Raw genomic sequence first — 54,613 nt, 5'->3', positions numbered from 1 at the left:
CCGTCCCCGAGACCGCGGGCACCCTGCGGACCGAGAAGCCGCTGTTCACGGGCCTCCTGGTCGGCACGATCACGATCATCACCGGCCTCACCTACTTCCCGGCCCTCGCGCTGGGCCCGCTCGCCGAAGGGCTCGCGGCATGACCATCGACGTGAAGAAGAACGAGGACGCGATGTCCCTCACCGTCCCCCCGACGAAGGCACCGCACGAGGACCTGCCCGGCCCGCACCCGCCGGCCGGGCGGGTCGGCGGCGGCCTCTTCGCCCCCCGGCAGCTGCTCGCCTCCTTCCCGGCCGCGATCAAGAAGCTCGACCCGCGCGTGATGATCAAGTCGCCGGTCATGTTCGTGGTCCTCGTCGGATCGGTCGTCACCACCGCCCTCGCCGTGAGGAACCCGGGGGACTGGTTCGGCTGGGCGATCACCGCGTGGCTGTGGCTGACCACGGTCTTCGCCAACCTGGCGGAGGCCGTCGCCGAGGGCCGCGGCAAGGCGCAGGCCGACACCCTGCGCAAGGCGAGGACCGACACCGTCGCCCGCCGTCTGACGAAGACGGGGGAGGAGCGGGTGCCCGGCACCGAGCTGCGCGTCGGCGACCTGGTGGTCTGCGAGGCCGGCGACGTCATCCCCGGCGACGGCGACGTCGTCGAGGGCGTCGCGAGCGTCGACGAGTCCGCCATCACCGGCGAGTCCGCCCCCGTCATCCGCGAATCGGGCGGCGACCGCTGCGCGGTCACCGGCGGCACCAAGGTCCTCTCCGACCGCGTCGTCATCAAGATCACGACGAAGCCCGGCGAGACCTTCATCGACCGGATGATCAACCTGGTCGAGGGCGCGGCCCGGCAGAAGACGCCCAACGAGATCGCCCTCAACATCCTCCTCGCCTCGCTGACCATCGTCTTCCTGCTGGCCGTCGTCACCCTGAAGCCGTTCGCGATCTACGCGGGCGCCGACGAGCAGACCTCGATGATCGTCCTGACGGCGCTCCTCGTCTGCCTGATCCCGACCACCATCGGCGCGCTGCTCTCGGCGATCGGCATCGCCGGCATGGACCGGCTCGTGCAGCGCAACGTGCTCGCGATGTCGGGCCGGGCGGTCGAGGCCGCCGGCGACGTGAGCACCCTGCTCCTGGACAAGACGGGCACGATCACGCTGGGCAACCGCCGGGCCGCCGAGTTCGTGCCCGTACGCGGGACGACGGAGGCCGAGGTCGCCGACGCGGCCCAGCTCTCCTCGCTCGCCGACGAGACGCCCGAGGGCCGCTCCATCGTGGTCCTGGCCGAGGAGAGGTACGGGCTGCGCGGGCGCCACCAGGGCGAGTCGGCCCACGCCACCTGGATCGAGTTCACCGCGCAGACCCGCATGTCGGGCGTGGACGTGGACGGCAGGAAGATCCGCAAGGGGGCCACCGGTTCGGTCGTCGCGTGGGTGAAGGAGCGGGGCGGCACCGTCGCCGAGGACGCACAGGCACTCACGGACCGGATCTCCCAGGCCGGCGGCACGCCGCTCCTCGTGGCCGTGGACGATGACGAGGGCGCACGTGTCCTCGGGGTCGTCCACCTGAAGGACGTCGTCAAGGAGGGCATGCGGGAGCGGTTCGACGAACTGCGCCGCATGGGCATCCGCACCGTCATGATCACGGGTGACAACCCGCTGACCGCCAGGGCCATCGCCGACGAGGCGGGCGTGGACGACTTCCTCGCCGAAGCCACCCCCGAGGACAAGATGGCCCTCATCAAGCGGGAACAGGCCGGCGGCAAGCTCGTCGCGATGACCGGCGACGGCACCAACGACGCCCCCGCGCTCGCCCAGGCGGACGTCGGCGTGGCGATGAACACCGGCACGTCGGCCGCCAAGGAGGCCGGCAACATGGTCGACCTCGACTCCGACCCGACCAAGCTCATCGAGATCGTCGAGATCGGCAAGCAGCTCCTCATCACCCGGGGAGCGCTGACCACCTTCTCCCTCGCCAACGACGTCGCGAAGTACTTCGCGATCATCCCCGCGATGTTCGCCGTGGCGTACCCGTCGCTCGACAAGCTCAACATCATGGGCCTGGCCTCGCCCGAGTCCGCGATCCTGTCGGCCGTCATCTTCAACGCGCTGATCATCGTGGCCCTCGTCCCCCTGGCGTTGAAGGGCGTGCGCTACCGGCCCTCCAGCGCCGACTCGATGCTCCGCCGCAACCTCGCCGTCTACGGGCTCGGCGGCCTGGTCGCCCCGTTCCTCGGCATCAAGCTCATCGACATGCTCCTCACCCTCATCCCCGGAATCGGCTGACGCTCATGAACAACTCGGTAGGAAACACCGGCCGCGTCCTGTGGGCGGGACTCCGGGCCCTCCTCGTCCTCACCCTCGTCTGCGGCGTGCTCTACCCGCTCGCCGTCACCGGCGCCGCCCAACTCGCCTTCCCCGGCAGGGCGAACGGCTCCGAGATCGAGGACGCGAGCGGGAAGACCGTCGGCTCCGAGCTCATCGGCCAGCGCTACGACCTGCCCCTCGAGGACGGCGAGGAGACCCCGGCCCCGGACCTGCGCTGGTTCCAGCCGCGCCCGTCCAACGGCCTGGGCACCAACTCCGTCAACACCCAGTACTCGATCATCCTGTCCGGCGCCACCAACCGTTCCGGGGACAACGCCGAGCTGATCCGGTGGGTGAAGGACGCCAAGGCCGCCGTGGTCGAGGACAACTCCACCGCCGGCCACCGGGTGGAGCCCTCCGACGTCCCCGCCGACGCCGTCACCTCCTCCGGCTCGGGCTTGGACCCGCACATCTCCCCGGAGTACGCGAAGCTCCAGGTCCGCCGCGTCGCCGAGCGCAACAAGCTCGACGTGGCCGCCGTCGAGAAGCTGGTCGCCGACCACACCGACGGCCGTGTCCTCGGCTTCATCGGCGAACCCCGCGTCAACGTCCTCGAACTCAACATCGCCCTCAAGGCACTGGTGACCGAGGGCTGACGCCCTCCGGAACGTCCGCGCGACCACCGGCCCGCCGGTGGTCGCGCGGACGTCGGGGCCGGGCGGATGGGCGCGGGCGGGTGGGGTAGGCGCCGGGAGAACGGCCGGGTGGCCGTGGAGGAGGTGTGGTCATGGCGACCCCGAGCAACCCCGATCCCGATCCCCGCGGTGTCCCGGGCCCCGATCCGGGCGGAACACCCCCGGCCGAGTCGGGGACCAGTACCGGTACCGGGCCCTACCGGCGGCCGACCCGCGGCTGGGCGGCCGGACCCCTGCTCGCCCTGGGCGTCGTGGTGGTCCTGTGCGCCCTGTTCTTCGCCGTGTACGCGATCGTCCTCGCCGTCGACTGACGCCGCCGGCCGGCCGCCTCACCCGGTGGGGGTCGCCGTGACGCGGATGAAGCCTTCGGGGTAGGAGAGCGGGACGAGCCCCGCGTCCAGGAAGACGCTGGTGAGGGCGGTTTCGAGGGCGGTGCGGATGCCGGTGATCGAGGCGGCGGCGTGCACGTCGGGATCGGTGGCGTGGGCGGCGATGGTGGGCCTGATGAGCTGGTCGGGATGCCAGGCGACGATCACCGCCACGCCGTCGCTCTGGGCCGTCAGCCCACTGTCCGGGCCGAAACCCGCGTCGGCGAGGACGGCTTGTACCCGGCGAACGAGTTCGCGGCTCATGATGGCCTCCGGTCGTCGGACGACCTCTCACCCCGAGTGTCCACTGCGGGGGCATATGCGTCAATGTTTACCTGAAAGACGCTTCGCATGATCCTTCGGAACCGGGGCAAAAAATTCTTATGGGACTGAACGGAACCGGCCAGGTGGGCTGGACCTTCCTCACCAACCACGCCCGCGTCCTGCTCGTCATCGCCCGCGACCCCGAGGTGCGGCTCCGGGACGTGGCCGAGCGCTGCGGGATCACGGAGCGCACCGTCCAGGCGATCGTCACCGATCTGGAGAAGGCCGGATACCTCACCCGGGCCCGCGCCGTCGACGGCCGGCGCAACCGCTACCGGGTCAACGCCGACGCGCCCTTCCGGCACCCCGCCGAAGCCGGACACGAGATCGCCGGCCTCCTGGGGCTCCTTGCCCGTGAGACCGACGGCTCGACCGCCGTCGACGCCTAGACGCGCGGCCCGTCCACCGCCCGGTGCGCGGCGGTGCGGTACCGCCTGCCCGTGCGTCTGCCTGTCTGCCCGCCTGTGAGTCCGTCTGCCCGCCTGCCGTCCGCGCCCGCCCCCTGTCCGCCCGCGCGGTCCGGGTGATCTGTGCGTACGGCGGCCCGGGCTCCCCGCCCGCGACGGCCTGCGCGTCCCGCGTACGGGTGACCGGGTTCCGGGCCGGCGGAGGGTTTTCCACAGGTCGCGGCGGGCGCGCCGGCGGGGGCGTCCGGGCGGCTAGGCTTTCCGGGTGGCCCTCATCGACGCTTCTTCCGACGCCTCCTCCCCGAGCTCCGGGGGTTCCTCCGACGCCCTGGAGGTGCTCCACCGGGTCTTCGGCTACAGCTCCTTCCGGGGCGAGCAGCAGGAGATCATCGAGCACGTCGTGGGCGGCGGCGACGCCCTCGTCCTCATGCCGACCGGCGGCGGCAAGTCGCTCTGCTACCAGATCCCGGCGCTGGTGCGGCCCGGCACGGGCGTGGTGATCTCCCCGCTGATCGCCCTCATGCAGGACCAGGTGGACGCGCTCAACGCGCTCGGCGTCCGCGCGGGCTTCCTCAACTCGACCCAGGACCCCTACGAGCGGCAGACCGTCGAGCAGGCATTCCTCGCCGGCGAGCTGGACCTCCTCTATCTGGCCCCCGAGCGGCTGCGCACCGAGGGCGCCCAGCGGCTGCTCGACCGGGGCACGGTCTCGGTCTTCGCGATCGACGAGGCGCACTGCGTCTCCCAGTGGGGCCACGACTTCCGGCCCGACTACCTCGCCCTCTCGATGCTCCACGAGCGCTGGCCCGACGTGCCCCGGATCGCGCTGACCGCGACGGCCACCGAGGCCACCCACGGCGAGATCGCCACCCGCCTGGGCCTGGAGGGGGCCCGGCACTTCGTTGCCAGCTTCGACCGGCCCAACATCCAGTACCGGATCGTCGCGAAGAACAACCCCACCCGGCAGCTCCTCGACCTCATCCGCACCGAGCACGCCGGGGACGCCGGCGTCGTCTACTGCCTGTCGCGCTCCTCGGTGGAGAAGACCGCCGCCTTCCTCGCCGAGCACGGCATCGACGCCATCCCGTACCACGCGGGCATGGACGCGGCCACGCGCGCCGCCAACCAGGCGCGCTTCCTGCGCGAGGACGGCGTCGTGGTCGTCGCCACCATCGCCTTCGGCATGGGCATCGACAAGCCCGACGTGCGCTTCGTCGCCCACCTCGACCTGCCCAAGTCCGTCGAGGGCTACTACCAGGAGACCGGCCGCGCCGGCCGTGACGGCGAGCCGGCCACGGCCTGGCTCGCGTACGGCCTCCAGGACGTCGTCCAGCAGCGCAAGATGATCGACGGCTCCGAGGGCGACGAGAACCACCGGCGCGGCCTCGCCGCCCACCTCGACGCCATGCTCGCCCTCTGCGAGACCGTCGAGTGCCGGCGCGTCCGGCTGCTCGCCTACTTCGGCCAGAAGTCCGGTCCCTGCGGGAACTGTGACACCTGTCTGACCCCCGCCGAGTCCTGGGACGGCACGGTCGCCGCGCAGAAGCTGCTCTCCACCGTGTGGCGGCTGGCCCGCGAGCGGCGCCAGAAGTTCGGCGCCGGCCAGATCATCGACATCCTCCAGGGCAAGAAGACCGCCAAGGTCATCCAGTTCGACCACGACACCCTGTCGGTCTTCGGCATCGGCGCCGACCTCGGCACGGCCGAGTGGCGGGGCGTCATCCGCCAGCTCCTCGCCCTGGGGCTGCTCGCCGTGGAGGGCGACTACGGCACCCTCGTCCTCACCGAGGCCAGCGGCGACGTCCTCGGCGGCCGGCGCGAGGTGCCGATGCGCAAGGAGGTCGCCAAGGCCCCGGCGCCCCGCAAGGAGAGCGGCGGCCGCTCCGGCAAGGCCCGGGTCCCCGTCGACCTCCCCGCCGCCGCCGTGCCCGTCTTCGAGGCGCTGCGCGCCTGGCGGGCGGCGACCGCGCGCGAGCAGGGCGTGCCCGCGTACGTCGTCTTCCACGACGCGACCCTGCGGGAGATCGCGACCACGCTCCCCACGAGCGTGGCCGAGCTCGGCACGGTCGGCGGCGTCGGCGAGGCCAAGCTCGCGAAGTACGGGGAGGGCGTCCTGGAGGCCCTGGCCGGGTTCGCGGGCGCGGGCGGCGAGGACAGCGAGGCCCCCGCCCCCGCCGGGACCTCCGACGAGCCCCCGGCCCGCGCGGCGGCCGAGGCGGCGGACCAGCGGGCGGCCCGCTCGGTCGGCACCGCGTCGGCGCCGGCCCCGCGGAAGGCCGCCCCGGCGGCGTCCTCGGCCCCCGGTGACGAGCCGCTCTTCTTCGGCGAGGACGAGACCGAGCCCGCCTGGGACGACTGGGAGTGACACCCCTCCGGTCCCGGCCGGGCTCCGTCCCGGCCGGGACCGGACTCCGGCCGGAGACCGGGGCTCACCCCGCCGCCGGCTCCGCGGCGGCCGGCTCCTTGCCGGGCGCCGGAGGGGCGGCCGGCTCCGCCCGGTCCCGGCGCGTCAGGCCGCGGACGGCCGGGACGCAGAGCATCGCCGCGAGCAGGACGGACGAGACCGCCGCGGAGAAGAGCAGCACCCGGTCCGCGCCGAAGGAGTCCGCCGCCGGACCGGCCAGGGCGCGGCCCAGCGGGATCACCATGATCGAGCCGGCGATGTCGTACGCGGACACCCGGCTCAGCACGGCCAGCGGGATGTGGGACTGCACGCTGGTCGCCCACATCACGCCCCAGAAGGCGAAGCCGCAGCCGGCCACCACCCCCGTGACGGCCGTCAGGACGAAGTTCCAGCCCAGCGCCGGGGCCAGCGGGTTCAGGGCGAAGAAGAACATCGCGCACGCGCCCGCCACCAGGGGGCGGCGCGGCCGGACCCGCATCCCGAGCAGACCGCCGACGATGGTGCCCAGGCCGTCGGCCGAGGCGATCCAGCCGTAACCGGTGGCACCGTGCTGCTCGGTCAGCAGCGCCGCGCCCAGCGGCACGGACGGCCCGAAGACGAAGAGGCCGTACACCGCCCACAGGGAGATCACCCCCCACAGCCACGACCGGGACCGGAACTCGTGCCAGCCGGTGGCGAGCCGCCGCCACATCGGAGCGTCGCCCTCGTCGCCCCCGTCGTCCGCGCCCCGTCCGGGGGCGAGCCGGCGCAGCGGCAGCAGCCCGCCCGCGCTCACCCCGTAGGCCGCCGCGATCACCACGAACGACCCGGCGAGGTCCCCGTGGGCCACGAGGAGACCGGCGAGGCCGGGCCCGAGGAGGGCACTCATCGACTCGGAGACGCGCAGCAGCGCGTTGGCCCGCTGGATGTCCTCGGCGACCCGCGGCACGACGCTCGCGAGACCCGGCTGGAACAGGGCGGTCGCGGCGCCGCTCACCGCCATCAGGGCCATGATCTGCCAGAGCCGTACGTCCCCGGCGGCGAACAGGCCGGCCATGACCAGCATCGCCACCACCCGGACCGCGTCCGCGCCGACCATCACCAGCTGCGGGGTGAAGCGGTCGGCGAGCACGCCGCCGAAGAGGACCAGCAGCACGATCGGCGCCATCCAGGCGGCGAGCGCGTAGCCGACGCCGGTGGCGCCGAACCCGGCGCCGAGGACCGAGGTGGTCACGGAGACCATCAGCATGCCGTCGGCGAGCAGCGAGGCGCTGCGGGCGGTGAAGAACAGCCGGAAGCGACGCGACCGCCACGGGCTGGGCAGCGGCCCGGCCCCGGCCGCCGCGGCGGTGTCACTGGTGGTCATGGCGCATCTCCCGGCTCCGGCCGGTCCCTTCCCTGAGAATCCGCCGCGCCGCGGCGGACTGCCGTGGCGGGCCCTCGACGAACACGTACCGGTGCGGGGCCAGCACCCCGGGGCGCCCCGGCAGGAGCCGCATCAGCGCCGCGTGCGCCTGATCGGCCGTCACGTCCCCTTCCGCCCACGTCCTTTCGTCGGTCCCGATGTACGCGGTCAGCCGCCGGCCGTCCTCCGTGCCGTCGGCCCCCTCCTCGACCGCGACCTCGACCGGCCGCCCGTCCAGGGCCTCGCCCAGGGCGTCGGCGACGGCGGCGGGGGAGACCCAGCAGCCGTCCACCCGCGTCCACTCCGGGCCGCGCGCCACCGGCCGCACCCCCGTCACCTCGGTCAGCGTCCCGCCCGCGCCGAGCGGCATGTCCGCCCCGGCGACGGCCTCCAGGAGCCGCACCAGACCGGTGGCCAGCTCCTCGGCCGCCGCCCGGGAGAACAGCACGGGGTCGGCCCAGAAGGCGAGGCGGAGGACCGGATCCGTCTCGTACACGAAGGTGAGCAGCCGGGTCGGGAGCGACCGGCTGCCGCCCCAGGCGAGTTCGAGCTCCGGCGCGTTCCCGTCGGGGGCCGCGGCCCCGGCGAGGGTGCTGGGCAGGGCGCTGATGTCGTTGAAGACGGCGTCGCGCGCGAACCGGCTGCCCCGCTCGGTGGTGACGCGCCCGATCAGCTCCCACAGGTCGAGCGCGTCGAAGCGGCTGTGCCGGTACGCGTTCATCGCCGCGCCCCACGCCTTGGCGAGCAGCGCGTCGAACGACGGGGCGCGGACGTCGAGGCAGAGCAGGGCGTCCTGGGACAGGGGGGAGACCGAGCGGGCGAGCTTCGGCAGGAACCGGTTGGAGGTGGGCACGGCCGCGACGCAGACGGACTGGCCGGCCCGGTGGGCGGTGAGCATGCACCAGGCGGTGAGCAGCACCGTGCCGGGGAGGGCGCCGGTACGCCGCGCGGCGGCGGCCAGCGCCCGGGCGCCGCGCGCCGAGCGGAGGGTGAGGCCCGGGGTGTCGGCGTCGGTGCCGGCGGCGCCGTCCTCGGCGAACATCGCCTGCGGCCCGGTGCGCAGGACGCGCTCCCAATGGGCCAGGGAGGCGGCCGACTTGCGCCGCCCGGCCGGGCTGTTCTCCTCGGCGGCGAGGTCGAGCGGGGTGGGCGCGGTGACCGGCGGCAGCGTCTCGCCCGCGAGGAGGGCGAGCCATTCGTCGCGGAGGACGCCGAGGGCGCTGCCGTCGGTGACGGCGTGGCTGGCGGCGAGGGCGACGCGGACGGGCCGGCCGGCGCGGGCGAGGATCCGCAGCCGCAGCGGGAAGTCGAGGTCGAGCCGGAAGCGGATGTCGCGGGCCGCGCGGGCCACCGCCTCGGCGTAGGCGTCGGTGTCCTCGGGGAGCTCGTCGTGGTCGAGGACGGTGACGGTGAACGTGCCCTCGGCGGCGACGACCTGCTCCGCGGGGGCGCTGTCGCCGGTTCCGTACGGGAAGGTGGTGCGCAGGGCCTCGTGGCGGGCCGCGAGGGCCGCGAGGGCGTCGAGGACCCGGTCCGTCCCGGTGCCGTCGGGGACCGGCCACACGTCGTGGAGGTTGATGCTGTCGGGCTCGTCCCGCAGGATGCAGCGGATCATGTTCGCCTGGCCCATGGTGACGGGTCCCCGGCGCGAACCGCCGCCCGCGTAACGGACGGTGAGGGTGCGGGCGCCGGTGACGCCGTCCGGGGCGAGGGCGGCGGTCATCGCGTCACGGCCGGGGCGTGCGCGGTGGCGAGGTGCGGGAGGTGGTTCACGGCGGCGCCTTTCGCGTGCGCGGTCAGGGTGCCCCAGGCGTCGACGAGCAGGGCGAAGTCCGCCATGTCGGCGCGGGCCTCGGCGAGCAGCCGCTCCCGCCGCGCGGCGAACAGGTCGGCGGCGGTCGCGTACCGGCCCCCGAGGGAGCGGTAGCGGCGGTCCAGGACGGCGAGCCGGTCCTCGTTCCCGGTCGGCCCGGCCCCGGCGCTCGCGCGGAGCGGGGCGGCGACGGCGGCGGGCCGGATCAGCCCGTCCGGGCCGAGGAGCGCCTCGCCGGCCGCCGCGAGTTCCGCGTACACCGCGTCGAGGTGGGGGGTGGCGAGCAGGTACTTGGCGAAGCGGAGCTGGTAGGCGAGGAAGCCCTCGTCCGAACGGCGCTCGTCCGTGTGGTAGTTGACGATGTGCCGGTTGTGCAGGACGCCGGGCAGCCGGGCGTGCCGGACGAGGTGGAGGAGGAAGTAGTCGGTGCCGATGGTGTCGGTGGCCGGCGGCAGCGGGACCCGCCCGTACACCTCCCGGCCGAGCGCGATGTTGCACATGTCGACCCGGGCGGGGCTGACCAGGGTCAGGGTGGTCAGGTCGGTGGTGAACGGCGTGTCGCCGGCGCCCCGGAACGCCTCGTCGATCAGGTTCCGGCGCCAGATCTCCGGATGGCCGACGGGCACGGACAGGCCGACGACCTCGCGGTACGCCTCCGGGTCGAGGGCGCGGAGCTCGGCGAGGTCCACGGAGGGCTCGCCGATGAAGGACGCCCCGGCCACGGCGACGGTCCGGTCCGCGCAGCCGGGGTCGAGCCTGCTGCGGGTGACCGAGCCCGCCACGTCCGCCGCCCGCCTGCCGAGGACGGCGAGTTCGTGGTGGATCGGGAAGACCGGTTTCCCGCCGAGGAGTTGGTAGCGGCTGTCGGAGTCGCGGCGGTGCACCGAGGCGCAGCCCAGCGCCTCGGCCAGGAGGAAGGCGCGGTTGGTGCAGGCGCCGTACGACACCCCGGCCGGAAGCATCAGGTCGAGCAGCCGGTCCGCCCCGTCGAGTCCGGCCGCCGTCACGGTCCCGCGCAGGAAGGCGCGCTGGTCGTCCTCGTCGAGGTGGTGGACGACCACGCCGGGCGCGGGCGGCAGGGCGGCCACCGCGGCCCGGTGCGCGGCGCGTTCGGCGGGCGCGGCGGAGTCCAGGACCAGCAGGTGCACCTCGACGCCGAACTCCCGCGCCCCGTAGGCGGCTTCCCCGGCGACCGCCGTGATGGTCGCCGGACAGGAGCGGTGGGTGGGGAGGGTCAGGCAGACGCGGTGCACGCGGGCTCCCTGGGGTCCGGGGTGGGGTGCCAGGGGTCGAGTCCGAGCAGGCGGGCGCCGAGGGGGGTGAGTTCGGCGGTGGCGGGGATCGCTTCGCGGACGATGACGTAGCCGTAGGTCTGCCAGTGTGCGAAGTCCTCCTCGGACAGGACCCGCAGGGGGCGGGACTTCTTCAGCTCCCGCAGCGAGGTCCGGGCGAGGTAGGACTCCCCGTCCGCGCTGAAGTACGGCAGGTCGCAGGCGGCACGGTGCAGGTACGGCGCGCGCGGTCGGCGCGGGGCGCCGGGGGCGGACGGTGTCGTCAAGGGGGTCCCTCCAGGCGGGAGTCGGGCGGCGTGCGGGCACGGGGGTGCGGGGGCACGGCGGGACGGGGCGCGGACCTGGCGACGGTGGGGGCCGCGGGGGACGAGGGAAAGAATTGGTGTAGACCATGTCCAGTGTCAAGTGACCCGCCGGTATGCCCCGCGTGTCGGCCACCGGCCCGAAAAGGCGCCCCGTAAGGCCCAGTTGGGGAATGATCTTTGGTCTAGACAACCATCGGGCGCCTGCCCTACTGTCCCCACTGCGCAGAGCCGGAGCGGCCCGACCCGCCGGACCCGGCACGACCGCTGCGCCCCGGTCGACGGCGACCGCGCGCAGGGCCCTGCCCCGCCGCACCGCGGGCACGGGTACGGACGGGGGCGGCCCCGCCCGTACGGCCGCCGTCCTCGACCGACCGTCCACGCCGAGAGGGAACGGTTCCCATGAGCACACCCAGCGCCGCGCCCCCGCCCGTCGCCGGCCTCGAGGACCCGGGCCCCGTCGCGTCGGACCCGGTGCGCGCCGCCCCGCCGCGCGGCCCCGGCGCGCCGCTCGCCGGCCCCGTCCCCCGGCTCTTCGCCCCCGGGCGGGCCCCCGGCCACCTCCACGCGGTCGCCGCCGCGACCTGACGCCACCTCGGCGGACCGACCCCCGCCGCCCTTTCGAGGAGAGACGCACCATGGAACGTGTCACCGCCTGGCTCCAGGAGAAGAACCCCGGCCTCGACGGGCCGGTCGACGCCGACGAGGACCTCATCGAGGCCCGGCTCATCGACTCGATGGACTTCCTGGAGTTCGTCGACCTCCTGGAGGACATCTCCGGCACGTCGATCGACCTCCAGGAGGTCACCCTCGACGACTTCCGCACCCTCACCCGCGTCCGGGAACGCTTCTTCACCCCCGCCGGCTGACCCCCGGCGCCTTCGTGGCCGTGGCCGCCGCCCCGCCGGCCCTCCTCCCGTGGTACGGGATCCTCGGAGGGCGGCGGGGCGGCGGCGGGCGATCAGGCGCCCACGTACTGCGCCAGGTGCTCGCCCGTGAGGGTCGACCGCGCGGCGACGAGCTCGGCCGGAGTGCCCTCGAAGACGATCCGGCCGCCGTCGTGACCGGCGCCGGGGCCGAGGTCGACGATCCAGTCGGCGTGCGCCATGACGGCCTGGTGGTGCTCGACCACGATCACCGACTTGCCGGAGTCGACGAGCCGGTCGAGCAGCCCGAGCAGCTGCTCCACGTCGGCGAGGTGCAGACCCGTCGTCGGCTCGTCGAGGACGTACACGCCGCCCTTCTCGCCCATGTGCGTGGCCAGCTTCAGCCGCTGCCGCTCGCCGCCGGAGAGCGTGGTGAGCGGCTGACCCAGGGTGAGGTAGCCGAGGCCGACGTCCACGAGCCGCTCCAGGATCCGGTGGGCCGCCGGGGTGCGGGCCTCGCCCGCCCCGAAGTACGCCTCCGCCTCCGCGACCGACATCGCCAGGACCTCGCTGATGTCCCGCCCGCCGAGCTTGTACTCCAGGACCGAGGCCATGAACCGCCGGCCCTCGCACTCCTCGCAGGTGGTGGCCACGCCGGCCATCATCGCGAGGTCGGTGTACGTGACGCCCGCGCCGTTGCAGGTCGGGCAGGCGCCCTCCGAATTGGCGCTGAACAGCGCCGGCTTGACGCCGTTGGCCTTGGCGAACGCCTTGCGGATCGGGTCGAGGAGGCCCGTGTACGTCGCGGGGTTGCTGCGCCGCGAGCCGCGGATCGGGCTCTGGTCGACCGAGACCACCCCGGCGTCCGCCGGGATCGAACCGTGCACGAGCGAGCTCTTCCCGGAACCGGCCACGCCGGTGACCACGGCGAGGACGCCGAGCGGGAGGTCGACGTCCACCTTCCGCAGGTTGTTGGCGACCGCGCCGCGGATCGGCAGGACCCCGGTCGGCTTCCGCACCGTGTCCTTCACCGAGGCCCGGTCGTCCAGGTGGCGGCCGGTCACCGTGCCGCTGGCGCGCAGCCCCTCCAGGGACCCCTCGAAGCAGATCGTGCCGCCGCCGGTGCCGGCGCCGGGCCCGAGGTCGACCACGTGGTCGGCGATCGCGATGGTCTCCGGCTTGTGCTCCACGACCAGGACCGTGTTGCCCTTGTCCCGCAGCCGCAGCAGGAGTTCGTTCATCCGCTGGATGTCGTGCGGGTGCAGACCGGCCGTCGGCTCGTCGAAGACGTAGGTGACGTCGGTGAGCGAGGAGCCGAGGTGCCGGATCATCTTCACGCGCTGCGCCTCGCCGCCCGACAGGGTGCCCGCCGGCCGGTCGAGGGCCAGGTAGCCGAGGCCGATCTCCACGAAGGAGTCCAGCGTCTGGCGCAGGGACTCCAGCAGCGGCGCCACCGACGGGTCGTCCAGCTCGCGCACCCACGCGGCCAGGTCGCTGATCTGCATCGCGCAGGCGTCGGCGATGCTGATGCCCTTGATCTTCGAGGAGCGGGCGCCCTCGTTGAGCCGGGTGCCGTCGCACTCCGGGCAGACCAGGGTGGTCGTGGCCCGCTCCACGAAGGCGCGGATGTGCGGCTGGAGCGACTCGACGTCCTTGGCCAGGAAGGACTTCTGGAGCTTGGGGATCAGGCCCTCGTACGTGACGTTGACGCCCTCGACCTTGACCCGGGTCGGCTCCTTGTGCAGGAGGACGTCCAGCTCCTGGTCGCTGTAGTCGCGGATCGGCTTCGCCGGGTCGAGGAGGCCGCAGAGGCGGTACGTCCGCCCGTACCAACTGTCCGCCGTGTAGCCGGGGATGGTCAGCGCGCCCTCGTCGAGCGACTTGGTGTCGTCGTACAGCTGGGACAGGTCGATGTCGGAGACCCGGCCCCGGCCCTCGCAGCGGGGGCACATGCCGCCGGTGATGGTGAAGTCGGCCTTCTGCTCCACGCTCCGGCCGCCGCGCTCCACGGTGACGGAGCCCGAGCCGCTCACCGAGGGGATGTTGAAGGAGAAGGCCCGCGAGGAGCCGATGTGCGGCGTGCCGAGCCGGCTGAAGAGGATGCGCAGCATCGCGTTGGCGTCGGTGGCGGTGCCGACGGTGGAGCGCGGGTCGGCGCCCATTCGCTGCTGGTCGACGATGATCGCGGTGGTCAGCCCGTCGAGCACGTCGACGTCCGGCCGCGCGAGCGTCGGCATGAAGCCCTGGACGAAGGCGCTGTACGTCTCGTTGATCAGCCGCTGGGACTCGGCGGCGATCGTGTCGAAGACCAGCGAGCTCTTGCCGGAGCCGGAGACCCCGGTGAAGACGGTCAGCCGCCGCTTCGGGATCTCGACGCTGACGTCCTTGAGGTTGTTCTCGCGCGCGCCGAGCACACGGATCAGGTCGTGACTGTCGGCGATGTGCGGGGCGGACGGCGCCGCGCCGTTCCGCTTGGCCGTGCTCAAAGCTGTCTCCCTCGTCAGGGTCCGGACCGGTGTGCGTCCACCTTAGGCGGCGGGTCCGACAGCGGCAGGGCCTCGGGGAAACCCGGGCCCGCGCCGCCGGCCCGCCCCGCTTGATAGGCAAGCGGCCACTTGCCTATCGTGGTGGCATGGAGGAGGATCTGTTCAAGGCACTGGCCGACCCGACGCGTCGGCTGATCCTCGACGAGCTGACCGAACGCGACGGGCAGTCGCTCTTCGAGGTGTGCGCCCGCCTGGCGACCCGGCACGGCCTCACCGTCTCCCGGCAGGCGGTCAGCCAGCACCTCGCCGTGCTGGAGTCCGCCGGCCTGGTCACGGCCCGCCGCGAGGGCCGCTACAAGTTCCACGACCTCGACACCCGCCCCCTGGAGCACATCGTCACGCGATGGCTCACCCCCGCACCCCCGGAGGACACCCCATGAGGATCAACCTGGCCAGCGTCTTCGTCGACGACCAGGACAAGGCGCTCCGCTTCTACACCGACGTGCTCGGCTTCGTGCCCAAGCACGACGTGCCGCTCGGCGAGGACCGCTGGATCACCGTCGTCTCCCCGGAGGACCAGGACGGCACCGAACTGCTCCTGGAGCCCTCCGGCCACCCCGCCGTCCCCCCGTACAAGGCGGCCCTGGTCGCCGACGGCATCCCCGCGACCTCCTTCGCCGTCGACGACGTCCACGCCGAACACGCCCGCCTCACCGCCCTCGGCGTCCGCTTCACCCAGCCCCCCGTCGCGATGGGCCCCGTCACCACCGCCGTCCTCGACGACACCTGCGGCAACCTCATCCAGATCGCCCAGTACGCCTGACCCCCCGGCCCGCGCCGGCACGGAGGGAAAACCGGGCGCGGCCCGCACGCCCCACAGGGCAGGATGCCCCGGTGTCCTTCCTCCTGTACGGGCTCGCCGCCAATCCGTCCCTGCCGGCCGGACTCGTCGACCGGCTGGTCCTCCTCGCCGACGCCGACCTCGCGCCCTTCCTCGCCGGCCGCCCGGACCTCGGCCGCACCCAGGCGCTCGCCCTGGCCCGGCGCGTCGAGGAGGCCGCCGTGCCCCTCGCGTACGAAGGCCGGCTCGCCGCCGACGACGTCGACCCCGCCCGGTGGCCGGACGCCGCCCTCGCCCTGCTCGACCGGGGGGCCGGACCCGTCGCGTGGGCCCGCCGGTTCGCGACGGACCCGGACCGCGCGCGACGGGAGAAGCTGGCGGCCTGCCCCGGCCTCCCCGCCGACGTGATCGACCTCCTCGCGGCGGACCCCGACCCGGGCGTCGTCGCCGAACTCGCCTGGTTCGCCCCCGCGGAGACGGCCGCGAGGCTCGCGGCGCACCCGCACGCCTCCGTGCGCCACGCGGCGGCGCTCAACGAGGCGACCCCACCGGCCGTCCTCGCGGCGCTGCTGACGGGGGAGGGGCTGCCCCCGGCCCGCCACTGCCGGGTCTGCGAGCAGGAGGAGGTCCCGTTCGTCCACGACCCCGAGTGCCCGCGGCCGGACTGCGCCCTGCTGCCCGGCGACGCCTGCGACGGCACCCACGCCTCCGCCCTCCACCGCCTGCGCGAGACGGCGCTCGGCAACCCCGCCACCCCCGCCGAGGCCGCCGCCCGCTTCGCCGACGACCCCTCCCCGGCGCTGCGGTACGCGCTCGCCGCCCGCCCCGACCTGCCCGCCCGGGCCCGCGCCCGGCTCGCCGCGGATCCCGTCCCCGGCATCCGCGCCACCCTCGCCGGGAACCCCGCCCTCGACGAACCCCTGCTGCGGACCATGGCGGCCGACCCCGACCCCGCGGTGCGCCGCGCGCTCGCCCACCACCCCCGCGTCCCGCTGGACGTGCTCACCGCCCTGGTCCGCACCACGAAGCCGGGGAACGTCCTCCTGCCGCGGATCGCCGCCGCGTCGCCCGCCGAGACCGGGGCGCTGGCCGCGTCGCCGGACCCGGCCGTCCGGGCGCTCGTCGCCCACCGTCGCGACCTGCCGCGGGAGATGCGGGACCGGCTGGCCGCCGACCCCGACGCGAAGGTGGCGGCGGCCGTCGCCCCGCACCCGGGGCTCACCGAGGCGTGCCTGCGCGCCCTGGTCGCGCGGCACGGCGTCCGCGTCCTGGCCGGCGTCGCGGCCAACCCGGACGCGCCCCCGGCCCTCCTGGAGGACCTGGTCCGGCACGTGCCGACGGCGCGGAAGGCGGTCCGGGAGGTCGCCCGGCACCCCGCGGCGACACCGGAGGCGCTGCTCGCCTGCCTGGCGGACGACCGGGCGCGGCCCCTCGCCGCCCGCCACCCGGCCCTCCCGCCGTCGGTGGCCGCCTCCCTGCTCACCGACGCGGACGAGGAGGTACGGGAAGCGGCGGCGGCCAACCCGTCCCTCCCCGTGGCGGCGATGGCGGACCTCCTGCGCGAGGGGTGAACCGCCGGCCGGGCGCCGCCCCCGGCCGGGTCCCCGTCAGTCGCTGACCGCGAGGCGCACCGCGAACGCGCCGATCACCGTGCCCGTGACCCGGTCCAGGGCCCGCCGGGCCCGGGGGCCGCGCAGCCAGGCGCCGAGGGCGGTCGCGGAGGCGATCAGGACCGTCGACCAGATCAGGCCGAGGACCACGTGGACGGAGGTCAGCGCGAGGCCCGTCGCGAAGTGCGGGGCCTCGGCCGGGATGAACTGCGGCAGGACGGCGACGTAGAAGACGCCCACCTTGGGGTTGAGCAGATTGGTGAGGGCGCCCTGCCGCCAGCCGCCGGAGAGGGTGTCGACGCCGTCGACCTCCACCTCCGCGTCCGGGCCGGTCCCGTCGCGCCGGAAGGTCCCGGCGATCATGCGGACCGCCATCCAGAGCAGATAGGCGGCGCCCGCCCAGCGGAGGACCTCGTACGCGAGGTGCGAGGCGGTCAGGAGGGCCGTCACGCCGAGCGAGGTCAGCGCGCCCCAGATCAGGGTGCCGGTCTGGATGCCGAGGACGACGCCCCAGGCGCGGGTGCGGTGGCCGAGCGCGGCCGTGCGCAGGACGAGGGCCGTGTCGAGGCCCGGGGTGAGGGTGAGGAGTCCCACGACGAGAGCGAAGGACCAGAGTGCGGTGCTCGATGCCATGGACGGCCACCGTAGCGCAGCCCGCCCGCCGCCCGTCCGCCGGTGGGCGCACCTCCGCCGCCGGCCGTCGCCGTCTCCGTCTCCGTCGTCGTCCGTCGCCCGTCCGCCGGTATCGGCCGTTCCCCGCCCGCCGGGCGCCGCGCACCCCTCGGGCGTTCGTAGGGTGGTCATATGAGAGAACTGTTCCTGACGGAGCGACAGGCGTACCTGCGGTGGCTGGACCTGCCCGGTGACGGGCCCGTGCGCGTCTTCCTCCACGGGCTCGGGTGCACGGCGGCCTCCGACTTCGCGCACATCGCCGCCCACCCGGCGCTGGGCGGCGGCCGGGCGCTCCTGGTCGACCTGCTCGGGTACGGGCTGAGCGACCGGCCCGCCGACTTCGACTACCGGCCCGAGGGGCAGGCCGCGGCCGTGGCCGCGCTCCTCGACCACCTCGACCTCACCGGCGTCCACCTCGTCGGCCATTCCATGGGCGGCGCCGTCGCCGTCCACCTGGCGGCGGCCCGGCCCGACCGGATCGCCCGGCTGGTCGTCGCCGAGCCCAACCTGTACGCGGGCGGGGGCGCGTTCAGCAGGCCGGTGGCGCGCCAGACGGAGGAGGAGTTCGTCCGGAGCGGGTTCGCGAGGATGCTGGCCCTCGCCGACCGGGCCGACTACGCGGCGCGGCTGCGGCTCGCCGACCCGAGGGCCGTGCACCGCAGCGCGGTCGCGCTCGTCGAGGGCGGCGACCCCGAGGCCGGCGACGTGCTGGCCGCGCTCGCCCTGCCCCGGGCGTTCCTGGTGGGGGAGAAGAGCCTGCCGGACCGGGCGGCCGAACAGGCGGCGGCCATGGGCGTCCCCGTCCTGGAGGTGCCCGCCGCCGGCCACAACCTGATGCTCGACAACCCCGGCGGCTTCGCCGACGCCCTCGCCCGCGCCCTGGCGCTCCCTCGGTAGATCCTTTCCGGCCACCGGACCACGGGGCCCCGCGCAGAGGTCTTGTGCGGGGCCCCCGCCGCTCTCTACGCTCGGCGCGCCGATAGTTAGGAACGTTTCCTAACGAGAGATTGCCGTGAAGAGAAAGGGAGTTGTCATGCGTCGACGAACCGTCGCCCCGCGCAGCGCCGTCCCGCGAAGCGTCGTCCCGCTCGGACTCGCCGCTCTGCTGGCCCTGCCCCTCACCCTCCTGCCCGGGACCGAGGCCCGGGCCGCCGACGGCCTCGTCTCCGCGGGCAAGCCGGCGACGTCCTCGTCCGTGGAGGGCGCGGGCTTCGCCCCGGCCCTCGCCGTGGACGGCGACGCCTCCACCCGCTGGGCCAGCCTGGAAGGCGTCGACCCGCAGTGGATCCGGATCGACCTCGGGGCGAACCACAGCATCTCCCGGGTGAAGCTCGACTGGGAGGCCGCGTACGCGAAGACGTACCGCGTCCAGACCTCCACCGACGGCACCACCTGGACCGACGTCCACTCCACGACCGCCGGCGACGGCGCCGTCGACGACCTCGCCGTCTCCGGCAGCGGCCGGTACGTCCGCATGTACGGGACCGGCCGCGGCACCCCGTACGGCTACTCCCTCTACGAGTTCGAGGTCTACGGCTCCCCGAGCGGCGGCACGGGCGGCACCGGCCCCGCCGTGCCCTTCGGCAGCCACCTCAAGCCCTACGCCGCCGGCATGCTCAGGCCCACCGGCACCCAGGCGGCGCTCGACCAGAAGGTCGTCGACTACTACAACCGCTGGAAGTCGGCCTTCGTCCGGCAGAACTGCGGCAACGGCTGGTACCAGGTCATCTCGCCCGACGCCGACCACCCGTACGTCGCCGAGGCCCAGGGCTACGGCATGGTCGTCACCGCCACCATGGCGGGCGCCGACCCCGACGCCAGGAAGATCTTCGACGGCCTGGTCAAGTGGAAGCTCGACCACCCCTCCTCGATCAACCCCGACCTCCTCGCCGCCGAGCAGGACGTCAACTGCCGCAGCGTCAACGGCGGGGACGGCGCCACCGACGGCGACATGGACGTCGCCTACGGCCTGCTCCTCGCCGACAGGCAGTGGGGCAGCGGCGGCACGTACGACTACAAGGCGCTCGCCCTCAAGCACATCGCCGCCATCAAGAAGAGCGAGCTGAACCCCACCACCAAGCTCCTCAAGCTCGGCGACTGGACCGACTCCGGCGACCAGTACTACTGGATCTCCCGCACCTCGGACTGGATGGTCGACCACTTCCGGGCCTTCCGCTCGGCCACCGGCGACACCACCTGGGACGCGGTCCGCACCGCCCACCAGACGCAGATCGCCCACCTCCAGTCCACGTACGCCCCGGGCACCGGCCTGCTCCCCGACTTCGTCGTCGACACGAACACCGGCCCCAAGCCGGCCCCGGGCAAGGTCCTGGAGGACGTCAACGACGGCCAGTACTGGTGGAACGCCTGCCGCACCCCGTGGCGCATCGCCGACGACGCCGTGACCAGCGGCGACGCCAAGTCCCTCGCCGCCGCCCGCAAGCTCAACGGCTGGATCAAGGCCAAGACCGGCGGCGACCCGAACAAGATCGCCATCGGGTACAAGCTCAACGGCACCCAGATCTCCGCCGGCGGCGAGGCCGCCTTCTTCGCGCCCTTCGCCGTCGCCGCGATGACCGACTCCGGCAGCCAGGCCTGGCTCGACGCCCTCTGGAACAAGATGGTGGCCACCCCGATCGACACCGGCAGCTACTTCTCGGCGAGCATCCAGCTCCAGGTGATGATCACGGTCTCCGGCAACCACTGGGTCCCGTAAGGACGTTCAGCGGACCCCTTCGCCGGGGTCCCCTTCCCCGGGATCCCCGTCCCCGAAGTCCCCCTCCACCAGCCCCGCGCGGGGATCGGCCCGGACGGCCGCCTGCCAGGCGGTCGGTCCGCAGGCCTCCCCGTTCGGGGTGACCTTGCGCAGGGTCACCCGGGCGGAACGGTCATGGACGACCCGGCCGCCCGCGGCCGGGTCGGTGACCGTGAAGCGCACGCCCACCTCCCGCGGGCCGCTCTCCTCCGGAAGCGGCACGTCGAGGAAGGCGCGGGGGTCCGCCGCCGGCGGGGCCCCGCGCTCCCGGCACTCCCCGTCGGCGCAGAGCCGGTGGCGCGCGCCGGCGGGGAAGTCCGCCGGGCGCCAGAGCACCGTCACGCCGGATTCGGCACCGATGAGCGTGCAGTTCGGCCCCTGCGACATCTGGCACCCGGCCGTCAGGAGCGCGACGGCCGACGTCACCGCGACGGCCGCCGCCGTGCACCGGGAGCGGCCGGGACGGCCGGAGCGGCGGAGCGGAAGGGGCGCGTAGATCGGGGACACGGGACCTGACTACCGCCGGAACGCGCGGAGTTCAAGAGGACGGACGGAATCCGGGCGGTCGCGCACCGGCCGAGGGCGTGCGCGCGAACCGAGAGAGGTCACGCGGCCTCCGTTCGCCACGACTCCCGCCCATGATCACCCGATCGGGTGAGCGGACCGGGGGAGTGCCCCCGGTCATGACCCATGCTGGTCCGGCACGCGCCCCGAGCGGGGCGCCCCACCCCCTTCCTCCCAGGAGCCGGCCGGCATGACCTCCCGTACGAACCCGGGCGAACGCCCCGACGAACAGGCCCTGTTGGTGGTCGCCGGCCTCGCCGACCTGGTGGTGGACTCGATCGGAACCGCCGCCGGGTCGCTCCGCTCCCTGCTCGGCCGCTCCGACGCCGGGGACATCGCCCACGACGCCGCCGCCGACCTCCGCGCCCGCGGCAGGCTCGCCCTCGACCGGCTCGCCCACGACCAGAACGGCACCGGAGGGCTTCCGCACATGGAGGTCCTGGCCCGCGCGGCCGCCGCCCGCCGGGCCGTCCCCGTGACGGACCCCGATGCGTGACGCCTGGGCGCCGGAGGAGTTCAAGGCCCGGACCGACGCCGTCCTCGCCGGCTTCCTCGACGACGAGGCCGCGGAACTCCTCGCCGTCGACGAGGCCCTCGACCCGTTCGCCGAGGCCCTCCGGGCCACCGCCCGCCACGGCAAACGGCTCCGCGCCGCCTTCTGCTACTGGGGCTGGCGCGCCGCCGGGCAGCCCGACAGCGACGCCCTGATGCGGGCCGCCGCCGCGATGGAACTCGTCCACGCCGCCGCCGTCGTCCACGACGACCTCATCGACGACAGCCCTCTCCGGCACGGCCGCCCCACCGCCCACCACGCCTTCGCCGCCCTGCCGGAAACCGCCCCGCCACAGACCGCCCGGCCGCACACCACCCCGCCGAAAACCGCCCCGCCGCACACCACCCCGCCACAGACCACCCCGCCGAAAACCGCCCCGCCGCACACCGCCCCTCCGCACGCCGCCCGGCGGCCCCGGGCGGCGGCCCGCGCGCTCGCCCTGCTCCTCGGCGACCACCTGATGGCCCTCGCCGGCCGCCTCTACGCCGAGTCCGGCCTGCCCGCCGCGTACCTCTCCCGGGGCCGGCCCCTCTGGGCCGCGCTCGCCCGCGAACTGGTCGCCGGCGAAGCCCTGGAGATCCTGCACACCGGCGGCACCCCGGACACCGCCACCTCCCTCAAGGTGATCCGCTACAAGACCGCCAAGTACACCGTCGAACAGCCCCTCCTCCTCGGCGCCCTGCTCGCCGGGGCCCCCGCCGCCCTCCGCGAGGGACTGTCGCGCTACGGGCTGCCGCTCGGCGAGGCCTTCCAGCTCCGGGACGACCTGCTCGGCCTCTTCGGCGACCCGGCCCGCACCGGCAAGGCGCCCCTCGACGACCTCCGCACCGGCCGTCCCACCGTGCTGCTCGCCGAGACCTGGCGGGCCGCGGACCCCGGCCGGCGGGCCCTGCTGCGCCGCGCCCTCGCCGGGGACGGGCCGCCGGACGAGGAGGAGCTGCGGGAGGTCCGCGCCCTGATGACGGAGCTCGGCGCGCCCGACCGGGTCGAGCACATGATCACGGGCCGCGTCGAGGAGGCCGTCCGCGCCCTCGACCCCCTCGACCTGCCCGCCGCCGCCCACCGCACCCTCACGGACCTGGCCCACCGCGCGGCCGTCCGCCACCACTGACCCCGGGAGCGACCGCAGTGACCACCCCCCAGGCCACCCCCAGCACGGCCCCTCCGTACACCGAGGCGGACCTCGACGCCCTGCGCCACAGCGGCGACGAGCTCGCCGACGCGGTCGTCGCCACCCTCTTCGAACGCGGTGAGGTCGGCCTCTTCAACTCCCTCATGCGGTACGTCTCCGTCTCCGGGCAGGAACTCCCCGACGGCCTCCCCGACGTGGCCCGCGCGTACCTGGAGACGACCGCCGTCCCGCCCGCCTGGGTGGACTGGAACGAGATGGAGCGGGCCCGGCTCTTCTTCACCGACAACAACGTCCACATCAACACCGCCCTCTCCTTCGCCTCCATGCCCGCCTGTTACGTCGTCCCGCGCGTGGCCCGCCTGCTCTCCGCCACCCACGGACTGCACTACCCGAACAAGCGGATGGCGGAGACCGGCCAGTTCACCACCTACCTCATGCGGCCCGACGCCTTCGAGGCCGGCGGCCGGTTCGTCCCCGCCGCCCAGAAGGTCCGCCTCCTGCACGCCTCCATCCGCCACCACCTGACCCGGGAGGGCCGCTGGGACACCGCCGCCGACGGGGTGCCGATCTGTCAGGAGGACATGATCGGCGGGCAGATGTTCTTCTCGATGCTCGTCCTCGACAGCCTCCACCGGCTCGGCATCCACATGTCCACCGAGGGCGCCGAGGCCTACTTCTACGCCTGGCGGGTCGTCGGCGCGATCCTGGGCGTCGACCAGACCGCCGTCCCGAAGACCCTCGACGAGGCGCGCGCCTTCCTCGACCTGTACCTGCTGCGGCACATGGGCCCCTCGGAGGAGGGCGTCGTGCTCACCCGGCAGCTGATCGACCTGTACGAGGAGGTCGTCCCCGGCACCTTCTTCGACCCGGTCGTCTCCGCCCTGATCCGCCACCTCGTCGGCGACACCTGCGGGGACTGGCTCGGCGTGCCCCGCAGCCGCTGGGACACCGCGGTGAAGGCGGTGCCGGCGCTGCTCGGCGTCCTGGAGTCGGTGGAGGACGCCTCGCCGTTCGCCGCCTGGGCGCTCGACCGGCTCGGCCACCTCACCTCGGTCTTCGAACTGTCCGCGCTCACCCGGGGCCGCGTCATGCACTACGCCATCCCCGAGCACCTGAGGAAGGAGTACGGCGTCGGCACGGGCGTGACCCGCGACCGCCGCTGGACCCCGCCCCCGGCCACCGTCTGACGGGTGCCCGCCCCGGCCGCCGTACGGGCTCCCCGCGGGGGCTCTCCTCGCAGAGCGCGGCGTCCTGGACGAGAATGGAGTCACCCGGTGAAGGCGAGGCGCGCATGGACAGTGAGCGAGACGGGTTCGGGGAGGGTCCGCCGGCCGGCCGGTCCGACCGGTTCACGGTCGACGTGCGGGCCACCTGGGGCTCGGAGACCGTCGTGGTCGCCCCCTCGGGAGAGCTCGACCACGACACGGTCGAGCCGCTGCGCACCGCCCTGGAGAAGCACGAGGACGCGGCCCGGATCGTCGTCGACTGCGCCGGGCTCGACTTCTGCGACTCCACGGGGCTGAACCTGCTGCTCAGGGCCCGGGCCCGCGCGCTGGAGGCCGGCGCGACGCTGGATCTGGCCGGACTGCGGCCGCCGGTCGACCGCATGTTCGAGATCACCGGGGCCCGTCAGGTCTTCCGGGTGTACGCGGACGTGGCCGAAGCCCTCGCCGCCGACGGGACGGGCGGTGCCCGTCCCGAGGACCGGGCGTGACGGGCCCGCCGGCCGTGTGGGAGGGCGAGATGACCGAGGGCGACGGCACACCCGCGCAGACCCGCCGGCTCCTGCTGGGGGAGAGCGCGGGCGCGGTCTCCCGCTGCCGCGACTTCACCGCGCGGGCCCTCGCCGACTGGGGCTGGATCCCCCCGGAGAGCCCCCTCGCCCGCGAGCGCGTCGAGGACGTCCTGCTGCTGGTCTCCGAGGTGGTCACCAACGCCTGCCTGCACGGCGGGGGCCCGGAGGAGTTCGTGCTCCGGCACACCGGCGGACTGCTGCGGGTGGAGGTCGCCGACCGGAGCCCCGCGCACCCGCACCGGATGGCGCCGCGCCCGCCGTCGCTGCCCGGCGGTCACGGGCTGATGGTGCTCGACCGCCTGGCGAGCGACTGGGGCTCCGCGGACCGGGAACCCGGCGTCGAGGGCAAGGTGGTGTGGCTGGAGGTCAGCCGTCCGTCGCGTCCTCCGTGGCACCGTCGTCCAGCAGACCCGTCCTGAGCTCGCCGAGGATCCGGGCGAGCAGCCGGGAGACGTGCATCTGGGAGAGGCCCACGCGCCGGCCGATCTCGGCCTGGGTCAGCTCCTCGCCGAAGCGCAGCGAGAGGATCAGCCGGTCGCGCTCGTCGAGCTCGGCGAGCAGCGGCCCGAGCGAGTTCAGGTCGTCGATCAGCTCGTAGGCGGGCTCCTCGACGGCGGTGCGCCGGCCGGCCGTGCCCTGCGGGGCCCCGGTCTCGTCGTCGCCGACGGGGGAGTCGAGCGAGTGGGCGGCGTAGGCGTTGGCGGCGAGCTCCCCCTCGGCCACCGTCTCCTCGGCCAGGTGCAGCCGCTCGGCCAGCGCGGCGCGGCCGGGCCGGTGGCCGTCGCGCTGTTCCAGCGCGTCCGAGGCCTTGGCCAGCTCGATCCGCAGCTCCTGGAGGCGGCGGGGGACCCGGACGGCCCAGCCGGTGTCGCGGAAGAACCGCTTCATCTCGCCGACGATCGTCGGCAGCGCGAAGGCGGAGAACTCGACCCCGCGGCCCGGGTCGAACCGGTCGATCGACTTGATCAGGCCGATCGTCCCCACCTGCACGATGTCCTCCATCGGCTCGGCGCGGCCGCGGAAGCGCCGGGCGGCGAACTTCACCAGGCTCAGGTTCAGCTCCACCAGGGTGTTCCGTACGTAGGAGTGCTCCGGAGTGCCCTCGTCGAGCTCGTGGAGCCGGCGGAAGAGCGAGACGGAGAGGATCCGGGCGTCGTCCGTGGAGGCGCGGAGGGGGTCCTCCGGCGCGGGCAGGTCCCCGAGGGCCCGCCGCCGGAGCGTCTCGGACGGGAGCGGGTCCCGGCGGCCGGGGCTGCGCGCCGAGGGGGTGCGGGGGGCTCGGCTGATGGTCATGGGAATTCCTTCGACGGTTCCGGGGGGCCGGGACCGCCCCCCTCCGGGAGGGGCGGGCGCCGCGGTTTGTCGATCGGTGTCCACAGGAGAAGGATTCCCTTCAGGGATGTTTTGACCCATTTGGGGAGTTTTATCTCTTTCCATTCGGGTCAGGCGCGGGGCATGGCGGTAGACGAACGGAAGCGGGTGGCGAACTCCCGGCGGTACGTGCTCGGCGGGGGCCCGGGCACGGCCGGCCGGCTCCGTGACCTCTCCTCACAGGCCGTGGCGGACTGGTACGGACCCCTCACCCCGGCCGCCCGCAGGGCCGCCGACGACCTGGCGCTCCTCGTCACCGAACTCGTCGCCCACGCGGTGCGGCACGGGGGGACCCCGTACGAGCTCCGCCTCGACCGCTCCGTGGACGGCGTGTGGCTCCAGGTGTCCGACACCGGCGCGGCGCCTCCCCGCCCGGAGGAGCCGCCCGGACCGGACCCCTCCTGGCACAGCCTCCGACTGGTCCAGCGGCTCGCGGCGGTCTGGGGCTGGGTGCCGCGGGACGGCGGCAGGACCCTGTGGTGCGAGGTCCGCTTTCCACCGGCCGACGGTGACGGCCCGCCGTCTGAAGGGGCCGCGGACGGGTAGCCGCCCGGAGTGACGACCCCGCCGCCCGGCGGGGGATCCGGACCGGAGGAGGTGCCCGCCATGGACGAGGCCCGGCTCTCCGCGTACGAGCGACGCGTCCTGGCCGAGATCGAGGAGGAGCTGAGCGCCGACGACGGTCTCGCCCGGCGCATGACCGGGCACCAGCCCTCGCGCCGCCTGCCCCGGCCGCGGATCACGGCCGGCGGCGGCCTGGGCGCCGCGCTGCTCGGGGCGACGACGCTCGCCCTGCTCGTGCTCGCGGCGGCGACCTCGGCCCCCGGCCTGATCTGGGGCTTCGCCGCCGCCTGGGTGCTGACCCTGGTCCTGCTGCTGCGCCTGGTGGTCCGCTGGACCCGGCGGCGCATGGCCGGCGGACAGCCCGACGACCGACCCGACCGGTCCGACCGACCCGACCGGTCCGACCGACCCGACCGGTCCGATTGACCCGACCGACCCGACCGACCCGACAGGAACGACCGAGAGAGGAGCCCGCGATGCCCCGCGGATCGAACGCCAAGCGCGAGCGGCAGTACGAGCACATCAAGGAGAGCGCCCTGGACCGCGGCGAGAGCGAGCGGCGCGCCGAGGAGATCGCCGCCCGCACCGTCAACAAGGAACGGGCCCGCTCGGGCGAGTCGAAGACGGCGAGCAAGAGCTCGACGCAGGACATGTCCTCCTCGCGGCGCGGCGGGAAGCGCTCGCACAGCGGCTCCGAGGGCCCCACCTACGACCAGCTGTACGAGGAGGCCAAGCGCCGCGACCTGCACGGCAGGTCCCAGATGAACAAGGCCGAACTGAAGCGGAAGCTCGGCCACTGATCCCCACCGCCCCCCGGAACCGCCGAGGACCCGGCGGCCCCGCGTCAGCGCCCCGGACCGCCGTGCTCCGCCCCCGGCCGGGCCCCGACCACGCCCCGGACGACCCCGAGGCCGACCAGGTCCTCCGGGCGCAGCCGGAGCCGGTCGGCCAGGGCGTCCGCCTCCTCCGGGGGACGCTTCAGGATGGCGGCGGCGAGTTCGGGGGCGATCACGGAGAAGTACGCGTCCGGAGTGGCCCAGGTGTTGCCGGGAGCGGCGAGGGCGAGCGCCCCGCCCGAGCCGCCCTCGCCGACGAGCAGCGCGGTGACCGGGACGCGGGCCTCGGCGACGGCGCCGAAGAGCTCCGCGATGGCCGGCCCCGCGCCGGCCCGCTCCGCCTCCGCGTCGTTGGCGGCGCCCGGGGTGTCGATCAGCGTCAGCACCGGGATCCCGAGCCGGCCGGCCAGCCGCACCAGCCGGGCGGCGGTGCGGAAACCGGCCGGACGGGTGGCGGTCCCGCACTGGGCCGCGTACGCGGCCGTACGCCCGTCCGGCAGCCGGCCGAAGCCGCAGCGGATCCCCGGATCGGTGCCGCCCGCGCGGTCGCCGGACAGCTCCGCCCGCTCGGTGAACACGGAGGCGAGGTAGCGGTCGGCCCGGGGGCGCTCCGGCCGGCGGGCCCGGGCCACGGCCTCGCGCCCGCTCGCCGACGGCTCCGTGGAGCCGAGCGCGTACGGCGGCGGGACCGGCCCCTCGGCGGGGCGGGTGAGCAGGGACAGCCAGCGCCCCAGCGCCGTCCGCAGCTCCCCGGCCGGGACGACGGCGTCCACGTGCCCGTGGGCGAACTGCGCCTCGGCGGTGTACGCGGCCGGGTCGGCGTCCGCCGGCCGCACCCGGGAGCCCGCGAAGCCGACCTGGGCGCCCGGCAGCGCGAGGACCACGTCGGAGCCGGCCCCCAGGGTGGCCCAGCCGCCGCCGGTCGTCGGATCGCGCAGGACGGCGAGCTGCGCCAGGCCGGCCGCCCGGGTGCGCGCCGCCTCCCCGGCCAGCCGCTGGAGCTGGACCAGCGCCCGCATCCCCTCCTGCATCCGGCTGCCGCCGGTCGCCAGGAGGACGGTCACCGGCAGCCGGTGCGCCCGGGCGTGGGCGTGCGCGGCGGCGACCCGGTCGCCGGTGCCCTCGCCGATGGAGCCGCCGAGGAAGCCGAACGCGAAGGAGACCAGGACCGTCCGCGTCCCGCCGACCGTGCCGGTGCCGCAGACCACGGACTCGGACGCGCCGGAGCGGGCGGCCGCCGCCTCCCGGGCCGCGCCGTACCCGGGCCACCCGAGCGGTCCGTCGCCCCCGGACGGGCCCTCGGGGCGGGGGAGTTCGGTGAAGTCGTCGGTCACGAGGGCCAGTGCCTCGCGCGCGTCCGCGGGTGCTGTCATCGGGGCCTCCCGGCCGTCGCCCGGCGGGCCGCGGGAAGGGTCCGGAGCCCGTCCCGTCACCGTACCGCCGAGTAGGACACGGTTCCGCCGCCCCGGCCCGGGTGCGGCGGAGATCACTCCGGGCCGGCCGGCCCGGCGGGCCGCCACGCGAGCGCGAGCGCGCCGCCCACGAGCCCGAGCGTCATGCCGACGAGGAACCCGCCGAGGTCGCAGGCCACCCAGGACCCGAGCGAGGCGAGGACGCCGACGGCCGCGCACCCGCGCCGCAGCCGCGGACGGAGCACGATCAGCGCCCCGCACAGGCACATCAGGAGCGGCAGCGCGTACCGGACGCCGGCCCCCTCCCGCAGAGCACGGCCGGACCGGCCCGCTGCACCAGCAGGATCTCCGCACCGCCCAGCGCGAGGGCGAGCCCGGCGCCGAACGGCCGCCGGCGCCACCGGACCCGCCGCGGATGCCGGCGGGCGGGGGCCGTGCGCGGGTCGGACCGGGCCATGCGGTGCTCCTGACGCGGGGCGGAGCGGTACGGGACGGGGAACCGCCCGGACCGTACGGCCACCGCCGCCAGAGGTCAACGCTCGTGCGCCACCGGCCTCACGCCATGATCCCGCTCCCGTGCGGCGCGTACAGGTCCAGCAGCCGCACCCGGGTCACCTGGAGCCGGTGTGCCAGGATCGACCCCACCCAGAAGAACACCGCCGACCCGAACTCCACGTCCGTGTGGCACATCGACCGCACCGCCGTCGCGTCGAACTCGTACGCCCGGACGGGGGTCATCGCCTCCGCCCCCGACTGGCACAGGTACGGCGGGAACAGCCAGGAGAGACCGACCAGTTCGCCGTGGCGGAGGGTCTCGATCACCGGCGACCCCCGCCCCGGCACCCGGGCGTCCAGGTTCACCGCGCCCGTCTTCACGATCCAGAACCGCTCCGCGTGCTGCTGCTCCTCGAAGAGCCGGTCACCGGAGTCGAAGTACACGTCCTCGGCGAAGGCCATCAGCCGCTCGCGGTGCTCCGCCGGCAGCGCACTGACCTTGGGTGCGGCACTCCTCATGACGGGCCTCCTCGTCGCACGTACGGCTCCGTTCCCAGTGTCCACCGGTCCCGGCCGGACCGCAGGCGGCGGGCGGGCGGAATCACCCCGCCGGCCCCGGCGTGCGGCCGGGCGGCGCAGGGCGGAGCATGAGACCGAGGAGGGAACGGCGGAAGGGGGAGTGAGCCAGGAGGGTGACATGCCCGTCCCGGAAGGGTCCGTCCCGGACGACGGCGACGCGCTCGTCGTCCTGCGCGGGGTCGACAAGCACTTCGGGTCCCTCCACGTCCTCCGGGCCATCGACCTCACGGTCCACCGGGGCGAGGTCGTCGTCGTGATCGGACCCTCCGGCTCCGGCAAGTCCACCCTCTGCCGGGCCGTCAACCGGCTGGAGACCATCGACAGCGGCGAGATCCGCGTCGACGGCAGGCCGCTGCCCGCCGAGGGCAGGGAACTCGCCCGGCTCCGCGCCGACGTCGGCATGGTCTTCCAGTCCTTCAACCTCTTCGCCCACAAGACCGTCCTGGACAACGTCACCCTGGGACAGATCAAGGTCCGCAAGAAGGACCGCCGGAGCGCCGAGGAACGGGCCCGCGCCCTCCTCGGCCGGGTCGGCGTCGCCGCCCAGGCCGACAAGTACCCCGCCCAGCTCTCCGGCGGCCAGCAGCAGCGCGTCGCCATCGCCCGCGCCCTCGCCATGGACCCGAAGGTGATGCTCTTCGACGAACCGACCTCCGCCCTCGACCCCGAGATGATCAACGAGGTCCTGGAGGTCATGCGGCAGCTCGCCGAGGACGGCATGACCATGGTCGTCGTCACCCACGAGATGGGCTTCGCCCGCTCCGCCGCCCACCGCGTCGTCTTCATGGCCGACGGCCGGATCGTCGAGGACGCCACGCCGGAGGAGTTCTTCGGCAACCCGCGCAGCGCCCGCGCCCGCGACTTCCTCTCCAAGATCCTCCACCACTGAGCCCCACGGGGTGATCACCATGAACCCGCTCAGGACCACCCGGACGCTCCTCGCCTCCGCGACGGCCGTCGTCCTCGCCCTCGGCTCCGCCTCGCTCGCCCACGGCGCGGTGCCCGCCGACCACTCCGACGAGGACAGGATCACCATCGGCATCAAGTTCGACCAGCCCGGCATCGGCCTCAAGACCCCTGACGGCACCTACACCGGCTTCGACGTCGACGTCGCCACCTACGTCGCGAAGCAGCTCGGCCACGACCCCGACGAGATCGTGTGGAAGGAGGCCAAGAGCGCCGACCGCGAGACCATGCTCCAGCGCGGCGACGTCGACTTCATCGCGGCCTCGTACTCCATCAACGACGAACGGGCCCAGAAGGTCGACTTCGCCGGCCCCTACCTCCTCGCCCACCAGGACGTGCTGATCCGTGCCGACGACGACTCCATCAAGAAGCCCGCCGACCTCAACGACAAGCGGCTCTGCTCCGTCACCGGCTCCACCTCCGCGCAGAACGTCAAGGAGGAGATCGCCCCCGACGCCCAGCTCCAGGAGTACGGCGGCTACTCCGAGTGCCTGACCGGCCTGGAGAACGGCGTCATCGACGCCCTCACCACCGACGACTCGATCCTCGCCGGATACGCGGCCCAGGAGCAGTTCAAGGGCAAGTTCAAGCTCGGCGGCTTCGAACTGAGCAACGAGAACTACGGCATCGGCGTCCAGAAGGGCAGCGACCTCAAGGACAAGATCAACAAGGCCCTGGAGAAGATGGTCGACGACGGCTCCTGGGACGCCGCCGTGAAGAAGAACTTCGGCCCGGCGAACTACCAGAACGAACCGGCCCCGAAGATCGGCACGGTCGTCGAGTGAGCCGGCCGCCGTGTTCGACTTCCTCGAGGGCTACGACCTCCTGGGCGCCTTCTGGGTGACCGTCCAGCTCACCTTCTGGTCCGCCCTCGGCTCCCTGGTGTGGGGGACGCTGCTCGCCGCCATGCGCGTCGGCCCCGTCCCCCTCATGCGGGGCTTCGGCACCGCCTACGTCACCGTCGTCCGCAACATCCCCCTCACCGTCATCATCGTCTTCACCTCCCTCGGCCTCTTCCAGACCCTCGGGATCAGCCTCGGCGCCGACCGCTTCACCACCATCAACTTCCGGCTCGCCGTCCTCGGCCTCACCGCCTACACCAGCGCCTTCGTCTGCGAGGCGCTGCGCTCCGGCATCAACACCGTCCCCCTCGGCCAGGTCGAGGCCGCCCGCGCCATCGGCCTCAGCTTCCCCCAGGTCCTGAGGATCATCGTGCTCCCGCAGGCCTTCCGCTCCGTCGTCGGCCCGCTCACCAACGTCCTCATCGCCCTCACCAAGAACACCACCGTCGCCGCCGCCATCGGCGTCGCCGAAGCCGCCCTGCTCATGCGGGAGATGATCGAGAACGAGGCCCAGCTCATCCTCGTCTCCGCCGTCTTCGCCTTCGGCTTCATCTGCCTCACCCTGCCCACCGGCCTCCTCCTCGGCCGGCTCGCCAGGAAAGTCGCGGTCAAACGGTGAAGCGCCGCACCCCGAAGCGCCCGACGGCGCGGACCGCCACCGGGGACCGCCCCGCCACCGTCCTCTACGACGTCCCCGGCCCCCGCGCCCGCCGCCGCAACCTGCTGTGGACCCTGCTCTTCCTCGCCGCCCTCGCCGCCGTCGTCTGGTGGGTGATCGACGGCCTCGCCGCCAAGAACCAGCTGGAGGCGGCCAAATGGGAACCCTTCCTCACCGACGGCCGGATCTGGGAGACGTACCTGCTGCCCGCCCTGCGGAACACCGTCGTCGCCGCCGGCCTCGCCATGGTCCTCGCCCTGCCGCTCGGCGCCCTCCTCGGCATCGCCCGCCTCTCCGACCACCGCGCCGTCCGCGCCGCCGCCGGCACCGTCGTCGAGTTCTTCCGCGCGATCCCCGTCCTCATCCTCATGCTCTTCGCCAACGCCGCCTACGCCGAGTTCACCGACATCAGCCCCGAGACCCGCCCCCTGTACGCGGTCGTCACCGGCCTCGTCCTCTACAACGCCTCCGTCCTCGCCGAGGTCGTCCGCGCCGGCATCCTCGCCCTCCCGGCGGGCCAGACCGACGCCGCCAAGGCCATCGGCATGCGCAAGGGCCAGACCATGGCGTACGTCCTCCTCCCGCAGTCCGTCACCGCCATGCTCCCCGCCCTCGTCAGCCAGCTCGTCGTCATCGTCAAGGACACCGCGCTCGGCGGCGCCATGCTCGGCTTCGCCGAACTCCTCGCCTCCGTCCGCCCCATGAGCGCCAACTACGGCGCCAACACCATCGCCTGCTTCACCGTCGTCGCCGTCCTCTTCGTCCTCCTCAACGCCGCCCTCACCACCTTCGCCTCCCGGCTGGAACGCCGGCTGCGCCGCGGCAAGCGCTCCACCGGCGCCGTCGTCGGCGCCGAGGCCGTCGAGGAACTCGCCACACCGGGCGAACCCCCGAAACCCTGAGCATCACGACACCGTGACCGCGCCGCGACCCGGACGTGCGAGGCTGACCGGGACGGCACCGGGGAGAGGCGGGACGATGGCGCACGGCGGGGGCAGGGCGGTACGGGCACGCGGCGCCGCGGCGCTCGCCGCGGTGATCGCCCTGACGGCGACCGGCTGCTCGCCGGAGCTGCGCCCGCTCGTCGCGGTGTACGTCGACGAACACGGCACCCCGCGGGCCCTGCTGCGCTCCTGCGAGGACGACGGCACCATCCGGGGCCCCTTCCTCGACGTGCGCCCCGACCCGCCGGCCACCGCCACGGAGCCGGACGCCGCCTCCACCGCCCCGGAGGATCCGGAGCCCCCGGCCGGCTGGTGGGCCGAGGGCGACCGCGCGGCCGAGGACATCCCGCTCTTCTCCCCGCCCGCCCACTGGGACGTCGAGACCCGCGGCCCCCAGACCCTCCGGCCCGGCGTCACCTACGAACTGTCGCTCGGCGACCCCGGCGAGTACTACGCCTACGCCGGCGAGGTCTCCTTCACCGCCGCCGACCTCGCCGCCCTCCCTCCCGGCCGGGTCCTCGCCCTCGACGGCGAGACCACCCGGGACGCCTTCGAGGAGCGCGCCCGCGACAGCTGCTGACCCGCGCCCGCCCCCACGCCGGCACCCTCGTCCGAAACCATGACGAAGCGGCTCGGCGGGAGCTTTCGGCCCGGACCTGAGGGACACTGCTGCCGTGCGTGGACATCTACCGGACGAGAACCCGGGTTTCACAGGCCGCCGCACGGAACTGAAGCGCGTCACCGCCGCGCTGGCGGAGCACCGCCTCGTCACCGTGACCGGCGTCGGCGGCGTCGGCAAGACCCGGCTCGCGCTGCGCGCCGCCCACCGCGTCCGCCGGCGCCACCCCGACGGCGCCTGGTGGGCCGACCTCGGACAGCTCGACGGCGAACGGCTCCTCACCGCCCTCGTCGCCGACTCCGTCGACCTCACCGACCACACCCCCGGCACCGACACCGGCGCCCTGCGCCGCCGCCTCGCCGGCACCCGCCTCCTCCTCGTCCTCGACTGCTGCGACCACCTCGCCGACGCCTGCGGCCGGCTCGTCGCCGAACTCCTCGACGCCGCGCCCGGCCTCACCGTCCTCGCCACTTCCCGCCGCCCCCTCGGCGTCCCCGGCGAACACACCGTCCTCCTCGACCCCCTCCCGCCCACCGGCCCCGACGCCCTCGCCCTCCTGCGCACCGCCACCGGCGAGGACCTCCCCGCCGGACCCGCCGGCGAGATCTGCGTCCGCCTCGAAGGCATACCCCTCGCCCTGGAGCTCGCCGCCGCCCAGATCCGGCTCCAGGGCACCGAAGCCGTCCGCGACCAGCTCGGCAGCCGCCTCACCGCACCCCCCGACGCCCGCTTCGACCTCCTCGCCCACCCCGAACGCGTCTGGCCCGCCCGCCACCAGACCCTGCGCGCCGCCATCGGCTGGAGCCACGAACTCGCCGACCCCCTCGAACGGCTCCTCTGGGCCCGCCTCTCCGTCTTCCGCGGCCCCTTCGACCTCGCCGGCGCCACCGCCGTCTGCGCCGGCGGCCCCCTCACCCCCGCCACCCTGCCCGCCGCCCTCGACGGCCTCGTCCGCGCCTCCGTCGTCCGCCCCGCCGACCCCGCCGGCCGCCACCGCCTCCTCGACACCATCCGCGAGTACGGCGCCGGCTGGCTGGACCGGCTCGGCGAGACCGGCACCGTCGCCGACCGCCACGCCGCCCACTTCCGCGCCCTCGCCGCCCACGGCGACACCGCCTGGCACGGCACCCCCCAGCTCCACTGGCACCACGCCGTCGACACCCACCACACCGACCTGCGCACCGCCCTCGACCACCTCCTGCGCACCGACCCCGACGCCGCCCTCGACCTCGTCGGCTCCGTCGCCTTCGCCTGGTCCTGCCGCGGCCGCCTCCGCGAGGCCCGCGCCGGCCTCGAACAGGCCCTCCTGCTCAGCGAGGCCCGCGGCCGCGTCCGCGCCCGCGCCCTGTGGGCCCTCGGCGTCACCCTCGTCCTCCAGGGCGACCTCGGCCCCGCCCAGGACGTCAGCGAACGCTGCGCCCGCGAGGCCCGCCACGCCGAACACCCGCCGGACCGGCCCCCGACGGCCCCGGAGCCGTACCGCCCCGGCGCCCTCACCCTCGACGCCGCCGCCCTCGCCGGCCTCCTCGCCCTCTCCACCGGCCGCCCCCACGCCGCCCTCGTCGTCGTCGGCCACGTCCTCGCCTCCGCCCGCGGCGGCCCCACCGACTCCGCCGCCGCCCTCCGCTGCCACCTCGTCCGCGTCTTCGCCCTCACCGGTCTCGGCCGGCTCGCCGAGGCCCGCGCCGACGCCCACGCCCTGCGCACCCGGTGCGACGCCCTCGACGAGCACTGGACCCGCACCGCCCTGGAGTACCAGCTCGCCCTCACCGGCCTCCTGGAGGGCGACCCGGCCGCCGCCGCCGGCCACGCCCGCGCCATGCTCGCCGGTACCCGCGCCCTCGGCGCCGGCCTCGGCGTCGCCCTCGGCCTCGACGTCCTCGCCACCGCGCTCGCCGCCGCCGGCGACGGCGAGCGCGCCGCCGACGTCTCCGGCACCGGCGAGGCGTACTGGCGGGCCACCGGCCAGCCCCGCCGCGGCCTCCCCGGCCTGCGCGCCCTCCACGCCCACCACACCGCGAGCGTCCGCGCCGCCCTCGGCGAACCCGCCTACGAGGAGATCTTCCTCCGCGCCCTCACCGACCTCCCCCAGGCCGGCCTCGACCGCGCCCTCGGCACCGGCTGACGGCCGCCGGGCGGACCCCCGCCGCCCGGCGCACCATGGGGACATGGACCGATCGCCGGGCGACCTGGCCGCCCTCAGCACACCGGCGCGGGTCGCGGAACCGGACGAGGGCCTCACCCCGCAGGAACTCGCCCTCGCCACCCGCAACCACGGACTCCCGCTGGAAGCCCTGCGCCACGACGTCACCCCGCCCGGCCTCCACTACCTCCTGATCCACTACGACATCCCCGACACCGACCCCGACGACTGGCGGCTCACCGTCGGCGGCCGCGTGCTCCGCCCCCTCGACCTGGACCTCGACGCCCTCCGCGACCGGCCCGCCGTCACCCGCCGGGTCACCCTGGAGTGCGCCGGCAACGGCCGCGCCCGGCTCAGCCCCCGCCCCGTCAGCCAGCCCTGGCTCGTCGAGGCCGTCTCCACCGCCGAGTGGACCGGCGTCCCGCTCGCCGCCCTCCTCGCCGAGGCCGGCGTCGCCGAGGACGCCGTCGAAGCGGTCTTCACCGGCGCCGACCACGGCGTCGAACGCGGCGTCGAACAGGACTACCGCCGCTCCCTCCCGCTCGCCACCGCCGCCGACCCCGCCCGGGACGTCCTCGTCGCCCACACCATGAACGGCGCCCCCCTGCCGCCCCAGCACGGCAGCCCGCTCCGGCTCGTCGTCCCCGGCTGGTACGGCATGGCCCACGTGAAGTGGCTCCGCGAGATCACCCTCACCGCCACCCCCTTCACCGGCTTCCAGCAGACCGCCGCCTACCGCCTCCGCCAGGAGCCCGGCGAGCCGGGGGAGCCCGTCACCCTCATCGAGCCCCGCGCCCTCATGGCCCCGCCCGGCTTCCCCGACTTCATGTCCCGGGCCCGCGTCGTCCGCCCCGGCCCCGTCCCCCTCACCGGCCGCGCCTGGTCGGGCCACGGCCCCGTCGTCCGCGTCGAGGTCAGCGAGGACGGCGGCGCCGCCTGGACCGACGCCGAGGTCGTCCCCGACCCCGCCCACCCCTGGGCCTGGGCCGCCTGGCGCGCCATCTGGACCGCCACCCCCGGCCTGCGCCACCTCACCGTCCGCGCCACCGACGCCACCGGCCGCGTCCAGCCCCTCACCGCGCCCTGGAACCGCGGCGGCTTCGCCAACAACCTCGTCCAGCGGGTCGAGGTCCTGTGCGCCCCGGAGCCGGAGCGACCGCCGCCGCCCCCCACCCCGTAGAGTCGGACACGTCGCCCGTACCCGTCCCCACGAGGAGATTTCCGTGACCGACCCGGCGCCCACCGCCCGCCAGCAGCAGATCGCCCGGGAGCTCCAGGTCTCCGAGACCTTCGACCCGGCCGCCGAGATCGAGCGCCGGGTGGCCTTCCTCACCGAGCGCCTCACCACCACCGGACTGCGCTCCCTCGTCCTCGGCATCAGCGGCGGCGTCGACTCCACCACCGCCGGCCGCCTCTGCCAGCTCGCCGTCGAGCGCGCCCGCGCCGCCGGCCACGAGGCGACCTTCTACGCCATGCGCCTGCCGTACGGCGTCCAGGCCGACGAGCGGGACGCGCAGACCGCCCTCGACTTCATCCGCGCCGACCAGGTCCTCACCGTCGACGTCAAGGCGGCCAGCGACGCCGCCCTCGACGCCGCCCTGGCCGCCGGGGTCGCCTTCCGCGACGCCCACCACCAGGACTTCGTGCACGGCAACATCAAGGCCCGCCAGCGCATGATCGCCCAGTACGCGGTCGCCGGCGCCCACGACGGCCTGGTCGTCGGCACCGACCACGCCGCCGAGGCCGTCTCCGGCTTCTTCACCAAGTTCGGCGACGGCGCCGCCGACCTCGTCCCGCTCACCGGCCTCACCAAGCGCCGCGTCCGCGCCGTCGCCGCCGCGCTCGGCGCCCCCGACTCCCTGGTCTGGAAGGTCCCGACCGCCGACCTGGAGACCCTCGACCCGGGCAAGCCCGACGAGGACGCGCTCGGCGTCACCTACGACGACATCGACGACTTCCTGGAGGGCAAGCCGGTCGGCGAGTCCGCCTACGCCTCGATCGTCCGCCGCTACGACCTCACCGAGCACAAGCGGCAGCTGCCGGTCGCGCCCTGAGCCCGGCCGCCCGGGCGCCCCGCCCCGGACGGGCGGATCCTGGAAGGGGAGCCCCGCCCGGGGCCCCGGAAGGGAGCACGCCATGTTCGGCGAGACGACGGCGTACAGCAGCTTCTCGGTCGACGACCTGGACGCCGCCCGGCACTTCTACGGCGACACGCTCGGCCTGACCGTGGAGGACAGCGGGACCGGGGACATGCGGATGCTGTTCCTGACCCTGCCGGGCGGGGCCCGGGTCTTCGTCTACCCCAAGGAGGACCACGCCCCCGCCTCCTTCACGATCCTCAACTTCGAGGTCGACGACATCGACCGGGCCGTCGACGACCTGGTGGGGCGCGGCGCGACCTTCGAGCGCTACCCCGGCTTCGAGGCCGACGAGAAGGGCGTCGTACGGCCCGGCGAGGGCGAGGGCGGCCCGAAGGGCATCGCCTGGTTCACCGACCCCGCCGGCAACGTCATCGCGGTGATGCAGAGCTGACGGGGGCGCGCGGGCGGGCCGGGGAGACGGCCGGCGGCCGACTGTGATCCACTGTGCGGACGGGGGAGCACGGAGCAGGACCAGCAGCAGGAGCACCGTTGACCACCTACCGCCAGCCCGGCGTCGTCGTCACCGACCACCACTTCCCCGTCCCCCTCGACCACGCCCGCCCCGACGGCGAGATGATCGAGGTGTACGGCCGCGAGATCGTCGCGGCCGGAACGAGCGACGCCGAGCGCGAGCGGCGCCCCTGGCTGCTCTACCTGGAGGGCGGCCCCGGCTTCGGCGCCCGCCGCTTCATCGGCCGGCAGGCCTGGATCGACCGGGCCGTCCGCGAGTTCCGGGTCCTCCTGCTCGACCAGCGCGGCACCGGCCGCTCCACCCCCGCCAACCGCCAGACCCTCCCGCTGCGCGGCGACGCCGCCGCCCAGGCCGACTACCTCGCGCGCTTCCGCGCCGACTCCATCGTCGGGGACTGCGAACTGATCCGCCGCCGGCTCACCGGCGGCGCCCCCTGGACCGTCCTCGGCCAGAGCTTCGGCGGCTTCTGCGCCGTCCACTACCTCTCCACCGCCCCCGAGGGCCTGGAGCGGGTCCTGATCACCGGCGGCCTGCCGTCCCTCGACGCCACCGCCGACGAGGTCTACGCCGCCGCCTACCCCCGGATCCGGCGCAAGAACGAGGCCCACTTCGCCCGCTACCCGCGCGACGCCGAACGCGTCCGCGCGATCGCCGCCCACCTCCTGGAGCACGAGGTCGTCCTCCCCGGCGGCGGGCTCCTCACCGCGGAGGCCTTCCAGTCCCTCGGCATCCTCCTCGGCTCCGGAGACGGCACCCACCAGCTCCACCACCTCCTGGAGGGCGCCTTCGTGCCCACCCCCGCCGGGCCCGCCCTCGCCGACGCCTTCCTGGAGCAGGTCCAGGGCCACCTCTCGTACGCGGGCCACCCGCTCTACGCCGTCCTCCACGAGGCCATCTACGCCCAGGGCCAGGGCCCCACCGACTGGGCCGCCGAACGGGTCCGCGCGGACTTCCCCGAGTTCGACGCCGCCGGCGCCCTCGCCTCCGGCGCGCCCGTCCTGCTCACCGGCGAGACCGTCCACCCCTGGCACTTCACCACCGACCCCGCCCTCCGCCCGCTGCGCGAGACCGCCGAACTCCTCGCCCGGCGCGACGACTGGACCCCGCTGTACGACCCCGAGCGCCTCGCCGCCAACCGGGTGCCGGTGGCCGCCGCCGTCTACCACGACGACATGTACGTCGACACCGCCCACTCGCTGGAGACCGCCGCCGCGATCCGCGGCCTGCGGACCTGGGTCACCGACGAGTTCGAGCACGACGGCGTCCGCGCCGGCGGCCCCCGCGTCCTCGACCGGCTCCTCGCCCTCTCCCGCGACGAACTCTGACGCGGCGAACTCTGACGCGGCGAACCCCGACGCGGAGCCGTACGGGACGGGTCCGGGCCCGGCGGTACGCGGCGGGGCCCGGCGCGCGAAAGTCCAAGCGCCGGGCCCCGATCGCCCATGGCCCGCCCCCGCGGCGGGCCGCTACAACTCGGCCCATGAGCGCACACGTCACCGCCGAGATCGCCGGACAGCCCGACTGCTGGCGCCGCGCCGCCGCCCTCGCCGGGCCGCTCGCCGACCGGCTGCCCGGACCCGGCGAACGGATCGCCGTCGTCGGCTGCGGCACCTCGTACCTGATCGCCCGCGCCTACGCGGCCCTGCGGGAATCGCTCGGCGCGGGCGAGACCGACGCCTTCCCCGCCTCCGAGCGGACCCCGCTCGGCCGGGGCTACGACCGGATCGTCGCCCTCACCCGCTCCGGCACGACCACCGAGGTCGCCGACCTGCTGGCGGGCGCGGCCGGCCGGATCCCCACGCTCGTCCTCACCGGCGTCCCGGACAGCCCCGCCGGCCGGCTCGCCGACCACGTCGTGGACCTCTCCTTCGCCGACGAACGCTCCGTCGTCCAGACCCGGTTCGCCACCACCACCCTCCAACTCCTGCGCGCCGGGCTCGGCGTGGACCTCGCCCCCTCCGTCGCCGACGCCGAACTCGCCCTGTACGAGCCCCTCCCGCCGGCCTGGGAGCGGCGCTCCCAGTTCACCTTCCTCGGCACCGGCTGGACCGTCGGGATCGCCGACGAGGCGGCCCTCAAACTCCGCGAAGTGGCCCGCGTCTGGACGGAGTCGTACGCCGCGATGGAGTACCGGCACGGGCCGATCAGCGTCAGCGACCGCACCAGCCTCGTCTGGTGCGTCGGCCCCGTCCCGGCCGGGCTGCGCGAGGAAGTCGAGTCCACCGGCGCCCTGTTCACCGCGGACGCCGTCGACCCGGTCGCCGCCCTGGTCCGCGCCCAGCGGCTCGCCGTCGCCCTCGCCGCCCGGCGCGGCCTCAACCCCGACCGGCCGCGCCACATCTCACGCTCCGTCATCCTCAGCGGAGCGTTCCGCCCGCCCGGCGCCGACGCGGCCCGTATCCTGCGGGCATGATCGACACCGAAGCCACCGACCTGCCGGAGCTGCCCGGCGACTGGCAGCGCGCCCTCGCCGTCGTCGCCCACCCCGACGACCTGGAGTACGGCTGCGCGGCCGCCGTCGCGAGCTGGACCGACGCCGGCAAGGAGGTCGTCTACCTGCTGGTCACCCGGGGCGAGGCCGGGATCGACACGCTCGCCCCCGACGTCTGCGCCCCGCTGCGCGAGCGCGAGCAGCGGGCGAGCGCCGCCGCCGTCGGCGTCGGCACCGTCGAGTTCCTCGACCACCGCGACGGCGTCGTCGAGTACGGCACCGCGCTGCGCCGCGACATCGCGGCCGCGATCCGCCGCCACCGCCCCGACCTCGTCATCACCCTCAACCACCGCGACACCTGGGGCGACGGACCGGGCGCGCCCCGGAACACCCCCGACCACGTGGCGGTCGGCCGCGCCACCCTCGACGCGGCGGCGGACGCGGGCAACCGCTGGATCTTCCCCGAGCTCGGCGAGGCCGGCCTGGAGCCCTGGGACGGCGTCCGCCGGGTCGCCGTCGCCGCCTCCGCCACCCCGACCCACGCCGTCGACGCAGGCCCCGGCCTGGAGCGCGCGATCGAGTCCCTCCTCTGCCACCGCGCCTACATCGAGGCCCTGACGGACCAGGACCCGGAGGAGTACGTCCGCGAGTTCGTCACCGCCACCACGAGCCGCGCCGCCGCCCGCTTCGGCGGCCGCCCGGCGGTGACCTTCGAGGTCTTCCCCCGCTGAAACCGGCTGACGGACGGGCCCCGTCAGCCCATCGGCGCCGGCTTCAGGACGGCGAACTCGGCGCCGAAGGGGTCGGCGAACCAGGCGAGGCGGCCGACGTCCGGGATGTCCGCGGGCGGGAGCAGGACCCCGCCGCCCGAGGCGGTCACCGCGTCCGCCGTCGCGTCGGCGTCCGCCACCTCGAAGTAGGGGACCCAGCGGGGCCGCTCCCCGGAGTCCTGGAGTTCGGCGGCGCCGCCGAAGGAGGCGTCCTCCTGGTCGCCCTCGGCGGTGGAGATCACCCGGTACGTCATGCCGGGCGCCGCCATCTCCGCCCACCGCCACTCGAAGAGCGAGTCGTAGAAGGCGAGCGCGGCCTCCGGGTCGGGCGTGTGGAGCTCCACCCAGACGAGGGCGTTCCGCGAGGAGGTGCGGTCCAGGCCCTTCACCGACCCCGGCTGCCAGACGGCGAACTCGGCCCCGGCCGGGTCGGTGAGGGCGGCCATCCGTCCCGCGTCCATCACGTCCATGGCCCGGACCCGGACCCGGCCGCCCTCGGCGGCCGTGACCATCTGGGCCGTGTCCGCGTCCGAGGTCCGGAAGTACACCGTCCAGGCGCTCCTCGCGCCCTCCTCGGTGAGCGGGCCGAGCGCGGCGACGGTCGCGCCGTCCTGCTGGAAGAAGCCGTACCCGTCGGCCTCCGGCCCCGCCGGGCGGTGCTCCCAGCCGAACACGGCGGCGTAGAAGTCCGCGGCGGCGGCGGTGTCCGGGCTGCCGAGGTCGATCCAGCAGGGGGAGCCCTGGGTGTACTGGGTGCCGAGCATGGGGCGGTGCCGTCCTTCCGTCGTCCTGCGTCCGGGCCTGATTCCGGCCACCATGGCCGATCCTCGGGCCTGCGTCCGGGCGCCGCGACCGCTGCCGGGCCGGTTCATCCGACCGGCGGACCCGTCAGCCGGCGAGGCCGGCCGCCTTCGCCGCCAGGTCGTCCGCCAGCAGCTCGGCGTTGATCGCCACGCCGGCCCGGTAGCCCAGGGCGGCCGCGTTGACGACCTGCTCGGCCGGACCGGTCACGTTCCCCGCCGCCCAGACGCCCGGCACGCTCGTCCGCCCGGTCTCGTCCACCTTCACGAAGGAGCCGAACGGGGTCTCGTACGGCTCCGCGCCGAGCCGCCGCAGCACCCCGTCGCGGGGGAGGAGCCGCGTCCCCGCCGCGAAGAGCACCTCGCAGCCGACGGTCCGGCCGTCGGCGAGCCGCACCCCGGTCAGCCGGTCGTCCTCGACGGCGACCCCCTCGACGGAGCCCTCCACGGTCCGCACGCCCGCCGCGGCGAGCAGCCGCGCGTCCTGCCCGCCGAGCTCCGCGCCGTTCAGGAAGAGGGTCACGTCGGAGGACCACTGCGAGACCGTCAGCGCCTGGTGCGCGGGCATCGCCGGGTGCGCGAGGACCCCGAAGGACCGGTCGCGGACCTCCCAGCCGTGGCAGTACGGGCAGTGCAGCACGTCCCGGCCCCACCGCGCGGCCAGGCCCTCGATCTCCGGCAGCTCGTCCACGAGGCCGGTGGCCACCACCAGGCGCCGGGCCGTCAGCCCGGTGCCGTCCGCGAGCGTCAGGGCGAAGCCGTCGCCGTCCGGGACCGCCGCCGTCACCTCGCCGTGCCGGACCTCGACCCCGTACGCGAGGAGTTCGCGGCGGCCGGCCGCCAGGAACTCCGCCGGGCTCATCCCGTCCCGCGAGAGGTAGCCCTGCATGTGCGCGCTGGGCGCGTTGCGCGGCGCGCCCCCGTCGACGACCAGGGTGCGCCGCCGGGACCGGCCGAGGACCAGCCCGGCGCTGAGCCCGGCCGCGCCGCCGCCGACCACCACGACCTCGTAGCCGCTGTTGCCGTCCGTGTGTGCGTTCATGCCGCGAGCGTGCTCCGAGACCGGGATTCCGGCAAGGAAACTTGCCGTTCCTGCAACACTGGACGCATGACCGAGAAAACCGCCCGCAGGGCCGAGGACGACCGCATCGACGCCGTGCTCACCGAGGTCGGCCCCCGCCTGCGCCGGGTCCGCCGCGACCGCGGGGTGACCCTCGCCGAGCTCTCCGCCGCCACCGGCATCTCCGTCTCCACCCTCTCCCGGCTGGAGTCGGGGCAGCGCAGGCCCAGCCTCGAACTGCTCCTGCCGCTCGCCCGCGCCCACCAGGTCCCGCTGGACGAGCTGGTCGGCGCCCCGCCGGTCGGCGACCCGAGGGTGCGGGCCCGGCCGATCGTCCGGCACGGCCGCACCATGTACCCGCTCACCCGCCAGCCCGGCGGCCTCCAGGCGTACAAGGTGGTCCAGGAGAAGGCGTCCGAGCAGCCGGACCCCCGGGTCCACGAGGGGTACGAGTGGCTGTACGTGCTCTCCGGGAAGCTGCGGCTCGTCCTGGGCGAGCACGACGTGGTGCTGACGGCCGGCGAGGCCGCCGAGTTCGACACCCGGGTGCCGCACTGGTTCGGGCCCACCGCCGACGGGCCGGTGGAGTTCCTGAGCCTGTACGGACCCCAGGGCGAGCGGATGCACGTACGGGCGCGGCCCAGGAAGTCCGGCTGAACCGCCTCGGCCGGCCGGTTCCGAGGCCAGGTGGTTCCCCCAGGGGCAAGCGACCGCTTAGTATGCGGCCGACCGCTCGGTACGGACGGAGGCTCGACGGATGCAGGCATGGCGAGTGCACGAGAACGGCGAACCCGGCGCGGTGATGCGCCGCGAGGAGGTGGACCTCCCCGAACCCGGCCCCGGCCAGGTCCGCCTCAGGGTCCGCGCCGCCAACGTCAACTTCCCCGACGCGCTGCTCTGCCGCGGCCACTACCAGGTCCGGCCCCCGCTGCCCTTCACCCCCGGCGTCGAGATCTGCGGCGAGACCGAGGACGGCCGCCGGGTCGTCACCACCGCCGCCCTCCCGCACGGCGGCTTCGCCGAGCACGCCCTCGCCGACGCCGCCGGCCTGCTCCCGGCCCCCGACGCCCTCGACGACGCCGAGGCCGCCGCCCTCCACATCGGCTACCAGACCGGCTGGTTCGGACTCCACCGCCGCGCCGCCCTCCAGGAGGGCGAGACCCTCCTCGTGCACGCCGCCGCCGGAGGCGTCGGCAGCGCCGCCGTCCAGCTCGGCAAGGCCGCCGGAGCCACCGTCATCGGCGTCGTCGGCGGACCCGCCAAGGCCGCCGTCGCCCGCGCCCTCGGCTGCGACCTCGTGATCGACCGCCGCTCCGAGGACGTCGTCGCCGCCGTCAAGGCCGCCACCGGCGGCCGCGGCGCCGACGTGATCTACGACCCCGTCGGCGGCGAGGCGTACCAGCAGTCCGCCAAGTGCGTCGCCTTCGAGGGCCGGATCGTCGTCGTCGGCTTCGCGAGCGGCACCGTCCCCGCCCCCGCCCTCAACCACGCCCTGGTGAAGAACTACTCGATCCAGGGCCTCCACTGGGGCCTGTACGCCCAGCGCGACCCGGGCCTGGTCGTCCGGTGCCACGACGCCCTCACCGCCCTGACCGCCAAGGGCGTCGTCAAGCCCCTCGTCGCCGAACGCGTCCCCTTCGCCGGCGCGGCCGACGCCGTCCAGCGCGTCGCCGACGGCACCACCACCGGCCGCCTCGTCGTCCTCCCGGAAGGAACCCGCGCATGACCGACGCCGCCGAACTCCAGGCGCGCACCCGGGCGCTGCTCGCCGAGCACCCGCCCGCCACCACCGACCGGCCCGACTTCCTCCGGGCCCGCTTCGACGCCGGACTCGCCTGGGTCCACTACCCCGAGGGCCTCGGCGGACTCGGCGCCCCCCGCTCCCTCCAGGCCGTCGTCGACGCCGAACTCGCCGCCGCCGGCGCCCCCGACAACGACCCCCGCCGCATCGGCATCGGCCTCGGCATGGCCGCCCCCACCCTCCTCGCCTACGGCTCCGACGAGGTCAAGGCCCGCTTCCTGAAGCCCCTGTGGACCGGCGAGGAGGTCTGGTGCCAGCTCTTCAGCGAGCCCGGCGCCGGCTCCGACCTCGCCGCCCTCTCCACCCGCGCGGTCCGCGACGAGGCCACCGGCGACTGGATCGTCGACGGACAGAAGGTGTGGACCTCCAGCGCCCACACCGCCCGCTGGGCCATCCTCATCGCCCGCACCGACCCCGACCTGCCCAAGCACCGCGGCATCACCTACTTCGTCTGCGACATGACCGACCCCGGCGTCGAGGTCCGGCCGCTGCGCCAGATCACCGGCGAGGCCGAGTTCAACGAGGTCTTCCTCACCGGCGTCCGCATCCCCGACGCCCACCGCCTCGGCGAGGTCGGCGACGGCTGGCGGGTCGCCCAGACCACCCTCATGAACGAGCGGGTCTCCATCGGCGGCGCCCGCGTCCCCCGCGAGGGCGGCATGATCGGCAAGGCCGCCGCCGTCTGGCGCGACCGCCCCGACCTGCGCACCCACGCCCTCCACCGCCGCCTCCTCGCGCTCTGGACGGAGGCCGAGGTGGCCCGGCTCACCGGCGAACGGCTGCGCCAGCAGCTCGTCGCCGGCCAGCCCGGCCCCGAGGGCAGCGCCATGAAGCTCGGCTTCGCCCGCCTCAACCAGGCCATCAGCGGCCTGGAGGTCGAACTCCTCGCCGACGACGGCCTGCTCTACGAGGACTGGACCATGCGCCGCCCCGAACTGGTCGACTTCACCGGGCGCGACGCGGGCTACCGCTACCTGCGCTCCAAGGGCAACTCGATCGAGGGCGGCACCAGCGAGGTGCTGCTCAACATCGTCGCCGAGCGGGTCCTCGGACTCCCGCCGGAGCCCCGCAACGACAAGGACGTCCCCTGGAAGGACCTCGCCCGATGAGCCACGAGCCGGACCTCCTGTACTCCGACACCGAGGACGCCCTCCGGGACGCCGTCCGCTCCCTGCTCACCGACCGGGCCGGGCACCAGGCGCTCCTGGACCGCGTCGAGACCGGGGACCCCTACCCCGCCGGCCTCTGGCCCGCGCTCGCCTCCGGCATCGGCGCCGCCGGGCTGCTCGTCCCCGAGAAGCTGGGCGGCCAGGGCGCGAGCCACCGGGAGGCCGCGGTGGTCCTGGAGGAGCTGGGCCGCGCGGTGACCCCGGCCCCGTACCTCACCGGCGCGGTGGTCGCCACCGAGACCCTGCTCGCCCTCGCCGCGGCGGACGGCCCGGCGGCCGGCCTGCTCGCGGAGCTCGCCTCCGGGGAGCGGACCGCCGTCCTGGCGGTCCCCTTCACCACGGCGCCCCGCACCGCCTTCGAGGTCACCGGCCCCGTCCGGGCCGTCGCCGACGCGCAGGCCGCCGACGTCCTCCTCGTGCCCCGCCCCGACGGCCTGTACGTCGTGCCCGCCGCCGAGGCCGTCGTCACCCCGCTCACCCCGCTCGACCTCACCCGCCCGCTCGCCACCGTCGACGCCGACGGAGCCGCCGGCACCCTCCTGGCGCCGGCCGGGGAGGCACGGGCCGCGGTCCGCCGCGGCCTCCTCGCCGGAGCCGGACTGCTCGCCTCCGAGCAGCTGGGACTCGCCGAGTGGTGCCTGGAGGAGACCGTCCGGCACACCAAGGAGCGGTACCAGTTCAACCGGCCGGTGGGCTCCTTCCAGGCGCTCAAGCACCGGATGGCCCGCCTCTGGCTGGACCTGGTCGGGGCCCGGGCGGCCGCCCCGGCCGCCGCCGACGCCCTCGCCACCGGCGCGGCCGACGCCGAACTGACGGTGGCCGTGGCCCAGGCGTACTGCTCCGGGGTCGCCGTCCGCGCGGCCGAGGAGTGCGTCCAGCTGCACGGCGGCATCGGCATGACCTGGGAGCACCCGGCCCACCTGGCGCTCAAGCGCGCCAAGGCCGACCAGCTCGCCCTGGGCTCGGCCGGCCACCACCAGGACGTCATCGCCGACCTGGCGGACCTCCCCGCCCCGGCCTGACGCGCCACCGGGCGGCCGGGGCCGCGGGCCCCGGCCGCCTCACCCGCCCGCGCCCGCCCCGCGGCGCGCGGAGCAGAACAGGTGCTCCTCGGGCTCCCCGCCCGGCACCTCGGGCGTGAAGACCGACAGCTCGTGGTGGAGTACCTCCAGACCGCACTCCTCCCGCAGCAGCGCCAGGTACGCGTCGGCGGAGAAGCTGGAGACCCGCGCCCGGCGCCCCATCCAGGTGATCTCCAGACCCTCGACGTCCGCCGGAACCGTCGCCGACACCAGCAGTCCGCCCGGCACCAGCCAGGAGGCCATCCGCCGCAGGGCGGCGACCTGCTCCTTCCGGTCCATCATCAGCAGCGGGAAGAAGGCGCACACGGCGTCGTACCCCTCCTCCGGCGGGATGTGCTCCCGCACGTCGACCCGCTCGAACCGCGCCCCGGGCACCCGCGCCCGGGCCAGCTCGACCATCGTCCGGGAGACGTCGATCCCGGTCACCTCGTGCCCCGCGGCGGCGAGCAGCGCGGCGACCGGCCGCCCCGTACCGCTGCCGACGTCCAGGACCCGGGAGCCGGGGGAGAGCCGCCCGATCAGCCAGTCGACCGCCGCGAGCTGGGCGGGCAGCCTCCCGAAGGCCCGCTCGTAGTCGAGCCCCACCCCGTCGAAGAGCTCGGCCGCCCCCAGCACGGCCTGCCCCTCGACCGGCTCCGCCGCCCCGCCCTCGTCCACGTCGCTCATCGCCCCTCCGGCTGTCGTCGGTGTCCGCGGCGGCCTACCCCGTCAGGAGCCCGGACTCACCCATGCGGTTTAATTGCATGCTGTTCGCAATAACTGTTGATCTTCAAAAAGGGGTGTGGACCCGATGGCCGCCCGATCCGTCCGCCGCGCGACCGCCGCGATAGCCACGGGGGCCCTCGCCCTCGCGACCGCGGCCTGCACCAACCCCGGCGCCGGCACCACCGGCACCGGCGGACCCAAGGACTCCGCGGTCGTCGGCATCGCCTACGAGCCCGACACCCTCAGCCCGCTCCTCGGCTACGGCAAGGACGGCAACTCGAAGATCTTCGACGGCCTGCTCGCCTTCGACGCCGACATGAAGCTGAAGCCGGCCCTCGCCGTGAAGCTGCCGCACATCAGCGACGGCGGACTGACCTACACGTACACCCTGCGCACCGACGTCACCTTCAGCGACGGCGCCCCCTTCACCGCCAAGGACGTCGTCTTCACCTACCGGACGATCCTCGACCCGAAGACCAACAACCCCTCCCGCACCGAACTCGACGCCCTCAAGAGCGTCGAGGCCGTCGGCGACGACACCGTGGTCTTCCACCTCAAGTACCCCTACGCGCCCTTCGCCGAGCGCACCGTCCACGCCATCGCCCCCGAGCACGTCGCCGGCAAGCAGGACGTCAACACCGGCGCCTTCACCACCAAGCCCATCGGCACCGGCCCCTACGTCCTCACCGACTGGTCCAAGGGCGAGAAGCTCAGCTTCAAGGCCAACCCGAAGTACTGGAACGGCGCCCCCGTGGTGAAGAAGTTCACCATGGCGATCATCAAGGACGACGACGTCCGCGCCACCCGCCTGCGCGCCGGCGACCTCGACGGCGCCATCCTCCCGCCCAACCTCGCCGCCGGCTTCCGCGACGACAAGGGGAAGAGGACCTACGCGGCCAAGACCTACGACTACCGCACGGTCACCCTCCCCACCCACCACCCCGTCACCGGCGACACCGCCGTCCGCCGCGCCCTCGACGTCGCCGTCGACCGCCAGACCATGGTCGACAAGATCCTCGAAGGCGCCGGCAAGCCCGCCTACGGCCCCGTCCCCACCGACAGCCCCTGGTTCGCGAAGGGCACCGAGCGCCGCCACGACCTCGCCGGCGCCCGGAAGATCCTCGACGAGGCCGGCTGGAAGCCCGGCCCCGACGGCGTCCGCGTCAAGAACGGCGTCCGCGCCTCCTTCCCGCTCTGGTACCTCTCCGGCGACAAGCTCCGCCAGGACCACGCCCTCGCCTACGCCTCCGACGCCCGCAAGGCCGGCATCGAGATCAAGACCCAGGCCGGCACCTGGGAGGTCATCGAACCCCGCATGAAGACCGACGCCGTCCTCGCCGGCGGCGGCTCCCCCGGCGACCCCGACTTCGACCAGTACCTCCTGCTCAAGTCCACCCTCGCCGGCGACGGCTTCAACAACATGGCCTGGTACGACAACAAGACCGTCGACCGCGCCCTCGACGACGGCCGCCGTACGAACGACCCGGCCGAGCGCAAGGCCGCGTACGACACGATCCAGCGCGAACTCGTCAAGAACCCCGGCTACACCTTCCTCACCCACATCGACCACCTCTACGTCGTGAACGACGCCTGGACCTCCGACGCCAAGGGCGCCCCCCTCACCACCCAGGTCGAACCCCACGACCACGGCCTCGCCGCCGGCCCCTGGTGGAACGTCGAGGCCTGGCAGCCGAAGAAGACCGGAGACACGAAGAAGTGAGCCGCCGCCTCCCCTGGGGGGCCATGGCCCGGATGACGGGACGGCGCGCCCTCGCCGCCGTCCCCGTCCTCCTCGGCGTCACCCTGGCCGTCTTCGCGGTCGCCGAAGCCTCCCCCTTCGACCCCGTCAAGGCCTACGCCGGCACCGCCGGCCTCACCGCCTCGCAGGAGAACCTCGACCAGCTCCGCCACAACCTCGGCGTCGACCAGCCCCTCCTCACCCGCTGGTGGGAGTGGCTCACCTCCGCCGTCACCGGCGACCTCGGCGACTCCGCCGTCATGCGCCGCCCCGTCGCCGACGTCATCACCGAACGCCTCGGCTGGTCCGTCCTCCTCGCCGCCACCGCCTTCGCCGTGGCCATCGCGCTGGGCACCCTCCTCGGCGTCCTCGCCGGCCGCCGCCGCGGCGGCCTCCTCGACCGCACCGTCAGCGCCCTCGCCTACACCCTGGAAGCCGCCCCCGCCTTCTGGCTCGGCCTCCTCGCCATCTGGTTCTTCGCCCTGAAACTGGGCGTCCTGCCCGCCGGCGGCCTCACCGACACCGCCAGCGACACCGTCACCTTCGACCAGGTCGCCCGCCACCTCGTCCTGCCCGCCCTCGTCCTCGGCCTCTCCCAGCTGCCGTGGTTCTTCCTGTACGTCCGCCAGGGCGTCGGCGACGCCCTCGACGAGGACCCGGTGCGCGGCGCCCGCGCCCGCGGCCTCGCCGAACGGACCGTCCTCACCGGCCACGCCCTGCGCTCCGGCATGCTCCCGATGCTCACCCTCATCGGCTCCCGCGTGCCCGAAGTCATCACCGGAGCCCTCCTCGTGGAGACCGTCTTCAGCTGGCCCGGCATCGCCGCCGCCACCGTCCAGGCCGCCACCGCCGTCGACTTCCCGCTGCTCGCGGCGCTCACCGTGCTCGCCACCGCGGCCGTCCTCCTCGGCAACCTCCTCTCCGACCTCCTCTACGGCCTCGCCGACCCGAGGGTGGGCTTCGATGGCTGACCCCCGCACCCACCGCCTGCGCCCGTGGGCCTCCGCGCTCGTCGTCGGCGCCGTCGTCCTCGCCGTCCTCCTCGTCCCCCCGCTGGTCCAGCTCGACGAACAGGCCGTCGACCTCTCCCAGAAGCTCCTCCCGCCCTCCTGGGACCACCCCTTCGGCACCGACGACGTCGGCCGCGACCTCCTCCTGCGCTGCGTCTACGGCCTGCGGATCTCCCTGCTCGTCGGCCTCGTCGCCGCCCTCGTCGCCACCGTCCTCGGCACCGCCGTCGGCGCCGTGGCGGGCGCCCTCGGCGGCTGGACCGACCGCACCCTCATGCGGCTCGTCGACGCCTTCTCCTCCGTCCCCCACCTCCTCCTCGGCATCTTCGTCGTCGCCCTCTTCCGCCCCGGTGTCTGGCCCGTCATCGCCTCCGTCGCGGTCACCCACTGGCTCTCCACCGCCCGCATCGTCCGCAGCGAGGTCCTCTCCCTCCGGACCCGCCCCCACATCGAGGCCGCCATCTCCGGCGGCGCCTCCCGCCGCCGCGTCGCCACCCGCCACCTGCTCCCCGCGGTCCTCCCGCAGGCCGGCCTCGCCGCCGTCCTGATGGTCCCGCACGCCATGTGGCACGAGTCCGCGCTCTCCTTCCTCGGCCTCGGCCTCCCCAGCCACCAGGCCAGCCTCGGCAACCTCGTCCAGTCCGCCCGCTCCTCCCTCCTCGCCGGCGACTGGTGGCCCACCCTCTTCCCCGGCCTCTTCCTCATCGTCCCCACCCTCGCCATCGCCGGCCTCGCCGGCGTCTGGCGCGACCGCCTCAACCCCCGCCGCCGATCGGAGCTGATGCTGTGAACGCCCGCGTCGCGCGCGCCCTCGACGCCGTCACCGCCGAACGCGCCGAGTCCGCCCTCCTCACCGTCCGCGGCCTCACCGTCCGCTTCCGCCTCCGCGGCGGCCGCACCGTCGCCGCCGTCACCGACGCCGACTTCGACCTGGCACCGGGGGAGTGCCTCGCCCTCGTCGGCGAGTCCGGCTGCGGCAAGTCCGTCCTCGCCTCCGCCCTCCTCGGCCTGCTCCCCGCCAACGCCGAGACCGGCGGCACGGCCCTGCTCGACGGCACCGACCTCCTCACCGCCGACGAGAAGACCCTCGCCCGCTCCATACGCGGCCGGCGCGTCGGCCTCGTCCCGCAGAGCCCCGCCGCCCACCTCACCCCGGTCCGCACCGTACGGGCGCACCTGGAGGAGACCGTCCGGGCCCTCACCGACACCCCGCGCTCCGCCCGCCGCGAGGCCGCCGAGGACGCCGCCGCCCGGGCCGCCTTCCCCGCCACCCACCTCGACGCCTACCCGCACGAGCTCTCCGGCGGCCTCGCCCAGCGCGCCGCCACCGCCCTCGCCCTCATCGGCGACGCCCCGCTCCTCCTCGCCGACGAACCCACCACCGGCCTCGACCGCGACCTCGTCGAGCGCACCGCCGACGAACTGCGCCGCCACGCCGACGACGGCCGCGGCCTCCTCCTCATCACCCACGACCTGACGGCCGCCGCCCGCATCGCCGACCGCGTCGCCGTCATGTACGCCGGACGGATCGTCGAGATCGCCCCCGCCCACCGCTTCTTCGGCACCGCCGGCCCCGACCACCCCTACGCCCGCGGCCTCCTCGACGCCCTCCCCGACCGGGCCTTCACCCCCATCCCCGGCATGCCGCCGGAACTCTCCGACCTCCCCGACGGCTGCGCCTTCGCCCCCCGCTGCCCCCGCGCCACCGACCTCTGCGCCACCGTCCCGGCCCTCCGCGCCGGCGTGGCCTGCCACCACCCGGAGCGGCCCCGTGCTTGAACTCGACTCCGTCACCGCCGGCTACCACCCCCGCGAGCCGGTCTTCCGCGGCGCCTCCCTCACGGTCGCCCCCGGCGAGTCCGTCGGCCTCCTCGGTCCCAGCGGCTGCGGCAAGTCCACCCTCGCCCGCGTCGCCGCCCTCCTCCACCGCCCCGACGCCGGCCGTCTCGTCCTCGACGGCACCGAGGTCACCGCCTGGCGCCACCGCGCCCCCCGCGCCCAGCGCACCGCCGTCGGCGTCGTCTTCCAGCAGCCCCGCACCGCCGCCGACCCCCGCCTGACCCTCGCCGACCTCATTGCCGAGCCCCTCCGCGCCACCGGCCGCAAGGCCGAGGCCGCGGACCGCGTCGCCGAGCTCGCCCCCGCCGTCGGCCTCACCCCCGAACTCCTGACCCGCCGCCCCCACGCCGTCAGCGACGGCCAGCTCCAGCGCGCCTGCCTCGCCCGCGCCCTCACCCTGAAGCCCCGCTGGCTGGTCTGCGACGAGATGACCGCCATGCTCGACGCCTCCACCACGGCCGCCCTCGTCGCCGCCGTCGAGACCTACCGGGCGGAGACCGGCGCCGGCCTCCTCGCCGTCGGCCACGACCGCGTCCTGCTGAACCGCTGGTGCGACCGCACGGTGGAGTGGAAGGACTGCCTGCCGGCCGGGGAGACCAGCAGCGGCTGATCCACCCGGGTCCCACCCGGGTGGGACCCGGATCCCACCGGGCTCTCACCTGGGTCCCACCGGGACCCCACCCGGATCTCACCCGTATGGCCGCCACGCCGTTCCCCCGGACGGATCGCCCATTCCGCCACACTGTCCGCCGAACGCCGCAATTCCGGTGCGGCAGAAGAAGGACGTGAGGGCGATGGCCGTTTCCGTTTCCGTCGTGGTGCTGCTCCTCGTACTGGCCGTGATCTTCCTGCGCAGCGGGGGCCTCAAGATCACCCACGCCGTGGTCTGCGCCCTGCTCGGCTTCTTCCTGGCCGGCACCAGCATGGCCCCCACCATCCACAACGGAGTCGCGGCCACCGCCGAGGTCGTCTCCAGCCTCCGCCCGTGACCACGACCCGCGCCCCCGGCCGCTCCGTGACCCGGGGACCGAGGGGGTTGACTCGACCCGTCCGGGCGCGTAGAGTTCTTCGAGTTGTCGGAGAGCCGGAACGGTTCTGCGGTCACCATCCCGCCGCGGTAGCGGCACCTCAATCCAGAACGGTCTCCCTCACGGGATGAGTTTCGGCATTCCGAAATTCAATTCGAACGACTCGATTATGAGCCGCCGAAGGAATCCGCTAAGGTTTGAGACGTCGGAACGGCCCGAGGGCCGCGAAGACAAATCCCGCCGACAGGGAATCGGACGCCGAAAGGGTCTGATAGAGTCGGAAACGAAGGAAGCGCCCGGAGGGCCCGCGGAAATCGGGACCGAAGGAAGCGTCCGCACCTTGAGAACTCAACAGCGTGCCAAAAATCAACGCCAGATTAGTTGATACCCCGTCCAGCCGGTCTACCGGTTGGTCGAGGTTCCTTTGAAATACATAAACAGCGAGGACGCTGTGGACGGCGGGCCTTATTCCGGCCCGGCTGTCCCGGCTCGACGCGAGTGTCGCACCCGATCACGGGTACACATTCACGGAGAGTTTGATCCTGGCTCAGGACGAACGCTGGCGGCGTGCTTAAC

58 protein-coding genes and 1 pseudogene (1 of these 59 cut by a window edge) are annotated in these 54,613 nt (G+C 74.7%); 43 read left to right on the top strand and 16 right to left on the bottom strand.

Annotated elements, in window-relative coordinates; genetic code table 11:
- The 4 genes from kdpA to AB0E83_RS15290 all read left to right on the top strand — a co-directional run.
- Nucleotides 1-143, top strand: partial view of a potassium-transporting ATPase subunit KdpA gene (gene kdpA, locus AB0E83_RS15305; protein WP_362110614.1) — the final stretch only. It extends 1,522 nt beyond the left edge of the window; the window shows 143 of its 1,665 coding nt (coding positions 1,523-1,665); its start codon lies off the left edge, out of view; the stop codon is at nt 141-143.
- A gap of 29 nt (nt 144-172) precedes the next feature.
- Complete coding sequence (gene kdpB / locus AB0E83_RS15300) at nt 173-2,278, top strand: potassium-transporting ATPase subunit KdpB (protein ID WP_362110650.1); 2,106 nt, start codon at nt 173-175, stop codon at nt 2,276-2,278.
- Between the two features lie 5 nt (nt 2,279-2,283).
- On the top strand, nt 2,284-2,955 hold the full coding sequence (locus tag AB0E83_RS15295; RefSeq protein ID WP_362110611.1) for a potassium-transporting ATPase subunit C: 672 nt from the start codon (nt 2,284-2,286) through the stop codon (nt 2,953-2,955).
- 131 nt (nt 2,956-3,086) lie between these two features.
- Complete coding sequence (locus AB0E83_RS15290) at nt 3,087-3,305, top strand: DUF6480 family protein (RefSeq protein ID WP_362110608.1); 219 nt, start codon at nt 3,087-3,089, stop codon at nt 3,303-3,305.
- A gap of 18 nt (nt 3,306-3,323) precedes the next feature.
- On the opposite strand, the gene AB0E83_RS15285 is transcribed toward AB0E83_RS15290, so the two are convergent.
- Nucleotides 3,324-3,626 carry a hypothetical protein gene (locus tag AB0E83_RS15285; RefSeq protein WP_362110606.1) on the bottom strand — a complete coding sequence of 101 codons (303 nt, stop codon included), beginning with the start codon at nt 3,624-3,626 and terminating at the stop codon, nt 3,324-3,326.
- A gap of 119 nt (nt 3,627-3,745) precedes the next feature.
- Here AB0E83_RS15285 and AB0E83_RS15280 point away from each other — a divergent pair, with 119 nt between their 5' ends.
- Nucleotides 3,746-4,075, top strand: coding sequence for a helix-turn-helix domain-containing protein (locus tag AB0E83_RS15280; RefSeq protein WP_362110603.1), 330 nt, complete (start codon nt 3,746-3,748; stop codon nt 4,073-4,075).
- Between the two features lie 283 nt (nt 4,076-4,358).
- On the top strand, nt 4,359-6,458 hold the full coding sequence (gene recQ, locus AB0E83_RS15275; protein WP_362110600.1) for a DNA helicase RecQ: 2,100 nt from the start codon (nt 4,359-4,361) through the stop codon (nt 6,456-6,458).
- Nucleotides 6,459-6,522: 64 nt separating this feature from the next.
- Here recQ and AB0E83_RS15270 read toward each other — a convergent pair whose 3' ends face one another.
- The 4 genes and pseudogenes from AB0E83_RS15270 to AB0E83_RS15255 form a co-directional block, all read right to left on the bottom strand.
- Nucleotides 6,523-7,842: an MFS transporter gene (locus tag AB0E83_RS15270; protein ID WP_362110597.1), complete on the bottom strand. Its 1,320-nt coding sequence runs from the start codon at nt 7,840-7,842 to the stop codon at nt 6,523-6,525.
- Nucleotides 7,829-9,604, bottom strand: coding sequence for a condensation domain-containing protein (locus AB0E83_RS15265; protein WP_362110594.1), 1,776 nt, complete (start codon nt 9,602-9,604; stop codon nt 7,829-7,831). The genes AB0E83_RS15270 and AB0E83_RS15265 overlap by 14 nt, the downstream gene beginning before the upstream one ends.
- Nucleotides 9,601-10,947, bottom strand: coding sequence for a DUF6271 family protein (locus tag AB0E83_RS15260; protein ID WP_362110591.1), 1,347 nt, complete (start codon nt 10,945-10,947; stop codon nt 9,601-9,603). Before AB0E83_RS15260 ends, AB0E83_RS15265 begins: the two co-directional genes overlap by 4 nt.
- Before the next feature lie 80 nt (nt 10,948-11,027).
- Nucleotides 11,028-11,252: pseudogene (locus AB0E83_RS15255) on the bottom strand (phytanoyl-CoA dioxygenase); the annotation flags it as partial.
- 438 nt (nt 11,253-11,690) lie between these two features.
- On the opposite strand from AB0E83_RS15255, the gene AB0E83_RS15250 reads away from it, so the two are divergent.
- Nucleotides 11,691-11,876, top strand: a complete 186-nt coding sequence (locus AB0E83_RS15250; protein ID WP_362110588.1) for a hypothetical protein — start codon at nt 11,691-11,693, stop codon at nt 11,874-11,876.
- A gap of 50 nt (nt 11,877-11,926) precedes the next feature.
- A complete protein-coding gene (locus AB0E83_RS15245; protein ID WP_362110585.1) occupies nt 11,927-12,157 on the top strand; it encodes an acyl carrier protein in 231 nt (76 codons plus the stop codon).
- Nucleotides 12,158-12,249: 92 nt separating this feature from the next.
- Here AB0E83_RS15245 and AB0E83_RS15240 read toward each other — a convergent pair whose 3' ends face one another.
- Entirely contained in the window at nt 12,250-14,640 is a 2,391-nt protein-coding gene (locus tag AB0E83_RS15240; protein WP_362110582.1) for an excinuclease ABC subunit UvrA, read from the bottom strand.
- A 146-nt stretch (nt 14,641-14,786) separates the two neighbouring features.
- Between AB0E83_RS15240 and AB0E83_RS15235 the strand changes: the two genes are divergently transcribed.
- The 3 genes from AB0E83_RS15235 (at nt 14,787) to AB0E83_RS15225 (ending at nt 17,052) form a co-directional block, all read left to right on the top strand.
- Entirely contained in the window at nt 14,787-15,080 is a 294-nt protein-coding gene (locus AB0E83_RS15235; RefSeq protein ID WP_362110579.1) for a metalloregulator ArsR/SmtB family transcription factor, read from the top strand.
- Nucleotides 15,077-15,463, top strand: a complete 387-nt coding sequence (locus tag AB0E83_RS15230) for a VOC family protein (RefSeq protein ID WP_362110576.1) — start codon at nt 15,077-15,079, stop codon at nt 15,461-15,463. The genes AB0E83_RS15235 and AB0E83_RS15230 overlap by 4 nt, the downstream gene beginning before the upstream one ends.
- A gap of 71 nt (nt 15,464-15,534) precedes the next feature.
- On the top strand, nt 15,535-17,052 hold the full coding sequence (locus AB0E83_RS15225; protein WP_362110573.1) for a hypothetical protein: 1,518 nt from the start codon (nt 15,535-15,537) through the stop codon (nt 17,050-17,052).
- A 36-nt stretch (nt 17,053-17,088) separates the two neighbouring features.
- Here AB0E83_RS15225 and AB0E83_RS15220 read toward each other — a convergent pair whose 3' ends face one another.
- Nucleotides 17,089-17,724, bottom strand: a complete 636-nt coding sequence (locus AB0E83_RS15220; RefSeq protein WP_362110570.1) for a LysE family translocator — start codon at nt 17,722-17,724, stop codon at nt 17,089-17,091.
- Nucleotides 17,725-17,895: 171 nt separating this feature from the next.
- On the opposite strand from AB0E83_RS15220, the gene AB0E83_RS15215 reads away from it, so the two are divergent.
- Together AB0E83_RS15215 and AB0E83_RS15210 are read left to right on the top strand one after the other, a co-directional pair.
- Nucleotides 17,896-18,660: an alpha/beta fold hydrolase gene (locus tag AB0E83_RS15215; protein ID WP_362110567.1), complete on the top strand. Its 765-nt coding sequence runs from the start codon at nt 17,896-17,898 to the stop codon at nt 18,658-18,660.
- A gap of 136 nt (nt 18,661-18,796) precedes the next feature.
- Nucleotides 18,797-20,479: a glycosyl hydrolase family 8 gene (locus tag AB0E83_RS15210; protein WP_362110564.1), complete on the top strand. Its 1,683-nt coding sequence runs from the start codon at nt 18,797-18,799 to the stop codon at nt 20,477-20,479.
- Nucleotides 20,480-20,485: 6 nt separating this feature from the next.
- Here the strand turns inward: AB0E83_RS15210 and AB0E83_RS15205 are convergent, their stop codons facing one another.
- Entirely contained in the window at nt 20,486-21,025 is a 540-nt protein-coding gene (locus AB0E83_RS15205) for a hypothetical protein (RefSeq protein WP_362110561.1), read from the bottom strand.
- Nucleotides 21,026-21,272: 247 nt separating this feature from the next.
- On the opposite strand from AB0E83_RS15205, the gene AB0E83_RS15200 reads away from it, so the two are divergent.
- The 5 genes from AB0E83_RS15200 (at nt 21,273) to AB0E83_RS15180 (ending at nt 24,981) form a co-directional block, all read left to right on the top strand.
- Nucleotides 21,273-21,578: a polyprenyl synthetase gene (locus AB0E83_RS15200; protein ID WP_362110558.1), complete on the top strand. Its 306-nt coding sequence runs from the start codon at nt 21,273-21,275 to the stop codon at nt 21,576-21,578.
- Nucleotides 21,571-22,746, top strand: coding sequence for a polyprenyl synthetase family protein (locus tag AB0E83_RS15195; RefSeq protein ID WP_362110555.1), 1,176 nt, complete (start codon nt 21,571-21,573; stop codon nt 22,744-22,746). The genes AB0E83_RS15200 and AB0E83_RS15195 overlap by 8 nt, the downstream gene beginning before the upstream one ends.
- A gap of 17 nt (nt 22,747-22,763) precedes the next feature.
- Nucleotides 22,764-23,954, top strand: a complete 1,191-nt coding sequence (locus AB0E83_RS15190; RefSeq protein ID WP_362110552.1) for an oxygenase MpaB family protein — start codon at nt 22,764-22,766, stop codon at nt 23,952-23,954.
- Between the two features lie 104 nt (nt 23,955-24,058).
- The gene (locus AB0E83_RS15185) at nt 24,059-24,481 is read left to right on the top strand and encodes an STAS domain-containing protein (protein ID WP_362110549.1); all 423 of its coding nucleotides are present in this window, start codon (nt 24,059-24,061) and stop codon (nt 24,479-24,481) included.
- Nucleotides 24,478-24,981, top strand: coding sequence for an ATP-binding protein (locus AB0E83_RS15180; RefSeq protein WP_362110546.1), 504 nt, complete (start codon nt 24,478-24,480; stop codon nt 24,979-24,981). Before AB0E83_RS15185 ends, AB0E83_RS15180 begins: the two co-directional genes overlap by 4 nt.
- Here AB0E83_RS15180 and AB0E83_RS15175 read toward each other — a convergent pair.
- Nucleotides 24,929-25,855 carry a SigB/SigF/SigG family RNA polymerase sigma factor gene (locus AB0E83_RS15175; protein ID WP_362110543.1) on the bottom strand — a complete coding sequence of 309 codons (927 nt, stop codon included), beginning with the start codon at nt 25,853-25,855 and terminating at the stop codon, nt 24,929-24,931. The two genes, AB0E83_RS15180 and AB0E83_RS15175, sit on opposite strands and share 53 nt — an antisense overlap.
- A gap of 162 nt (nt 25,856-26,017) precedes the next feature.
- Between AB0E83_RS15175 and AB0E83_RS15170 the strand changes: the two genes are divergently transcribed.
- Genes AB0E83_RS15170 through AB0E83_RS15160 form a run of 3 tightly spaced genes read left to right on the top strand, consistent with a single transcriptional unit; the run spans nt 26,018 to nt 27,297 of the window.
- Nucleotides 26,018-26,479 (top strand): ATP-binding protein, encoded by a 462-nt coding sequence (locus AB0E83_RS15170; protein WP_362110540.1) that lies wholly within the window; start codon nt 26,018-26,020, stop codon nt 26,477-26,479.
- A 60-nt stretch (nt 26,480-26,539) separates the two neighbouring features.
- Entirely contained in the window at nt 26,540-26,923 is a 384-nt protein-coding gene (locus AB0E83_RS15165; RefSeq protein ID WP_362110537.1) for a DUF3040 domain-containing protein, read from the top strand.
- Between the two features lie 50 nt (nt 26,924-26,973).
- The gene (locus tag AB0E83_RS15160; protein ID WP_362110534.1) at nt 26,974-27,297 is read left to right on the top strand and encodes a plasmid stabilization protein; all 324 of its coding nucleotides are present in this window, start codon (nt 26,974-26,976) and stop codon (nt 27,295-27,297) included.
- A 44-nt stretch (nt 27,298-27,341) separates the two neighbouring features.
- Here the strand turns inward: AB0E83_RS15160 and AB0E83_RS15155 are convergent, their stop codons facing one another.
- From AB0E83_RS15155 to AB0E83_RS15140, 4 genes are all read right to left on the bottom strand, one after another.
- On the bottom strand, nt 27,342-28,706 hold the full coding sequence (locus AB0E83_RS15155; protein WP_362110531.1) for a carboxyl transferase domain-containing protein: 1,365 nt from the start codon (nt 28,704-28,706) through the stop codon (nt 27,342-27,344).
- Nucleotides 28,707-28,819: 113 nt separating this feature from the next.
- On the bottom strand, nt 28,820-28,990 hold the full coding sequence (locus tag AB0E83_RS15150) for a DUF6114 domain-containing protein (RefSeq protein WP_362110528.1): 171 nt from the start codon (nt 28,988-28,990) through the stop codon (nt 28,820-28,822).
- Nucleotides 28,991-29,013: 23 nt separating this feature from the next.
- Nucleotides 29,014-29,202, bottom strand: coding sequence for a hypothetical protein (locus AB0E83_RS15145; protein ID WP_362110525.1), 189 nt, complete (start codon nt 29,200-29,202; stop codon nt 29,014-29,016).
- Nucleotides 29,203-29,300: 98 nt separating this feature from the next.
- A complete protein-coding gene (locus tag AB0E83_RS15140; protein WP_362110522.1) occupies nt 29,301-29,759 on the bottom strand; it encodes a cyclic nucleotide-binding domain-containing protein in 459 nt (152 codons plus the stop codon).
- A 178-nt stretch (nt 29,760-29,937) separates the two neighbouring features.
- Here AB0E83_RS15140 and AB0E83_RS15135 point away from each other — a divergent pair, with 178 nt between their 5' ends.
- From AB0E83_RS15135 to AB0E83_RS15080, 12 genes are all read left to right on the top strand, one after another.
- On the top strand, nt 29,938-30,708 hold the full coding sequence (locus tag AB0E83_RS15135) for an amino acid ABC transporter ATP-binding protein (RefSeq protein ID WP_362110519.1): 771 nt from the start codon (nt 29,938-29,940) through the stop codon (nt 30,706-30,708).
- A 19-nt stretch (nt 30,709-30,727) separates the two neighbouring features.
- Entirely contained in the window at nt 30,728-31,570 is an 843-nt protein-coding gene (locus AB0E83_RS15130; protein ID WP_362110516.1) for a glutamate ABC transporter substrate-binding protein, read from the top strand.
- 10 nt (nt 31,571-31,580) lie between these two features.
- Nucleotides 31,581-32,246 (top strand): amino acid ABC transporter permease, encoded by a 666-nt coding sequence (locus tag AB0E83_RS15125; protein WP_362110513.1) that lies wholly within the window; start codon nt 31,581-31,583, stop codon nt 32,244-32,246.
- Complete coding sequence (locus AB0E83_RS15120) at nt 32,243-33,187, top strand: amino acid ABC transporter permease (RefSeq protein WP_362110510.1); 945 nt, start codon at nt 32,243-32,245, stop codon at nt 33,185-33,187. Before AB0E83_RS15125 ends, AB0E83_RS15120 begins: the two co-directional genes overlap by 4 nt.
- Before the next feature lie 76 nt (nt 33,188-33,263).
- On the top strand, nt 33,264-33,809 hold the full coding sequence (locus AB0E83_RS15115; protein WP_362110507.1) for a hypothetical protein: 546 nt from the start codon (nt 33,264-33,266) through the stop codon (nt 33,807-33,809).
- Nucleotides 33,810-33,903: 94 nt separating this feature from the next.
- Complete coding sequence (locus AB0E83_RS15110) at nt 33,904-35,973, top strand: NB-ARC domain-containing protein (protein WP_362110504.1); 2,070 nt, start codon at nt 33,904-33,906, stop codon at nt 35,971-35,973.
- 43 nt (nt 35,974-36,016) lie between these two features.
- Nucleotides 36,017-37,171, top strand: a complete 1,155-nt coding sequence (locus AB0E83_RS15105; protein WP_362110501.1) for a molybdopterin-dependent oxidoreductase — start codon at nt 36,017-36,019, stop codon at nt 37,169-37,171.
- Nucleotides 37,172-37,214: 43 nt separating this feature from the next.
- Nucleotides 37,215-38,045 carry an ammonia-dependent NAD(+) synthetase gene (gene nadE, locus AB0E83_RS15100; RefSeq protein WP_362110498.1) on the top strand — a complete coding sequence of 277 codons (831 nt, stop codon included), beginning with the start codon at nt 37,215-37,217 and terminating at the stop codon, nt 38,043-38,045.
- Nucleotides 38,046-38,127: 82 nt separating this feature from the next.
- Entirely contained in the window at nt 38,128-38,523 is a 396-nt protein-coding gene (locus tag AB0E83_RS15095) for a VOC family protein (RefSeq protein ID WP_362110495.1), read from the top strand.
- A 98-nt stretch (nt 38,524-38,621) separates the two neighbouring features.
- The gene (locus AB0E83_RS15090; protein WP_362110493.1) at nt 38,622-39,929 is read left to right on the top strand and encodes an alpha/beta fold hydrolase; all 1,308 of its coding nucleotides are present in this window, start codon (nt 38,622-38,624) and stop codon (nt 39,927-39,929) included.
- Between the two features lie 155 nt (nt 39,930-40,084).
- Complete coding sequence (locus tag AB0E83_RS15085; RefSeq protein WP_362110491.1) at nt 40,085-41,017, top strand: SIS domain-containing protein; 933 nt, start codon at nt 40,085-40,087, stop codon at nt 41,015-41,017.
- Nucleotides 41,014-41,766 carry a PIG-L deacetylase family protein gene (locus tag AB0E83_RS15080; RefSeq protein ID WP_362110488.1) on the top strand — a complete coding sequence of 251 codons (753 nt, stop codon included), beginning with the start codon at nt 41,014-41,016 and terminating at the stop codon, nt 41,764-41,766. The genes AB0E83_RS15085 and AB0E83_RS15080 overlap by 4 nt, the downstream gene beginning before the upstream one ends.
- 23 nt (nt 41,767-41,789) lie before the next feature.
- Here the strand turns inward: AB0E83_RS15080 and AB0E83_RS15075 are convergent, their stop codons facing one another.
- Together AB0E83_RS15075 and AB0E83_RS15070 are read right to left on the bottom strand one after the other, a co-directional pair.
- Entirely contained in the window at nt 41,790-42,569 is a 780-nt protein-coding gene (locus tag AB0E83_RS15075) for a VOC family protein (RefSeq protein ID WP_362110486.1), read from the bottom strand.
- Between the two features lie 124 nt (nt 42,570-42,693).
- Nucleotides 42,694-43,647 carry an NAD(P)/FAD-dependent oxidoreductase gene (locus AB0E83_RS15070; protein WP_362110483.1) on the bottom strand — a complete coding sequence of 318 codons (954 nt, stop codon included), beginning with the start codon at nt 43,645-43,647 and terminating at the stop codon, nt 42,694-42,696.
- Between the two features lie 66 nt (nt 43,648-43,713).
- Here AB0E83_RS15070 and AB0E83_RS15065 point away from each other — a divergent pair, with 66 nt between their 5' ends.
- The 4 genes from AB0E83_RS15065 (at nt 43,714) to AB0E83_RS15050 (ending at nt 47,657) form a co-directional block, all read left to right on the top strand.
- Nucleotides 43,714-44,322, top strand: a complete 609-nt coding sequence (locus AB0E83_RS15065; RefSeq protein WP_362110480.1) for an XRE family transcriptional regulator — start codon at nt 43,714-43,716, stop codon at nt 44,320-44,322.
- Nucleotides 44,323-44,422: 100 nt separating this feature from the next.
- Complete coding sequence (locus tag AB0E83_RS15060) at nt 44,423-45,391, top strand: NADPH:quinone oxidoreductase family protein (RefSeq protein ID WP_362110477.1); 969 nt, start codon at nt 44,423-44,425, stop codon at nt 45,389-45,391.
- Nucleotides 45,388-46,575, top strand: coding sequence for an acyl-CoA dehydrogenase family protein (locus tag AB0E83_RS15055; RefSeq protein WP_362110474.1), 1,188 nt, complete (start codon nt 45,388-45,390; stop codon nt 46,573-46,575). The genes AB0E83_RS15060 and AB0E83_RS15055 overlap by 4 nt, the downstream gene beginning before the upstream one ends.
- Nucleotides 46,572-47,657, top strand: coding sequence for an acyl-CoA dehydrogenase family protein (locus tag AB0E83_RS15050; RefSeq protein ID WP_362110471.1), 1,086 nt, complete (start codon nt 46,572-46,574; stop codon nt 47,655-47,657). The genes AB0E83_RS15055 and AB0E83_RS15050 overlap by 4 nt, the downstream gene beginning before the upstream one ends.
- Nucleotides 47,658-47,696: 39 nt before the next feature.
- On the opposite strand, the gene AB0E83_RS15045 is transcribed toward AB0E83_RS15050, so the two are convergent.
- Complete coding sequence (locus AB0E83_RS15045) at nt 47,697-48,383, bottom strand: class I SAM-dependent methyltransferase (RefSeq protein WP_362110468.1); 687 nt, start codon at nt 48,381-48,383, stop codon at nt 47,697-47,699.
- Nucleotides 48,384-48,507: 124 nt separating this feature from the next.
- Between AB0E83_RS15045 and AB0E83_RS15040 the strand changes: the two genes are divergently transcribed.
- The 6 genes from AB0E83_RS15040 (at nt 48,508) to AB0E83_RS15015 (ending at nt 53,998) form a co-directional block, all read left to right on the top strand.
- Nucleotides 48,508-50,142, top strand: coding sequence for an ABC transporter substrate-binding protein (locus AB0E83_RS15040; protein WP_362110465.1), 1,635 nt, complete (start codon nt 48,508-48,510; stop codon nt 50,140-50,142).
- Complete coding sequence (locus AB0E83_RS15035; RefSeq protein ID WP_362110462.1) at nt 50,139-51,131, top strand: ABC transporter permease; 993 nt, start codon at nt 50,139-50,141, stop codon at nt 51,129-51,131. The genes AB0E83_RS15040 and AB0E83_RS15035 overlap by 4 nt, the downstream gene beginning before the upstream one ends.
- Entirely contained in the window at nt 51,124-51,960 is an 837-nt protein-coding gene (locus tag AB0E83_RS15030; RefSeq protein ID WP_362110459.1) for an ABC transporter permease, read from the top strand. The genes AB0E83_RS15035 and AB0E83_RS15030 overlap by 8 nt, the downstream gene beginning before the upstream one ends.
- Nucleotides 51,957-52,949: an ABC transporter ATP-binding protein gene (locus tag AB0E83_RS15025; RefSeq protein WP_362110456.1), complete on the top strand. Its 993-nt coding sequence runs from the start codon at nt 51,957-51,959 to the stop codon at nt 52,947-52,949. The genes AB0E83_RS15030 and AB0E83_RS15025 overlap by 4 nt, the downstream gene beginning before the upstream one ends.
- Nucleotides 52,942-53,619 carry an ATP-binding cassette domain-containing protein gene (locus AB0E83_RS15020; RefSeq protein ID WP_362110453.1) on the top strand — a complete coding sequence of 226 codons (678 nt, stop codon included), beginning with the start codon at nt 52,942-52,944 and terminating at the stop codon, nt 53,617-53,619. Before AB0E83_RS15025 ends, AB0E83_RS15020 begins: the two co-directional genes overlap by 8 nt.
- Before the next feature lie 184 nt (nt 53,620-53,803).
- Nucleotides 53,804-53,998: a hypothetical protein gene (locus AB0E83_RS15015; RefSeq protein WP_282692783.1), complete on the top strand. Its 195-nt coding sequence runs from the start codon at nt 53,804-53,806 to the stop codon at nt 53,996-53,998.
- Nucleotides 53,999-54,613 lie beyond the last annotated feature (615 nt).

The organism is Streptomyces sp. NPDC035033, assembly GCF_040636735.1.
Classification (GTDB): Bacteria; Actinomycetota; Actinomycetes; order Streptomycetales; family Streptomycetaceae; genus Streptomyces.
This window is presented reverse-complemented; position numbering and strand designations above follow the sequence as displayed.

What these genes read in the sequence shown, in the direction of transcription:
- AB0E83_RS15030 (WP_362110459.1), top strand. Translation starts at nt 51,124, where the DNA reads ATGGCTGACCCCCGCACCCACCGCCTGCGCCCGTGGGCCTCCGCGCTC.
- AB0E83_RS15135 (WP_362110519.1), top strand. Translation starts at nt 29,938, where the DNA reads ATGCCCGTCCCGGAAGGGTCCGTCCCGGACGACGGCGACGCGCTCGTC.
- AB0E83_RS15165 (WP_362110537.1), top strand. Translation starts at nt 26,540, where the DNA reads ATGGACGAGGCCCGGCTCTCCGCGTACGAGCGACGCGTCCTGGCCGAG.
- AB0E83_RS15250 (WP_362110588.1), top strand. Translation starts at nt 11,691, where the DNA reads ATGAGCACACCCAGCGCCGCGCCCCCGCCCGTCGCCGGCCTCGAGGAC.
- AB0E83_RS15220 (WP_362110570.1), bottom strand. Translation starts at nt 17,724, where the DNA reads ATGGCATCGAGCACCGCACTCTGGTCCTTCGCTCTCGTCGTGGGACTC.
- AB0E83_RS15270 (WP_362110597.1), bottom strand. Translation starts at nt 7,842, where the DNA reads ATGACCACCAGTGACACCGCCGCGGCGGCCGGGGCCGGGCCGCTGCCC.
- AB0E83_RS15215 (WP_362110567.1), top strand. Translation starts at nt 17,896, where the DNA reads ATGAGAGAACTGTTCCTGACGGAGCGACAGGCGTACCTGCGGTGGCTG.
- AB0E83_RS15175 (WP_362110543.1), bottom strand. Translation starts at nt 25,855, where the DNA reads ATGACCATCAGCCGAGCCCCCCGCACCCCCTCGGCGCGCAGCCCCGGC.
- AB0E83_RS15060 (WP_362110477.1), top strand. Translation starts at nt 44,423, where the DNA reads ATGCAGGCATGGCGAGTGCACGAGAACGGCGAACCCGGCGCGGTGATG.
- AB0E83_RS15105 (WP_362110501.1), top strand. Translation starts at nt 36,017, where the DNA reads ATGGACCGATCGCCGGGCGACCTGGCCGCCCTCAGCACACCGGCGCGG.
- AB0E83_RS15075 (WP_362110486.1), bottom strand. Translation starts at nt 42,569, where the DNA reads ATGCTCGGCACCCAGTACACCCAGGGCTCCCCCTGCTGGATCGACCTC.
- AB0E83_RS15095 (WP_362110495.1), top strand. Translation starts at nt 38,128, where the DNA reads ATGTTCGGCGAGACGACGGCGTACAGCAGCTTCTCGGTCGACGACCTG.
- AB0E83_RS15130 (WP_362110516.1), top strand. Translation starts at nt 30,728, where the DNA reads ATGAACCCGCTCAGGACCACCCGGACGCTCCTCGCCTCCGCGACGGCC.
- AB0E83_RS15230 (WP_362110576.1), top strand. Translation starts at nt 15,077, where the DNA reads ATGAGGATCAACCTGGCCAGCGTCTTCGTCGACGACCAGGACAAGGCG.
- AB0E83_RS15265 (WP_362110594.1), bottom strand. Translation starts at nt 9,604, where the DNA reads ATGACCGCCGCCCTCGCCCCGGACGGCGTCACCGGCGCCCGCACCCTC.
- AB0E83_RS15040 (WP_362110465.1), top strand. Translation starts at nt 48,508, where the DNA reads ATGGCCGCCCGATCCGTCCGCCGCGCGACCGCCGCGATAGCCACGGGG.
- AB0E83_RS15280 (WP_362110603.1), top strand. Translation starts at nt 3,746, where the DNA reads ATGGGACTGAACGGAACCGGCCAGGTGGGCTGGACCTTCCTCACCAAC.
- AB0E83_RS15170 (WP_362110540.1), top strand. Translation starts at nt 26,018, where the DNA reads ATGGCGGTAGACGAACGGAAGCGGGTGGCGAACTCCCGGCGGTACGTG.
- AB0E83_RS15015 (WP_282692783.1), top strand. Translation starts at nt 53,804, where the DNA reads ATGGCCGTTTCCGTTTCCGTCGTGGTGCTGCTCCTCGTACTGGCCGTG.
- AB0E83_RS15210 (WP_362110564.1), top strand. Translation starts at nt 18,797, where the DNA reads ATGCGTCGACGAACCGTCGCCCCGCGCAGCGCCGTCCCGCGAAGCGTC.
- kdpB (WP_362110650.1), top strand. Translation starts at nt 173, where the DNA reads ATGTCCCTCACCGTCCCCCCGACGAAGGCACCGCACGAGGACCTGCCC.
- AB0E83_RS15145 (WP_362110525.1), bottom strand. Translation starts at nt 29,202, where the DNA reads ATGGCCCGGTCCGACCCGCGCACGGCCCCCGCCCGCCGGCATCCGCGG.
- AB0E83_RS15290 (WP_362110608.1), top strand. Translation starts at nt 3,087, where the DNA reads ATGGCGACCCCGAGCAACCCCGATCCCGATCCCCGCGGTGTCCCGGGC.
- AB0E83_RS15195 (WP_362110555.1), top strand. Translation starts at nt 21,571, where the DNA reads ATGCGTGACGCCTGGGCGCCGGAGGAGTTCAAGGCCCGGACCGACGCC.
- AB0E83_RS15115 (WP_362110507.1), top strand. Translation starts at nt 33,264, where the DNA reads ATGGCGCACGGCGGGGGCAGGGCGGTACGGGCACGCGGCGCCGCGGCG.
- AB0E83_RS15295 (WP_362110611.1), top strand. Translation starts at nt 2,284, where the DNA reads ATGAACAACTCGGTAGGAAACACCGGCCGCGTCCTGTGGGCGGGACTC.
- AB0E83_RS15160 (WP_362110534.1), top strand. Translation starts at nt 26,974, where the DNA reads ATGCCCCGCGGATCGAACGCCAAGCGCGAGCGGCAGTACGAGCACATC.
- AB0E83_RS15185 (WP_362110549.1), top strand. Translation starts at nt 24,059, where the DNA reads ATGGACAGTGAGCGAGACGGGTTCGGGGAGGGTCCGCCGGCCGGCCGG.
- AB0E83_RS15055 (WP_362110474.1), top strand. Translation starts at nt 45,388, where the DNA reads ATGACCGACGCCGCCGAACTCCAGGCGCGCACCCGGGCGCTGCTCGCC.
- AB0E83_RS15080 (WP_362110488.1), top strand. Translation starts at nt 41,014, where the DNA reads ATGATCGACACCGAAGCCACCGACCTGCCGGAGCTGCCCGGCGACTGG.
- AB0E83_RS15070 (WP_362110483.1), bottom strand. Translation starts at nt 43,647, where the DNA reads ATGAACGCACACACGGACGGCAACAGCGGCTACGAGGTCGTGGTGGTC.
- AB0E83_RS15285 (WP_362110606.1), bottom strand. Translation starts at nt 3,626, where the DNA reads ATGAGCCGCGAACTCGTTCGCCGGGTACAAGCCGTCCTCGCCGACGCG.
- AB0E83_RS15245 (WP_362110585.1), top strand. Translation starts at nt 11,927, where the DNA reads ATGGAACGTGTCACCGCCTGGCTCCAGGAGAAGAACCCCGGCCTCGAC.
- AB0E83_RS15235 (WP_362110579.1), top strand. Translation starts at nt 14,787, where the DNA reads ATGGAGGAGGATCTGTTCAAGGCACTGGCCGACCCGACGCGTCGGCTG.
- AB0E83_RS15155 (WP_362110531.1), bottom strand. Translation starts at nt 28,706, where the DNA reads ATGACAGCACCCGCGGACGCGCGCGAGGCACTGGCCCTCGTGACCGAC.
- AB0E83_RS15045 (WP_362110468.1), bottom strand. Translation starts at nt 48,383, where the DNA reads ATGAGCGACGTGGACGAGGGCGGGGCGGCGGAGCCGGTCGAGGGGCAG.
- AB0E83_RS15200 (WP_362110558.1), top strand. Translation starts at nt 21,273, where the DNA reads ATGACCTCCCGTACGAACCCGGGCGAACGCCCCGACGAACAGGCCCTG.
- AB0E83_RS15140 (WP_362110522.1), bottom strand. Translation starts at nt 29,759, where the DNA reads ATGAGGAGTGCCGCACCCAAGGTCAGTGCGCTGCCGGCGGAGCACCGC.
- AB0E83_RS15085 (WP_362110491.1), top strand. Translation starts at nt 40,085, where the DNA reads ATGAGCGCACACGTCACCGCCGAGATCGCCGGACAGCCCGACTGCTGG.
- AB0E83_RS15050 (WP_362110471.1), top strand. Translation starts at nt 46,572, where the DNA reads ATGAGCCACGAGCCGGACCTCCTGTACTCCGACACCGAGGACGCCCTC.
- AB0E83_RS15065 (WP_362110480.1), top strand. Translation starts at nt 43,714, where the DNA reads ATGACCGAGAAAACCGCCCGCAGGGCCGAGGACGACCGCATCGACGCC.